The sequence below is a fragment of the Streptomyces sp. NPDC001502 genome (assembly GCF_042894785.1).
GTDB lineage: Bacteria > Actinomycetota > Actinomycetes > Streptomycetales > Streptomycetaceae > Streptomyces > Streptomyces kutzneri.
Genome location: NZ_JBIAVW010000031.1, coordinates 1 through 57290, shown reverse-complemented (window position 1 = coordinate 57290; position 57290 = coordinate 1). Strand labels below are relative to the sequence as shown.

General features: G+C 69.1%; 50 protein-coding genes and 5 pseudogenes (1 of these 55 running past the window's edge). 34 read left to right on the top strand and 21 right to left on the bottom strand.

The window, feature by feature from the left end:
- On the top strand, positions 1-125 hold the end of the coding sequence (locus ACFY0D_RS36110; protein WP_390802134.1) for a DUF6624 domain-containing protein. 475 nt of this gene lie to the left of the window's left edge; the window shows 125 of its 600 coding nt (coding positions 476-600); the start codon falls outside the window, past its left edge; the stop codon is at positions 123-125.
- A 49-nt stretch (positions 126-174) separates the two neighbouring features.
- Here ACFY0D_RS36110 and ACFY0D_RS36105 read toward each other — a convergent pair whose 3' ends face one another.
- Together ACFY0D_RS36105 and ACFY0D_RS36100 are read right to left on the bottom strand one after the other, a co-directional pair.
- Positions 175-675 (bottom strand): TrmO family methyltransferase, encoded by a 501-nt coding sequence (locus ACFY0D_RS36105; RefSeq protein ID WP_390802133.1) that lies wholly within the window; start codon positions 673-675, stop codon positions 175-177.
- 60 nt (positions 676-735) lie between these two features.
- Complete coding sequence (locus tag ACFY0D_RS36100) at positions 736-2112, bottom strand: Tat pathway signal protein (RefSeq protein ID WP_390802132.1); 1377 nt, start codon at positions 2110-2112, stop codon at positions 736-738.
- Positions 2113-2762: 650 nt separating this feature from the next.
- Between ACFY0D_RS36100 and ACFY0D_RS36095 the strand changes: the two genes are divergently transcribed.
- The 12 genes from ACFY0D_RS36095 to ACFY0D_RS36040 all read left to right on the top strand — a co-directional run bounded on the left by ACFY0D_RS36095 (position 2763) and on the right by ACFY0D_RS36040 (position 13921).
- Positions 2763-3995 (top strand): hypothetical protein, encoded by a 1233-nt coding sequence (locus ACFY0D_RS36095; RefSeq protein ID WP_390802131.1) that lies wholly within the window; start codon positions 2763-2765, stop codon positions 3993-3995.
- A gap of 194 nt (positions 3996-4189) precedes the next feature.
- Entirely contained in the window at positions 4190-4717 is a 528-nt protein-coding gene (locus ACFY0D_RS36090) for a hypothetical protein (RefSeq protein ID WP_390802130.1), read from the top strand.
- A 180-nt stretch (positions 4718-4897) separates the two neighbouring features.
- Positions 4898-6127 carry a cytochrome P450 gene (locus ACFY0D_RS36085; protein ID WP_390802129.1) on the top strand — a complete coding sequence of 410 codons (1230 nt, stop codon included), beginning with the start codon at positions 4898-4900 and terminating at the stop codon, positions 6125-6127.
- The gene (locus ACFY0D_RS36080) at positions 6124-7257 is read left to right on the top strand and encodes an HAD family hydrolase (RefSeq protein WP_390802128.1); all 1134 of its coding nucleotides are present in this window, start codon (positions 6124-6126) and stop codon (positions 7255-7257) included. Before ACFY0D_RS36085 ends, ACFY0D_RS36080 begins: the two co-directional genes overlap by 4 nt.
- 259 nt (positions 7258-7516) lie before the next feature.
- A complete protein-coding gene (locus ACFY0D_RS36075) occupies positions 7517-8830 on the top strand; it encodes a glycoside hydrolase family 15 protein (RefSeq protein ID WP_390802127.1) in 1314 nt (437 codons plus the stop codon).
- Positions 8827-9024: a hypothetical protein gene (locus tag ACFY0D_RS36070; protein WP_390802126.1), complete on the top strand. Its 198-nt coding sequence runs from the start codon at positions 8827-8829 to the stop codon at positions 9022-9024. The genes ACFY0D_RS36075 and ACFY0D_RS36070 overlap by 4 nt, the downstream gene beginning before the upstream one ends.
- On the top strand, positions 9021-9473 hold the full coding sequence (locus ACFY0D_RS36065; RefSeq protein ID WP_390802125.1) for a recombinase family protein: 453 nt from the start codon (positions 9021-9023) through the stop codon (positions 9471-9473). Before ACFY0D_RS36070 ends, ACFY0D_RS36065 begins: the two co-directional genes overlap by 4 nt.
- A gap of 14 nt (positions 9474-9487) precedes the next feature.
- Complete coding sequence (locus ACFY0D_RS36060) at positions 9488-9787, top strand: helix-turn-helix domain-containing protein (protein ID WP_390802124.1); 300 nt, start codon at positions 9488-9490, stop codon at positions 9785-9787.
- 447 nt (positions 9788-10234) lie between these two features.
- Complete coding sequence (locus ACFY0D_RS36055) at positions 10235-11764, top strand: transcriptional regulator, XRE family protein (RefSeq protein ID WP_390802123.1); 1530 nt, start codon at positions 10235-10237, stop codon at positions 11762-11764.
- A gap of 72 nt (positions 11765-11836) precedes the next feature.
- Positions 11837-12835 carry an asparaginase gene (locus ACFY0D_RS36050; RefSeq protein WP_390802122.1) on the top strand — a complete coding sequence of 333 codons (999 nt, stop codon included), beginning with the start codon at positions 11837-11839 and terminating at the stop codon, positions 12833-12835.
- The gene (locus ACFY0D_RS36045) at positions 12835-13314 is read left to right on the top strand and encodes a PPC domain-containing DNA-binding protein (RefSeq protein ID WP_390802121.1); all 480 of its coding nucleotides are present in this window, start codon (positions 12835-12837) and stop codon (positions 13312-13314) included. Before ACFY0D_RS36050 ends, ACFY0D_RS36045 begins: the two co-directional genes overlap by 1 nt.
- An 85-nt stretch (positions 13315-13399) precedes the next feature.
- Positions 13400-13921, top strand: a complete 522-nt coding sequence (locus ACFY0D_RS36040; RefSeq protein ID WP_389811029.1) for an NUDIX hydrolase — start codon at positions 13400-13402, stop codon at positions 13919-13921.
- Between the two features lie 228 nt (positions 13922-14149).
- Here ACFY0D_RS36040 and ACFY0D_RS36035 read toward each other — a convergent pair whose 3' ends face one another.
- Positions 14150-15274 carry a phosphotransferase enzyme family protein gene (locus tag ACFY0D_RS36035; protein ID WP_390802120.1) on the bottom strand — a complete coding sequence of 375 codons (1125 nt, stop codon included), beginning with the start codon at positions 15272-15274 and terminating at the stop codon, positions 14150-14152.
- A 685-nt stretch (positions 15275-15959) separates the two neighbouring features.
- Between ACFY0D_RS36035 and ACFY0D_RS36030 the strand changes: the two genes are divergently transcribed.
- The gene (locus ACFY0D_RS36030; protein WP_390802119.1) at positions 15960-16349 is read left to right on the top strand and encodes a hypothetical protein; all 390 of its coding nucleotides are present in this window, start codon (positions 15960-15962) and stop codon (positions 16347-16349) included.
- 77 nt (positions 16350-16426) lie between these two features.
- Here the strand turns inward: ACFY0D_RS36030 and ACFY0D_RS36025 are convergent, their stop codons facing one another.
- The 8 genes from ACFY0D_RS36025 to ACFY0D_RS35990 all read right to left on the bottom strand — a co-directional run bounded on the left by ACFY0D_RS36025 (position 16427) and on the right by ACFY0D_RS35990 (position 25684).
- Entirely contained in the window at positions 16427-17434 is a 1008-nt protein-coding gene (locus ACFY0D_RS36025; protein WP_390802118.1) for a thioesterase domain-containing protein, read from the bottom strand.
- The gene (locus ACFY0D_RS36020) at positions 17431-18453 is read right to left on the bottom strand and encodes a beta-ketoacyl synthase N-terminal-like domain-containing protein (protein WP_390802117.1); all 1023 of its coding nucleotides are present in this window, start codon (positions 18451-18453) and stop codon (positions 17431-17433) included. Before ACFY0D_RS36020 ends, ACFY0D_RS36025 begins: the two co-directional genes overlap by 4 nt.
- Positions 18450-19583 carry a beta-ketoacyl synthase N-terminal-like domain-containing protein gene (locus ACFY0D_RS36015; RefSeq protein WP_390802116.1) on the bottom strand — a complete coding sequence of 378 codons (1134 nt, stop codon included), beginning with the start codon at positions 19581-19583 and terminating at the stop codon, positions 18450-18452. The genes ACFY0D_RS36020 and ACFY0D_RS36015 overlap by 4 nt, the downstream gene beginning before the upstream one ends.
- Positions 19580-21334, bottom strand: coding sequence for an AMP-binding protein (locus ACFY0D_RS36010; RefSeq protein WP_390802170.1), 1755 nt, complete (start codon positions 21332-21334; stop codon positions 19580-19582). Before ACFY0D_RS36010 ends, ACFY0D_RS36015 begins: the two co-directional genes overlap by 4 nt.
- A 187-nt stretch (positions 21335-21521) precedes the next feature.
- Positions 21522-22298, bottom strand: coding sequence for a hypothetical protein (locus tag ACFY0D_RS36005; protein WP_390802115.1), 777 nt, complete (start codon positions 22296-22298; stop codon positions 21522-21524).
- A 93-nt stretch (positions 22299-22391) separates the two neighbouring features.
- Positions 22392-23108, bottom strand: a complete 717-nt coding sequence (locus tag ACFY0D_RS36000; RefSeq protein WP_390802114.1) for a uracil-DNA glycosylase family protein — start codon at positions 23106-23108, stop codon at positions 22392-22394.
- A gap of 126 nt (positions 23109-23234) precedes the next feature.
- Positions 23235-24494 (bottom strand): class I SAM-dependent methyltransferase, encoded by a 1260-nt coding sequence (locus tag ACFY0D_RS35995; protein ID WP_390802113.1) that lies wholly within the window; start codon positions 24492-24494, stop codon positions 23235-23237.
- A 29-nt stretch (positions 24495-24523) separates the two neighbouring features.
- The gene (locus ACFY0D_RS35990; protein WP_390802112.1) at positions 24524-25684 is read right to left on the bottom strand and encodes an aldo/keto reductase; all 1161 of its coding nucleotides are present in this window, start codon (positions 25682-25684) and stop codon (positions 24524-24526) included.
- 372 nt (positions 25685-26056) lie between these two features.
- Here ACFY0D_RS35990 and ACFY0D_RS35985 point away from each other — a divergent pair, with 372 nt between their 5' ends.
- Positions 26057-26998: an LD-carboxypeptidase gene (locus ACFY0D_RS35985; RefSeq protein WP_390802111.1), complete on the top strand. Its 942-nt coding sequence runs from the start codon at positions 26057-26059 to the stop codon at positions 26996-26998.
- A gap of 212 nt (positions 26999-27210) precedes the next feature.
- On the opposite strand, the gene ACFY0D_RS35980 is transcribed toward ACFY0D_RS35985, so the two are convergent.
- Positions 27211-27645, bottom strand: a complete 435-nt coding sequence (locus ACFY0D_RS35980) for a GFA family protein (RefSeq protein ID WP_390802110.1) — start codon at positions 27643-27645, stop codon at positions 27211-27213.
- A gap of 897 nt (positions 27646-28542) precedes the next feature.
- On the opposite strand from ACFY0D_RS35980, the gene ACFY0D_RS35975 reads away from it, so the two are divergent.
- The 10 genes from ACFY0D_RS35975 (at position 28543) to ACFY0D_RS35930 (ending at position 39687) form a co-directional block, all read left to right on the top strand.
- Entirely contained in the window at positions 28543-30543 is a 2001-nt protein-coding gene (locus ACFY0D_RS35975; protein ID WP_390802109.1) for an ABC transporter ATP-binding protein, read from the top strand.
- A complete protein-coding gene (locus ACFY0D_RS35970) occupies positions 30540-32066 on the top strand; it encodes an NUDIX domain-containing protein (protein ID WP_390802108.1) in 1527 nt (508 codons plus the stop codon). The genes ACFY0D_RS35975 and ACFY0D_RS35970 overlap by 4 nt, the downstream gene beginning before the upstream one ends.
- Positions 32067-32183: 117 nt before the next feature.
- Entirely contained in the window at positions 32184-33536 is a 1353-nt protein-coding gene (locus tag ACFY0D_RS35965; RefSeq protein ID WP_390802107.1) for an MFS transporter, read from the top strand.
- On the top strand, positions 33533-34789 hold the full coding sequence (locus ACFY0D_RS35960) for a protein-L-isoaspartate O-methyltransferase (protein ID WP_390802106.1): 1257 nt from the start codon (positions 33533-33535) through the stop codon (positions 34787-34789). The genes ACFY0D_RS35965 and ACFY0D_RS35960 overlap by 4 nt, the downstream gene beginning before the upstream one ends.
- Positions 34786-35640 (top strand): class I SAM-dependent methyltransferase, encoded by an 855-nt coding sequence (locus ACFY0D_RS35955; protein ID WP_389810907.1) that lies wholly within the window; start codon positions 34786-34788, stop codon positions 35638-35640. The genes ACFY0D_RS35960 and ACFY0D_RS35955 overlap by 4 nt, the downstream gene beginning before the upstream one ends.
- On the top strand, positions 35637-37022 hold the full coding sequence (locus ACFY0D_RS35950) for a phosphotransferase (protein ID WP_390802105.1): 1386 nt from the start codon (positions 35637-35639) through the stop codon (positions 37020-37022). Before ACFY0D_RS35955 ends, ACFY0D_RS35950 begins: the two co-directional genes overlap by 4 nt.
- A 36-nt stretch (positions 37023-37058) precedes the next feature.
- Positions 37059-37538: a GNAT family N-acetyltransferase gene (locus ACFY0D_RS35945; RefSeq protein ID WP_390802104.1), complete on the top strand. Its 480-nt coding sequence runs from the start codon at positions 37059-37061 to the stop codon at positions 37536-37538.
- Positions 37535-38038, top strand: a complete 504-nt coding sequence (locus tag ACFY0D_RS35940; protein ID WP_390802103.1) for an NUDIX domain-containing protein — start codon at positions 37535-37537, stop codon at positions 38036-38038. Before ACFY0D_RS35945 ends, ACFY0D_RS35940 begins: the two co-directional genes overlap by 4 nt.
- Positions 38039-38695, top strand: a complete 657-nt coding sequence (locus ACFY0D_RS35935) for a M15 family metallopeptidase (RefSeq protein ID WP_390802102.1) — start codon at positions 38039-38041, stop codon at positions 38693-38695. It abuts the gene before it with no gap.
- 35 nt (positions 38696-38730) lie between these two features.
- On the top strand, positions 38731-39687 hold the full coding sequence (locus ACFY0D_RS35930; RefSeq protein ID WP_390802101.1) for an NUDIX domain-containing protein: 957 nt from the start codon (positions 38731-38733) through the stop codon (positions 39685-39687).
- A gap of 48 nt (positions 39688-39735) precedes the next feature.
- On the opposite strand, the gene ACFY0D_RS35925 is transcribed toward ACFY0D_RS35930, so the two are convergent.
- From ACFY0D_RS35925 to ACFY0D_RS35910, 4 genes are all read right to left on the bottom strand, one after another.
- Positions 39736-40584 carry a Scr1 family TA system antitoxin-like transcriptional regulator gene (locus ACFY0D_RS35925; protein ID WP_390802100.1) on the bottom strand — a complete coding sequence of 283 codons (849 nt, stop codon included), beginning with the start codon at positions 40582-40584 and terminating at the stop codon, positions 39736-39738.
- Between the two features lie 21 nt (positions 40585-40605).
- Entirely contained in the window at positions 40606-41130 is a 525-nt protein-coding gene (locus ACFY0D_RS35920; protein ID WP_390802099.1) for a DUF6879 family protein, read from the bottom strand.
- Positions 41084-41365 carry a hypothetical protein gene (locus tag ACFY0D_RS35915; protein WP_390802169.1) on the bottom strand — a complete coding sequence of 94 codons (282 nt, stop codon included), beginning with the start codon at positions 41363-41365 and terminating at the stop codon, positions 41084-41086. The genes ACFY0D_RS35920 and ACFY0D_RS35915 overlap by 47 nt, the downstream gene beginning before the upstream one ends.
- A 308-nt stretch (positions 41366-41673) precedes the next feature.
- A complete protein-coding gene (locus ACFY0D_RS35910; RefSeq protein ID WP_390802098.1) occupies positions 41674-42561 on the bottom strand; it encodes a DUF5655 domain-containing protein in 888 nt (295 codons plus the stop codon).
- A 311-nt stretch (positions 42562-42872) separates the two neighbouring features.
- Here ACFY0D_RS35910 and ACFY0D_RS35905 point away from each other — a divergent pair, with 311 nt between their 5' ends.
- Positions 42873-43448 carry a hypothetical protein gene (locus tag ACFY0D_RS35905; RefSeq protein ID WP_390802097.1) on the top strand — a complete coding sequence of 192 codons (576 nt, stop codon included), beginning with the start codon at positions 42873-42875 and terminating at the stop codon, positions 43446-43448.
- A complete protein-coding gene (locus ACFY0D_RS35900) occupies positions 43445-43777 on the top strand; it encodes a DUF6221 family protein (protein ID WP_390802096.1) in 333 nt (110 codons plus the stop codon). Before ACFY0D_RS35905 ends, ACFY0D_RS35900 begins: the two co-directional genes overlap by 4 nt.
- A gap of 214 nt (positions 43778-43991) precedes the next feature.
- Here the strand turns inward: ACFY0D_RS35900 and ACFY0D_RS35895 are convergent, their stop codons facing one another.
- Both ACFY0D_RS35895 and ACFY0D_RS35890 read right to left on the bottom strand, forming a co-directional pair.
- Complete coding sequence (locus ACFY0D_RS35895; protein WP_390802095.1) at positions 43992-46766, bottom strand: P-loop NTPase fold protein; 2775 nt, start codon at positions 46764-46766, stop codon at positions 43992-43994.
- 200 nt (positions 46767-46966) lie between these two features.
- Positions 46967-47851: pseudogene (locus tag ACFY0D_RS35890) on the bottom strand (transposase); the annotation flags it as partial.
- 534 nt (positions 47852-48385) lie between these two features.
- Here ACFY0D_RS35890 and ACFY0D_RS35885 point away from each other — a divergent pair.
- Positions 48386-48616: pseudogene (locus ACFY0D_RS35885) on the top strand (phosphotransferase); the annotation flags it as partial.
- Between the two features lie 332 nt (positions 48617-48948).
- Here the strand turns inward: ACFY0D_RS35885 and ACFY0D_RS35880 are convergent.
- Together ACFY0D_RS35880 and ACFY0D_RS35875 are read right to left on the bottom strand one after the other, a co-directional pair.
- Entirely contained in the window at positions 48949-49098 is a 150-nt protein-coding gene (locus ACFY0D_RS35880) for a hypothetical protein (protein WP_390802094.1), read from the bottom strand.
- A gap of 221 nt (positions 49099-49319) precedes the next feature.
- On the bottom strand, positions 49320-51734 hold the full coding sequence (locus ACFY0D_RS35875; RefSeq protein ID WP_390802093.1) for a hypothetical protein: 2415 nt from the start codon (positions 51732-51734) through the stop codon (positions 49320-49322).
- 227 nt (positions 51735-51961) lie between these two features.
- On the opposite strand from ACFY0D_RS35875, the pseudogene ACFY0D_RS35870 reads away from it, so the two are divergent.
- The 6 genes and pseudogenes from ACFY0D_RS35870 to ACFY0D_RS35845 all read left to right on the top strand — a co-directional run.
- Positions 51962-52488: pseudogene (locus ACFY0D_RS35870) on the top strand (IS1380 family transposase); the annotation flags it as partial.
- Positions 52489-52649: 161 nt separating this feature from the next.
- Positions 52650-53030, top strand: a complete 381-nt coding sequence (locus ACFY0D_RS35865; RefSeq protein ID WP_390802092.1) for a hypothetical protein — start codon at positions 52650-52652, stop codon at positions 53028-53030.
- Positions 53031-53147: 117 nt separating this feature from the next.
- Entirely contained in the window at positions 53148-53291 is a 144-nt protein-coding gene (locus tag ACFY0D_RS35860) for a helix-turn-helix domain-containing protein (protein WP_390802091.1), read from the top strand.
- A 79-nt stretch (positions 53292-53370) separates the two neighbouring features.
- Positions 53371-53805, top strand: a complete 435-nt coding sequence (locus ACFY0D_RS35855; RefSeq protein ID WP_390802090.1) for a hypothetical protein — start codon at positions 53371-53373, stop codon at positions 53803-53805.
- Positions 53806-53849: 44 nt separating this feature from the next.
- Entirely contained in the window at positions 53850-56501 is a 2652-nt protein-coding gene (locus tag ACFY0D_RS35850; protein WP_390802089.1) for a tetratricopeptide repeat protein, read from the top strand.
- Positions 56502-56649: 148 nt separating this feature from the next.
- Positions 56650-57112, top strand: a pseudogene (locus ACFY0D_RS35845) (IS5 family transposase); the annotation flags it as partial.
- A 47-nt stretch (positions 57113-57159) separates the two neighbouring features.
- Here the strand turns inward: ACFY0D_RS35845 and ACFY0D_RS35840 are convergent.
- A pseudogene (locus tag ACFY0D_RS35840) lies at positions 57160-57290 on the bottom strand (SAM-dependent methyltransferase); the annotation flags it as partial.

Below are 57290 nucleotides of genomic sequence, written 5' to 3'. Positions count from 1 at the left end.
ATGAGCGTCGGAAGTCGGTGGGGCTGGCTCCGCTCGTGGAGGTGCTGGAGTCGTACAGGGCGCGTTTGCGCGGCGAGGAGATGCCTGAAACCAGCACCGGGCGCCGCGCATCGGCGGAGGGCTGAGCTGATGGTGCCAGTCTGGTCTTCCCGTGCCGCCCCGGCTGAGCGCGTGCTACTGCTTCACAGGCCGGCTTTCCGCCGGAGCCCAGTAGTCCGTGAGCATCTCGTCGACCCAGGCCGGCACGTGCACCTCACCCAGGGGGCCCATCTGCGGGAACCACGGGGACACGTCAAGCACGGGCGTGCCGTGTACCGCATCGAGGCCCGTGACGACCACGTCACGTCCCTCCACGCGCTTCAGCCTCGGGTGGGAGATGCCCACCTGGTTCGGCCGGCGGTGGTTGCGGTGCACGAAGGTGCCCGTCGCTGGCCACCGCGGATTGCCCCTGGGGCTGCGGGCATGCAGCTCGACGTCCTCCGGCTTGGCCTCGTGCATTTTCCACACGACCTGTACGTGGGAGAACTCCTCGAGGCCCTGGAGGGTCTCCACGCGGAATTCGTCGTGGAGCCGGATGATCGACTCCACCGCCCCCTGGTAGTCGTCAGCCACGTCGAGATGACCGTCGATCACCGTGGCGATGGACCTCAACTGAAACGTCTCGGACTCAAGCATGCCCGCTCCCTCAATCCCCCTGGCTGGCCCTCAGGCCGAACTCCCCGTTCCGTGGCGCGATTACCCTACGCTGCGCAGCATCGCATCGGCGCGCTGGTCCAAGGTGGCGGCAACGCGGCCCCCGCGGGCGAGGACTGGACGCAGGGCCCGGCGCATCTGGACGACGGTGTCCTGGACGCGGCCGGAGGCAATGCCGTCCATGGAGTCCAGGGCTCGGGACCAGGTGGCGCACGCCGCTTCGACCTGTCCTTGCCTGGCCTGGACGGCCCCAAGGTAGCCCAGGGTCACCACGTGGGTGCGGGCGAACGGGAGCGCGCGGGTACGGACGCTGTGTTCGAACTCCTTCTCCGCGGCGCGCAGGTCCCCCAAGTCCCGCAGGGTGCAGGCGGTCTCGTGCGCGAGGCTGGCCTCGCCGAAGAAGTAGACCCGGGCCGGCTCGTCCGTGGGCCGGGCGTTGCCGAGCTCCTCGGCGGCCTGCCGCAGGGCGGCACGGGCCTCGGCGTCGCGACGGCACAGGGCGAGGGCACGGGCGTGGACGACCCCCAGCAGCGCCCGCTCCCGTGGACTGGCCTGGGCGTAGCGGCGCTGAGCGAGCGAGCCCTCGGCGAGTGCCAGCGCCCGCTTCGGGTGGTGGAGGTCGACGGCCTGGTGGGCGGCGGCGCGCAGGATGTGCCCGGCCAGCGGGCCGTCCCCGGCCTCCGCGGCCATGCTCACGGCGAGGTTGAAGCGTGCTTGGGCGGTTCCATGGTCGGAGGAGTCGAACGCCATCCATGCCGAAAGGTAGACCAGCTCTGCAGCTGCTCCGAACATGTCGCGGCGCAGCTTCTCAGAAGGGAAGCGCCGGGCCAGGTAGTCGGCGACGTCGGTTCGAAGGTAGGAGGTCAGCGCCGAGCTGCCAGCGCGGCCGCCGAGGAGCTGGTCCTGGCGGGAGTGGTGCACCATCGCGGCCCGCACGGCTTCGACGTGGGCGGGGGTGACGCTCTGACGGGAGACTGCAGGACGGGTCTGAGCCCGGTCGAGTGTTTCCTCCCACCAGTGGTCGGGGGGCAATGCCGTTCCGGCCGCCGAGTACGCCAGCACCTGTCGACGGGTCATATCCATGGTGTCGTCCCTGAGATCTACCAGCGCGGCCACAGTGTCAACGTCCTCCCAGCCGGGCACCCTCGACGGCGTCGGCTGGATCGGGGCGAGCCCGATCTGCGCCGGCGTGACGACGCGTCCGAGCCGTCGGGAGAGCGTCTCGCTCAAGATACGGGCGGCGTCACCCTCCGGGCGCGAGCCGAGGACCCACTGGGAGATGTGTGCACGGGACACGTGTGCCAGCCCAGTTGCTCCGCATTCGACGGCCACGGTGCGGAAGTGAGCGGCCGTCTGCTCCTGCGACCAGCCTGTCTCCTTGATGGCTGCTGCCAGCAGGTTGTTCCGTGTGCGGGCCATGGGCCGCTCTCCATCCGCAAAACGATCTTTAGCAGCGTTAGCAGGGTCCGGGGCGTCCCGGGGATACCCGAGGGACCACCAACACGGTTTGCTCTCGACAAGACGATATTCCTCAACGGCAATGCGCTGATGGGGTTTTGGCGACCTGAACCCGTTCGAGCGGAGGATCCGCCAGCCGAGCACCTGGCTGCCTCTCCCCTGCCCGATCAGCGATCGGAGACAGCGTGTGGCAACGGCATCCGCAGCACTCAGCCCGGTCCCGCTCGGGCCGCAAAGCCTCTCCCCGGTGGTTCCCCAGCCCGGCGTGAGCCGGGCACAGGCCGGCTGGGAGCTACTGCACGACACCGGACCTCCGGCCGGCTAGACCCGGGCCCGATTGACACACGGTCTTCCCCTTCGCCGTGTGGTTGGGGGCTCGCCCGTGGGCTTCGGCTTCCGACCTCTGGGGGACCGGGCTCAGCTCAGCCGCCGCTGCCCGGGCCCGGAAGCCGTCAGCGAGACGCAGCGCACCGCAAGCGCCGCGCCGTCCCGGCTGCCGCGAAACCCAGATACGCCCCGCGGCAGCCGGTCCACCCCTTCGATCCCGACAGCGCTTAACCCCCGGAACTCCCTGGCTTTCGTATTCCACCCTTCGTCCGTGAGGAACTGACATGGCAGTCCTGCACGATGTGGTGCTGATCGCGGCACCGGCTGGCCTGGCTGCCACCTCCACAGCCACCTGGTATTTCAGGCGGGCGGCCACACGAGCCAACCAAGCCCTCCAGGCGAGCCGGTCCCACACCTCTTCCCTCGCCCGGGAGATCGAACTCCGCGATCAGGAGGCTGGACACCTGTCCGCAGTCCGGTTGCCCGCGTTCATGGCCGCGCCCGGGTCGGGCGACCTGACGCAGGCCGGCCAGCTGCTGCATCCACAGTTGGCCTCCACGTCGTTCGGCAGGGCCTTGCAAGCAGCGTTACGGCAGACCGTTGACTTCGCCCGCGACGCCGAGAACCGAGCCGAAGAGTCGGCATATACCCAGGTCAAGGACCTGCTGCGGCCGCTGCTGACCCTGGCAGCGCGCCAGCAGAGCGAGATGGTCCGCGTTCTGGGGAAGGTCGTCGACGAGGAGGTTCTGGCGCACGCCTTCGCCGTCGACCACGTGGCGACGCTTCTGAGCCAGCGGATGCACGTCATCGGCATCCTGATGGGCGACGAGGTGAGCAGCCTTCGCCCCGACCTGCCCTTAATGGAAGTTCTGGGCGGAGCGCAGTCCCGTGTCCAGGACTACCAGCGGGTGGAGGTGACCAATACAAGGAGCGATTTCGTGTGGGGCCGGGTGGCTGAGCCGATCGCGATTGCCCTGGCCGAACTCATGGACAATGGTGCCCGCCACTCGACCCCGGGCAGCCTGGTAACGGTGTGGACCACGGCCATGCAGGGCGGCATCGCCGTGGTGGTCGACAGCCTTGGGCCCATGCTGGGCCCCGACGGGTACGAACGGGCGGCCGCCGTACTGCCCGGGCAGCACCGGTTGCCACTTGACGCGCTGGGCATGCAGCTTGGGTTACCCGCGGCCGGTGTCCTCGCGCGCCGGCACGGCTTCCAGGCGTGGCTTGACCCAAACCATCAAGGCGGTGTCCGAGCCGTCCTCCGCATCCCCGGACGGCTCCTTCGCCGACCTCCCGTCCTCGACGAGCCGCAGCACGACGGATCTGCGGGCGACGAGATGGCCACCAACGCGGCTCCGGCGGGCACGGGGCTGCGGACGGACAGGCCCGGAGGCGAGGTTGGCTTCGCGAGCCACGTGCAGCGACCGGACGCCATGGCTGTCCGAGGCGCAGCTGGTGCAAGTCACCCTGGCGCTGGCCGGCCGCTGGAACTGCACGCCGAGGGGGAGCGGTGAGCGGAACGCATGCTCGGCAGCGGCGCACGATGCGGTCGTGGCGGGCGGGGGTAACGCGGCCAGCGGTTGAGTCCGGCTGCGCGGCGGGAACTGTCGCCCGCCCTGCTCATCGGCAGGCCTACTCGGCGGCGCCGGCCCGTGAGGCACACCTTCGGGCCCAGCGGGTCGAGGACCTTCGCCGGCAGCTGGGGTTGGTGCTGTACTACCTCGACGCGGTTCCCGTCAGCCAGGAGTTGGGGCTGGCGGTCACGGACGCTCGGGTGTGGCTGGAGCAGATGGAACCGGCCGATCCTTCCTGCCCGGCGCCGGCCTTCTTGAGGGCGCTGGAGAACACCGTGCGTATCACGGCGAACCTCCTGGCCCGGCACAGCGTGGCCGCAACGTATGTCCACCTGGACACAGAGCAGCCGCCCTGGGACGAGCACCAGCGGCTTGAGGCTGCGAGCGCACCGCACTGCCGCCACATCGCCATACGTCGCCACGACGTCGCCACGCATGGGTGGCCTGTCGACCAGCGGCCCGAATTTGCTCGCCTGCGGCGCGACGTCGAGGAACGACGGGTACATCTGCTCGTGGTCCGGTCCGCCGCTGACCTTTCGCCTCTCGGCCACCACCTGGATGGCCAGCCTGGCCAGGCCGAGGAGATCAGAAGGTGGCTGCACCGGCACAGGGCCCGGCTGTTGTGCGTCGACCAGATCACGCAGGTCTCGAATACCACCTAGAGCCGCCGGTCCCGTGCGGCGAACCTGACACCGCCGCGCGGGACCGGCCACCGCACGAGGCCCACGCACCCCTTTCCGAGACCACCCTCGCCCCACTGCGGACCGAGCCGGGGATCGGTAGCGGAGGCCACCCCTCACAGCCACCGGCGCAACACCTGACCGACACCACCGGAGACAGCGATGCCCACGACCGCCCCCACCTCCTCTCTCGACCTCCTCGACGAGCGGGTCCTCGAGGACCCGTATCCGGTCTACGAGGCGATGCGCCTCATGGGGCCGGCCATCCGGCTGGAGCGCCACGGCGTGTGGGCGGTCCCCGGCTACGACGAGGTCCGCTCCATCCTGGGCGCCTCCGACCTGTTCCGGGCCGAGGGCGGCAGGGCCCTCACCGAGCTGGCCGGGACGATCCTGGCGTCCGACGGTGAGCAGCACGCGCGGCTGCGCCGCGTCCTGTCGCGTCGGCTCGCCCCTGCAGCGGTCGCCCGCCGGCAAAGACAGATACAGGAGCGAGCGCGGCGGCTGGTTGCGGAGCACATGGTCGGGGCCGGCTTCGATGCGGTGGAGCTGGCCCGGGCGATGGCCGTCGGCACGGTGATGGAGCTGATGGGCCTGACGGAGAGCAGCAGCGTGCCCGTGCTGGACGGGCTCGGGCTGACGCCGTTCGACGCCTTCAGCCCGGAGAAGGCCTGCGGCCCTACGGGGCTGCCCGCCGCGGGGGCCATGCTGGCCTTCCTCCAGGAGAACGTCACCCGCGGCAGCGTTCGAAGAGGCTCCTGGATGGAAGCGATCTTCCAGGCCGTCGACGCCGGGAGGATCGACGAGCACGAGGCCGTACCGCTCGGCTCTGCGTATGCCGTGGCCGGCATCGACTCGACGATCCTCGGTCTCGCCGGGACGATCATCCAGCTCGCCCATGACCCGGAGCAGTGGTTCCAGCTCCGTGAGGACCCGGCCCGTGCCGAAGCAGCCTTCCACGAGGCCGTGCGGCTTGACGCTCCGATACAGGGGCTCGGCCGACTCGTTACGGAGCCGGTCGACCTGAGCGGCATTCGGCTGGAGGCCGGCGAGCGGGTGTGGCTGCTGCTCGGCTCCGCCGGCCGCGACCCCCGCAAGTGGGGCCTGACCGCCGACGACTACAACCTGCGGCGGCCCGGCGCCGACAAGCACCTCTCCCTCGGAACCGGGCCGCACGCATGCCCGGGCAGCCACCTCGCCCTCATGCAGGCCCGCGCTCTACTGCGAGCGCTCGCCGAGCGCTGCACCACGCTGTCGCCCGCCAGTGCCCCCGTCCGCGCCCAGACCCACGTCCTCCGCGGCCACACGACAGCGCCCATCAGCGTCAGCACCGCCGGACGGCGCACCGGCGCACGCCAGCCCGCGCTCACATCCCCTCCGGAGAGTCCTCGATGAATGCCCGCGGCGATCAACCCGTCGACGGTGGGGCCGCCCTGCTGGCGGACTCGCTGACTCTGGCCGGGCCAGGGCCGGTGCTCCTGGACGGTCTCGACGTCGTGCTTGTCCCCGAGAGTCACGCTCGCGAGGCCGTCGCCCGCCTGGACGAGCTTGCTGGCCTGCACGCGGTCGGCGCGGTCTTCGCCTTGGGCGACGCGTGGGGGTTCTTCCTACCTGAAGGGTCCTGCGATCCCGCCTGGCCCGCGCCGTCGCGGTACTTCGGCGCCGGAGCCACGCTCACGCTGCCGCCCGCGCCCCGGCCCGATGCCGCCACGGGATGGATCCGCTGGAGGCAAGGCCGGATCTACACCGCGCCCCTCCTCCTTCACGCCGTCCTGGCCAACCTCGCCAAGCGGCACCGCCTAAACGACGGACCTGCCTCCCGACCGCCGACTCACGCCCGCCCCCTGGAGCAGCCCGCCATGCAGCTTCCCAAGATCGGCTTCTTCGACCTGGACGCCACGCTCACCGACCAGGCCACCGGCTTCCGCCGGTGGGCTGGCGAGTTCGCCACCCGTTACGGCATCACGCCGGAAGAGGTGGAGGCCGCCGAGGTGCGCTGCGCCGGCCGCAGGGACGAGTTCTTCGCCGGCCTGAAGGCCAGGCACGACATCAAGGGGTCCATCGCCGGCCTCCATGCTCAGTACCGGCAGCGGTCCGCCGAGCTCGTCCCCCACCGTCCGCAGGTCTGCACGGCGATCAGGGCGCTGCGCGAAGACGGATGGCGACTGGGGGTGATCACCAACGGCGACCCCGCGGCGCAGCGCCTCAAGCTCCGCACCGCGCGCCTTGACGGCCTGTTCGAAGTCGTCGTGATTTCTGGGGAGTACGGGATCCGCAAGCCGCACCGCGGCCTGTACCGCATCGCCCTTGACGCACTGGACACCAGTTCCGGCTTCATGGTCGGCGATGACCTCGACACGGACGTGTCGGGTGGCCGCCGGGCAGGGCTCCGCACGGTGTGGATCGCCAGCGGCCGGGCACGGCCGGCCACCTCCCCGGTGCCGGACCACACCGTCGACACCGTCCTCGATGCTATCGAGCTGCTCCGCGAGCACGCCCATGCCTCGCTTCCTGCCGTCGCGTAGCGCCCGGCGGCCGCCTCCCGGCCGTCCGCGCGCCCCGCGCATCTCCACGCTCAACGGGTGGCGGGCCGCAGTGTTCTTGCTGTTTCTCGCGGTCTTCGTCGCAGCCTCCGAGATGCCCCGCTGACCGGTCACCCGCCAGCACGTCTCGCCGCCCGCGCCGACCGGCGCCTGCGGCAGAGCCGCACCACCACCCGAAACGTTCATTCGCGTCGACCCGAGCCTTCCAAGGCCGGTCGGCGCTCCGCAGAAGGACTGCTCTATGCCCGCGCGTATCGAGGACTACGCACTCATCGGTGACATGCAGACCGCCGCGCTCGTCGCCCGCGATGGCTCGATCGACTGGCTGTGCCTGCCCCGCTTCGATTCCGCAGCCGTCTTCGCGCACCTCCTGGGTTCCGAGGACCACGGCCTGTGGCGCATCGGCCCCACCTACCCCGGCCACCGGCTGGCCCCGGCCGCGACCCGCCGCCGCTACCGGCCCGACACCCTGATCCTGGAGTCGGAGTGGGACACCCCCACCGGACGGGTCCGCGTCACCGACCTCATGCCACCGCGCGACGTCGCCCCGCAGACGATCCGTATCGTCGAGGGCCTCGACGGCACCGTCACCATGCGCAGCACCCTGCGGATGCGGTTCGGCTACGGCCTCGTCGTGCCCTGGGTGGACGCCACCGCCGACGGCCGTCTGCGCTCGGTGGCTGGCCCCGACTCCCTGTGGCTGGACACCGACGCCCACACCTACGGCGAAGAGCAAACCACCTACGCCGACTTCACCGTCCGCGCCGGCCAGCGTGTGACCTTCGCTCTCAGCTGGCAGCCCTCCCACCAGGGTCCGCCCCCCATCCCTGACGCGATCGAAGCGATGGAGAGCACCGAGAAGTTGCTGTGCGCCTACCTGGAGACCATCTGGAACCGGCCGGACGAAGGCATCTGGGAGATCCGGGGGCCCCGCCGCCACTTCGTCCACTCCAAGGTCATGGCCTGGGCCGCCGTGGACCGCACGATCCTTCTGGTCGAATCCGGCGGCGCCACCGTCGAACCCGGAGTCCTGGAGCGTTGGCGGACGCTGCGCGACACGATCCACGACCAGGTGTGCACCAGCGGCTACGACCGCGTCCGCAACACGTTCACCCAGTCCTACGGATCCCCCGTCCTTGACGCCTCGCTGCTGCCCATCCCCCAGACCGGGTTCCTCCCTGCCGACGACCCGCGGGTCGTCGGCACGATCGAGGCGGTCCAGCGCGAGCTGTCCACGCCCGACGGGTTCCTGCTGCGCTACCCGACGGCGGGCACCGCACCCGGGGTGGACGGGCTGGAGGGCGACGAAGGGGCTTTCCTCGCCTGCTCCTTCTGGCTGGTCGACGCCCTGCTGATGCTCGGCCGTACCGGCGAGGCCCACCTCCTGCTGGAGAAACTCCTCGCGCTGCGCAACGATCTGGGCCTGCTCGCCGAGGAGTGGGATCCCAAGGCGCGACGCCAGGTCGGGAACTACCCGCAGGCGTTCTCCCACGTCGCCCTGTGCGACAGCGCTGCTGAAGCGGCCACTTGCGGCGCAGCCGGGGAGCAGTTGTGACGTCCGGGCGGCTGACCGAACTCCTCTACACCGCCTACATCGTCGCGACGGGCCTGCCGTACTTCGCCGCGGCCGCGCGCCAGGAACGCGCGGCCGTCATGTCGGCGGCCGGGTTCCGTCCGGGGGACGGCCACGTCATTCCGGCGCGCTGGATGGCCTCCGGCCAGCCGGCCCAATCCGGGAGCGGGTCATGAGCACGGCCACCACGGTGCAGCGCGGCCGCCTGACCCTCCAGTGCCTGGACCCGGCGAGCGGCGCCACCCTGCTGCGCGACCAACGCGAGGCACAGCTCACCGCCGTCACCGAGGTTCTCCCGGATCCGCCGTGTGTCGACATCTACGTCATGGCCGCCCCGGGCAAGGAGTCCGGAGCCCGCGCGGAACAGGCAGTCCAGGCCGCTGACGCACGCGGCTGGCACATCGGGCTGACCATCTGCGAAACCGCGGCGGAGGGCACCAATCCCGTTCGGCGCCCCCAGCTCAGCCGCCTCCTGGACCGGATCGCCCGAGGTGAGAGCGACGGGATCACCGCGGTCTCCCGCACCGACTTCAGCCCCTTCGACGACGAGTACGAGGCGCTCCTCAACCACCTCAGGGACCTGGGCGGCTTCCTCGTCCTCGCATCCCCCGAAACCGACCTCTGACCAGGAGCTACACGATGCCCGCCACCCGCACCCGCCGGTCGAAGGCCAGCCCGGGCCGCAAGAAGCAGACCGCCCAGCCCACCTTCGGGCTGCCCCGGCAGGCCAAGGGATCGCACCTGTCCGCCAAGCAACGAGCGAAATTCACCGACCAGATCGTGAGCGTCTACACCGGCAAGCAGCAGGGGTCCATACGCCAGATCGCCGCCGCGACCGGACCCTCCTACGGCATGATCCACCGGCTCCTCTCCCAGGCCGGTATCCCCCTCCGCGGCCGAGGTGGAAGGCGGGCCGCCACGGCCCCGGGCGAGGCATGAGCGCGCCGAAGCCCATCAGCGTCCGACGGCCGACCGCGTACGGGGCCAGCCTCTCGCCTCGGTCTGGAAGTCGCCCACCTCTACAACGACGCTGTTGCCGAGCACACCTGTCCGCCGCGCCGACGGTGAGCGCGTCACGCCTTTGCTACTGCGGGCCGAGCTGCGCCCCGCGCCCACCGTGGCGATCTCCGCCTCCGCCGACGCACTCCCTTGCCGGCGGTGAGTGCCCGATGAGCACCCAGGTAGCCACCCTGTCTGCCGCCGTCGACGCTCCGTCGCCCCTTCAGCTGCCTGCCGACGTCCGGGCCCTCACGCCGCGGGCTCGCGGCCAGCGCCCCGCACCCGCGCCGTTGTGGCGCCCGGCAGGAGCGCAGGCTCTCGCCGGACACACCGAAGCAGCGAACGAACACCCCGCAAGCAGCCTTGCGGCTCATCAAGGAGGACGACATGACTCACCCGGAGGAGTCACGGGCCCGGACCGTCGTGCCGCTCCTGTACCACCTGCTGGACGCTCCAGAGCTCAACTGCGCTTCACCGAACAAGTTCCGGGTCCTCTGGCCGATCATGGCCGAAGACGCCGCGAAAGCGTTACAAGAGCCGCGACTCGCTAGGGTCCGGCCTTCCCCGGCTACCTACAAACGGTGGCTGGCCGGCACCCACATCCCCCGCGGAGACCTGCGCACCATCATCGAGGCCTATTTCGGCAAGAAGGTCGAGGCCCTCTTCCAGCTCGTCCCCGTACGCGACATCGTCCGCCCCCGCCCGCTGGACCGAAGGACGCGCACCGCGGTACGAACCCTGGACTACACCTGGCCCACGTCCCGGCATGTCCCCGGCGAACCGGACGCTGGCATCTTCGGCAGCTGGGAACTCGCCGGCGGACGGCACTTCGATGGCACCTTGATCGGTGTGCAGATCTATGAAGCTGAGCCCCTCGGCAACCTTATGGAGATCAGCTCCGCAGACCTCCCCCACCTGGAGACCTTCGTCCGCTCCTCGCGCAGGGGCGTGATTCTGGCCTCTCCCGGTGCCGCCGGCGGGTCCGGCCTGTACGTGATGGACGCCGCGCTCGCCCGCCAGAACCTCTTTGTGGGCCAGGACCCGCGTGTACCGCTCGCCTACCAGCTGGACGACCTGGTCTACGCGATCGTCTGGGCGCTGTACGTCATGGACGACGGTCTGCTGGCGGATGACAATCCGCTCTCCGACCGTGCCGAGCAACTTCGGCACTACGTCAGGATCAGTAACTCGGCGCCGCCGCGATCCGAGATGCCCGACCTCTCCCCCATCGGCGCCGCGTGGCTGGGCTCCAGTCTCTGCGCCCAGTACATCGTCCGCCATCTCGGTGACCTTCCCGAGGTGCCGGCGTTCTGGACCCGCGAAGCCACCGGGGAGGAATGCGCACCATGGTTGCTATTCAGGCACAAACACGACTACCTGCAGAACGTCGCCGATCGCTTCGCGGGACCAGGAAGCGCGCTCGGTCGCGCGTTTTGCGTCCCAGAGTCCGTCGTTCGATCAAGCGAGATTTATGAGCGAATTCTTCTGTTCCTCACGATTGCCATGATGGAGATGTACGGGGTCAAAGTGTGGCTGAGCACGGAGCAGGAGTACCAAGAGGTCGAGGGGTTCGTCCTGGCACGCAACCAGGCCATCCTGGCGAACTGGGTACGCGGGGAATCCGTCTGGCGGGTCGCTACCACCAGCGCGCGACGGGAGGTGGCTCCCTACCAGGAGGTGATCGGCCACGTACGGGCCCACAGCCTGGTCGACGGGCCGACCCCGGCGGCACGGCTGGCGGCCCTGGCCGACTACCTCGACCTGGACTGGGCCTGGCTGACCGGCCGGTGCCGGGGCCTCGCCGAGGAGGGGCTCACCAGCATGCTGCGTCCCCGCAGCCGCCTTCTCACGCTCAAGGCACTCGACCAGACCCTGCGCTTCATCGGCAGGCTGGGCAGCCCATATGACGGCCGATAGGCTCAACTCGCCCTGCTCCACCCGCGATCCGAGGAATGCGCGTTGACGAAGCCAAGTTCCCCTCCTCCCACAGTGCTCGTGATCAGCCTCGGCGGCACCATCACGATGACCCCCACCACCGCGGAGGGCGCGGCGCAACCCACGCTGAGCGCGGAGGACCTGCTCGCGGCCGTGCCGCAACTGGCCGACACCGGCATCGTCGTCAAGACTCAGTCGTTCACGACCAAGCCGGGCGCCTCCCTGACCTTCGACGAGATCGAGGAGCTCGCCGGCCAGCTGCGGGCCATGGACGGCCAGAGCACCTTCGACGGCTTCGTCGTGGCCCAGGGGACCGACACCTTGGAGGAGACGTCCTACCTGCTGAGCCTGCTGTACGCGGGCGAGACGCCTCTGATCGTCACGGGCGCGATGCGCGCCCCCTACCTGGCCGGAGCCGACGGACCGGCCAACCTGCTCGCCTCTGTCACCGTCGCGGCAAGCCCTCTGGCTCGCGGCCTTGGCGTCCTGGTCGTCTTCAACGACCAGGTCTTCGACGCCGCGAGGGTCCGCAAGACCCACAGCACCAGCACGAACGCGTTCACCGCACCCGACACCGGCCCCCTGGGCACCGTGGCCGAAGGCCGCCTGCGGCTCCTTGCGATCCCCGCGCACAAACCCCTCCCCCTCTCCGCAGCGATGACCCGCCCGGCCCGCGTCGGCGTATACCCCGCGTCCCTCGGTGACGACGGCACGCTGCTGGCGCCGCTCCTCGAACAGGTCGACGGCATGGTCATCGCCGCCTTCGGAGTCGGTCACGTGCCCGCGACCTGGGTCCCCATCCTCCAGGAGGCCGCTCAGCGGATCCCGGTCGTCCTCGCCTCCCGCACCGGTGCCGGCACGACCCTCACACACGCGTACGGATTCGACGGCTCGGAGAAGGACCTGTTGGAGCGGGGTCTGATCGGGGCCGGGCACCTTGACCCGTACAAGGCCCGTCTTCTGCTGACGGTCCTGCTGCGCAGCGGCGCCGACCGCGACTCGATCCTCGCCAGCTTCGCACCCGCCGGGACGACCGCGGAGGGACGCGGCTGATGCGGCACACAGAACTGACGATGGGGCGCAGCTTCGCGCTGGCCTTCGATGACGGCGACGACTTCGTCGCGGAGCTGACCGGCTTCTGCGCGGAGATGGGGATCCGGCAGGCGATCATCCCGATGTTCCTGGGCGGGTTCCGGCAGGTGACGCTGGTGGGGACGAACGGCCCGCTGGAGGACCCGGAAGCTCCTGTGTGGGAGCAGACGGTCCTGCACACGGTGGAGGCTGTCGGCTCCGCCACCCTCGCCTGGAGCCCGGAGAACGACGTCCTCGCCCCGCACATCCATGTCGCGGTCGGGCGTAAGGACCTCGCCGCCGCGGGGAGCGTGTCTCATCTGCTGCGGGCGGAGGTGCAGTTCATCCAGGAGATGTTCCTTCAGGAGGTCCTCTCCCCCCGGATGCTGCGACCGCTGTGCGGACCGCACGCCGTCCCGACCCTGTCCTTCGCCCCGCTCCCCGAGACCGGGCCCCTGTGACGCCGCCCGGCCCCGCCAGGACTTCCGTGAAGCCGGGCGTGCCACCGTGCGCCGGTGACGTTCAGCACCCATCAGGAGCGAGACCATGAAGGCCTGCGACAACACCTCGGTCGGCGTCGTCATCACCGACCTCCAGGGCCGCTACCTGATGTTCGACCGCGCCACCTTCCCGGCCGGCACGGCACCGGCCGCCGGCCACATCGACGACCACGGGAGTGCCGAGGACGCGGGCCGCGCCGAGGTCGAGGAAGAACTCGGCCTCACCGTCACCGGCCTCACCCGCGTCACCGGCTGCTGGCGGGACAACCGATGCCGCCGCCTTCCCGGCGCACGCGGCACCGGCCACGACTGGACCATCTACCACGCCACCGTCACCGGCGACCTCACCCCGAGCGCCCGCGAGACGAAGAACGTCCGCTGGATCGCTCCCGGCGCCCTGCAGGAGCTGACAGACCGCACGGTCGCCTACGCGCAGGGACGCGTGACGGACGCCGAGTTCGAGGCTGCGCCCGGCATCGAGCCGGTGTGGATGCAGTGGCTCGCCAACATCGCCGCGATCCACGTCAGCCCCGACGAGCTGCTTCAGGTGGAGCGGCTCACCAGATGATCGCCGCCCCGCCCTCCTGACCCTCCGCGGCCGCCTCCGCGGCCGCCTCCGCGGCCGCCTCCGCGGCCGCCTCCGCGGCCGCCTCCGCCTCCGCCTCCGCTCTCCGGGCGCGGCGGCCGCGCCCTCGGCCGGCCCTGGGTGCCCTGCTGCTCCAGCAGGCCCGGGCAGTCGAGTTCGCTGTCCGGGCCTGCGGGTTGCGTGAGTACGCCGGCCATGAGGGTCATGGACTCAGTGAAGAGTGTCGTACAGGGCCGCCTCAAGGGCAGGCAGCTGCTCCAGCAGCGTCAGAGCGGCCTCGTGCCGTGCCCGCGCGTAGGACTCGAGTGCGGCATCGACGAGGTGGGGTCGTTCCACGGGTGCCGACAGCGGAAAGGTCGAGCAGAGCATGGCTGCACAGCCGACGCGAAGCGAGGACAGGAGGTCGTCTGCGGGTGCCGTGGGGTTGGCGTCTTGATAGGCGAGGGCGAGGTCCGTGTAGCCCTTGAGCCACCTCTCGACGCCGTTGGACTGGAAGCTCTTGGGGTCACAGCCAAGGCGCATGATTTCCCAGGCGAGGTAATCGGGTGTGGGTGGTCCGAAGTCCACGATCGCGGCGACGTCGTCGTTCTTCAGCAGGACGTTGGGGCCGGCCAGGTCTCCGTGCATGACCTGGACCGTCAGCGGTGGAAGTGAAGCGAGGATGCGCTCGACGTCCCCCAGGACGGCGTGTCGCTCACGCGCCGCCCGCAGAGCCCAAGTCTCGAACTCCCCAAGCCTGGGCCTGTGCTGGTACGCGAGAATCAGCCTGTCGAAGCGGCTACGGGCGGTAGCTACGTCGCACACCGCGGCACCAGGTTCCAGGGTGGGTGCGGCGGCGGGGTGAGTGGCGAGTCGACTGTGGAGACGGCCCATCGCTGCGCCGACTGCTGCCCACCGTGCACCGGTCAGGGTGCCCTCGGCAGTCTCGGTGTGCGGCACGTACGACCATAGGGAAATCGGCAGGCGGCCGTGGGTCGCGATGAGTTCGTGCTCGCGCGTGCGGGTCGCCCGCGCGGTGGCAACGCCCCCGTCGGCGGCGTACTCGGACAGCTCGACCGACGCCAGCTCCAGATCCAAGCTACTTCGAGTGCGATAGACCTTGACGAAGTACCGACGGCCTGTCTGGTCGACGATGGCGTAGTTGTCCGTCGCGGTGCCCTCCGGGATCCGCGTGATTTCTGCCGGGTGCAGTCCGTACCCGAGCACCAGCGTGTCGGCGACCGCCATGATCTGCTCCTGCTCGCCGGGTGTGGAAGGCGCGGCGACAGTCTCGGTGGGGCTGCCGAGGCAGGGCTGGTGAGATGCGGTGGACATGGTCTCCTCGTCGAAGCGCACAGCGATCGTGGTCAGTGAGCGGGCGGCAGATGGTCAGGTCCACCAGGGCGCAGGCGCGGGGTCCCGGTGAGGCGTTCGGCCTGGCGGGCGATGTGTGGGGTGAGCGTTGGGAGAACTGGGGCCGGCTCCCGTTCGGCTACGACGTTGGACTTCTGGGGGCCTACTCCCTGACTGCGCCCTCGACTGCTGCCCGCATCCACCACGAGTTCAGCCGCTACCTCGACGCGGTGGCCGGCCGGGCCGGGGAACCGGCCGCGCTCGGCCGGCAGCTGCAGGCATGCAGCAGAGGTGATCGCCGGCGGACAACCCTCCGTCAATGCGGTCATCTGATTGCGTTTCCCTCGTTCGGGTGATGTCAGTACCCGAGCCCGACCCGGCACCGCCACCAGCTGCCGGCAGGGGGCCGGCCGACCAAGCCGACACCGCGGCGGGATGCCGCGTGAATCGCCTGATCGAGGCGGTGGACGCGGTAAGAGACGCCGGCTCTTCGTGGCGAGGGCAACCAGTTCGGCATCGCACTGGCGGGGCGTAGGGCCGACCGGCGGGCGCCGCGGCACCGGGTAGGGATGCTCGTCGCATAGAGTGCGGGCGCGCAGGCGTGCACGTGGTTCGCCGTGAGGCGATCTTGGACGCCTTCGTACTCGTCTCCGCAGGCATCCCTCGGGCAGCACCACCAGGAGGAACAGTGTCATCCCCGCAAGTGATCACCCCCGCGGACAAGCTCGCCGAGGCGAAGACGCAGCTGAACTTCCCGCGTATCGTCGCGATCTGCGGCTCCACCCGTTTCATGGCCGAGATGGCCGAGGCCGATCTGCGGGAGACTATGGCCGGGAGGATCGTCGTCAAGCCGGGCTGCGACCTGAAGTCGCCGCACCAGCTCTGGTCCGATCCTGTCGAGGCCGAGGCGCTGAAGGTTCGGCTCGACGAGCTGCACCGGTCGAAGATCCTGCTCGCTGATGAGGTGCTCGTGGTCGGTGACTACATCGGAGACAGCACCAGGTCCGAGATCGCCTACGCCCGGTCGCTGGGCAGGCCCGTGCGGTTCACGCACCCCGAAGTCGACCCCGACGCCTGAGGGCTCGCCCCCGCACCCTCCGCCGGCACCCCGTCGGAGTTGATCGTCTGGCGGGTGGCGTGGTGGTGAGAGTGGGCTCAAGGAGCTGCGGAGCGCATCGCGGCCGTGATGGCGGCGGCGAGCTGCTGCTGGTGGTTCGTCAGGTAGAAGTGGTCGCCGTCGTACCTCCCGAGTCCGCGGAAGTGCGTCGTGAACGCTCGCCAGGCAAGGAGACGGTCCTCGCCGATCAGCTTGTCGTGCACGCCCGCGAATACCGACAGCGGAACGGGCAGCGGCTCGGGGCTGAGGGGCGGAGCCCAGGTGTCCACGAGTTTGAGGTCGCTGCGGAACACCGGGGCGAACTTGTGCCAGACGTCGTCGTTGTCGAGGAGCTGCGGTGGGCTGCCGCCGCCGCTCCGCAGCCACGCGCGCAGTTCGTCGTCGGCCATCAGGTGAGGGCTGCTGTCGGCGTCAGCGTCGGCTTCGCCCTGCGGGGCGCCGTAGGCGGACACCCCCAGCCAGGTGGGGAGCGGTTCCCCCTGGCGCAGGAGTCGGCGAGTGAGCTGGTAGGCGATCAGTGCGCCCATGCTGTGGCCGAAGAACCCGAAGGGCCGGTCGAGCAGCGGTGCGATAGCGGTGTAGAAGTAGTCGACCAGCCGGTCGCAGTCGTCGATCAGCGGCAGGGCCTGCAGGGTGCCCCGGCCGGGGGCCTCCAGGAGGCACAGTTCCCAGTCCTCGGGAAAGTGCTCCGCCCAGCCCCGGTAGAGCAGGTGTGAACCGCCGGCGTGGTGGAGCAGGAACAGGCGCGCCGCTGGGTCGCTCACCGGCCTAGGACGGATGAGCGGGGAAGCCGGCGTCTCGCCGCTGAGCTTCGAGGCGAGGAAGGCGTGCAGCTCCGTGAGCGTGGTGGCGCCACTGGCGGCCACGGCGTTCTCCGGGACGCCGTACGCGCTCTCCACGCGGGTCGAGATCTCCAGCATCAGCAGCGAGTCGATGTCGAGCTCGTGGGCGAAGTGCGCCCCGTCGGTGACCTCCTCGGGCTCGGTCTCCAGTACGCCGGCTATCAGGGCGCGGAGATCCTCGATGGTCACGCTCGTCGTGGTCATGGGTGTTGTCCTCGTTCCTGCGTGTATGGGCGAGTGGCCGGCGACGGGGTCAGCAGCAGGGCGGCCGTCGCGTCGTGGCGAGGCCCTCCGGCCGTGGCGAGGACGTTCCCGGTGGCGCCGCCCTCCAGATGGGCAGCCGCAGCAGCGCACTGCAGGACGCCGAGCGCCCCGGACAGCGGGCCCAGCTGGGATTCCAGGTCGATCCGGCGCGTGGCTGCGAGCAGATGGCCCTCCCCGGCGCCCGCGGCGCCCGCCTCGTCCGCGAGCCACAGCCCGACGGGTTCCGCCTCGGTGACGCCGGCGAAGACCAGTGCCGCGGCGAGGTTCCGGGCCCGTGCATAGCCGGTGATCGTGGCGCGGGGCCGTGCGCCGCGGGAGGCGGCTGCGTCCGCGGGTTCCAGTACGACCGCGACCGCCGCGTCGGTGGACTGCTCGCCGAGGACCTTCGTCACCACGTCGTTGGCTGGTTCGACGCCGACGACGACGGCGGCTTCGGCGCGCCCGACCACGATGAGGTTCCGGGCCCAGGCCAGGGCGTCCAGTCCGCTTGTGACGCCGTTGCAGACGGTGAGGTTGGGGCCGCGCAGCCTGTAGCGGATGGCCACCCAGCCGGCGATGACGTTGCTTGACGTCTGGGGCAGGTCCAGGGGGCTGAGGCCCATGACGCCTGCTGTGGCGATGGTGTCGGTGGCTCCGCAGACGCTGTCCGCGTTGCCCAGGTTGGTGCTGACCACGACGGCGGTCGAGTCAGCCGCGCCCGTGAACTCGGTGTCGGCGTCGGTCAGACCCGCGTCCCGGAGGGCGAACTCGGCCGCGCGCAGGGCCAGCCGGGAGGCACGGTCCTTGTGGCGCAGTTCGCGTCCGCTGAGTCCGGTGGCCGGGTCGAAGCCGCCCTCCCCCGGCAGGGGTCCGAGGAGGTCGGCGTAAGTCGCGACTCCGGGGAGCGCCAGTCCGATGCCCGTGACGACGACCTCCCGGGCGCTCGGGTTCCTCATGTGCGCGGTGCTCGTCGAATTCATCGGGCTGCCTCCACAATCGCGACGGCGTTGATCCCTCCGAAGCCGAACGCGTCGATCTGAGCGATGGCCAGGTCGCCGACTGCGGGGGAGCCCTGCACCAGGCCCAGTCCTGCGGCCTCGGAGATCGGATCGGCGAGTCCCAGGACCGGGGGTACCGTCCCTTCCTTCATGGCGAGCACCGCCATGACGAGGCTGAGCAGTCCCGAGCCGCCCATGGTGTGGCCGGTCATCGCCTTGATGGCGGTCATCCGCGGACCGGGTCCGGCGCCCTGGAAGATGCGGCTCAGGACGCTCGACTCCGTCTGGTCGTTGCGGGGGGTGCCGCTGCCGTGCAGCATCACCAGGTCGATGTCCTGCGCCCGCACCCCTGCTCTGCTGTAGGCGTCCCGCACGGCGCGGGTGATGCCGTCGGGGTCGGGCGCGGTGGCGTGGTGGGCGTCGCAGTTCATGGACACGCCGCGCACCCGGGCGTGGACGGGCCCGTTCCCGGTGCCGGCGCGCTGGACGACGACGGCCGCCGCGCCCTCCCCCATCAGCATGCCCTTGTGGGTGGCGTCGAAGGGGCGCAGCGCGTCGGGGAGGCCGTTCTGCACCCGGTCGAGCGTGCCGAAGCCGCTCTCGGTGGCGGCGTCGGTGCCCGCGACGACGACCGTGTCGGCCAGGCCGAGGTCGATCACGTCGGTGGCCATGCCGAGCGCGTACAGCGAGGCTGAGCAGGCGTTGGCGAAGGTGTACGTGGCGGACGCCCCGAAGGCCGCCTGCAAGGCGGTGCCGAAGTGCATGTCCTCGAGAGCGACTTCCGCGTCGTCGCGCCACCACAGTTCGAGGCTGCGCTGCTCGCGCATGGTCGTCCCGACCAGCACGGGCACCTGGGCCAGGTCCTGGCCCAGGCCTGCGTCGGCGGCCGCCTGGCGGACGACCGTGGTGAGCCAGCGGGTGGCGCGCCGCGGTATGTCGCCACCCTCGGGCCGGTCGTCGATCTCGTAGGCGTGGGCCGCCCTGTACTTGTCCGGGTCGAACGCCTGCAGGGGCGTGCGGCTCTCCTGGCCCGCGCACAGCGCGGCGAAGATCTCCCGGGGGCTGGCGCCGACGTTGGCGATGGCCGCCATACCCGTAATGTCCCAGGTCACGGTCGGGTGGCCGCCTTCCTCAGCTCGAAGGCGGCCACCTTGCCGGTCGACGTGGTCGGGAGCTCGTCGAGGAACTCCAGACGGGCGGGCCGCTTGTAGGCGGCGAGACCGCCACGGATCGCGGCGGTCACCGCGCGCCGCACCACGGCCTCGTCGGATCCCGGCCGGGCCACCAGGTACGCCACGGCCTGCTCCAGGCCGTCGGCGTCGCGGCCGCCGACCACCACGCAGTCCTGGACCCCTTCGACACCGCGGACGACGCTCTCGATCTCGCTGGGCACCACCTTGTAGCCGCCCAGGTTGAGCACGTCATCGGCGCGGCACAGATGGGTGAACGTGCCGTCCGGCGCACGGCGCACCACGTCGCCGGTGTAGGCGCCGCCGCCGGCGAAGGTGACCGCTGCGGCCTCCGGCCGGCCGATGTAGCCCAGGGCGACGGTCGGGCCGGCGATGTGCAGCCTGCCCTCCTCCCCATCGGCGACGGGCGTGCCGTCCGCGGCGCGGACGGTCACGGTGATCCCGGGCACCGGGACCCCGAAGGTCCCCGGACGGTCCTCCCCCGGTGGCGTGCCGACGACGATGTAGAGGACCTCGGTCGCGCCGAGGCCATTGAGCAGCTCGGCCTGGAAGGCCGTGCGGATCCGCTCGCTGAGCGGACCGGGCAGGTTCTCGCCCGCCGCCACGCACAGCCGCACGGAGTCGGGGGCGAGCGCCAGCCCAGCGTTCAGCAGCGCCGCGTACAGCCGGGGGACGGAGAAAAGCACGGTGGGCCGGTGGTGCTGCAGCGCGGCGGCGAGTGAGTGAACGTCGACCGTGCCGCGGATGAGCGCGACGCGGGAGCCGGCCGCCAGAGGGCACAGGAGGGAGCTGCCGAAGCCATAACCGAAGGACATCCGGGCGCTGGACAGCACGGTGTCCTCGGGCGTCAGCGCCAGCACCGTGCCGATGCCGTCGGCCATGGCCGCGATCGCACCCGCCGAGTGCCGCACGCCCTTGGGCATGCCGGTGCTTCCCGAGGTGTACTGCACCAGCGCCTCACGCCCCGCACTCCACGCGGCCGCAGGGCCGGCCTCCTCCGGGCGCCGTGCGGGGCCGGCCTCGGCCGTCGCCAGGCCGGCGCGGACGTCCGCGCCGGCAAACCGGGGTGTCGTCGCGAACAGCTCCTCCAGGGCGCGCTGCCGCATGGGAGCTGTGTCCAGGTGCACCACCGCGGCGGCGCAGTCTGCGGCGACGTAGCGGACTTCGTCGTCCGTGAGCACCGGGCTGATCACCACGGGGACGCAGCCGTGCCACCACAGGCCCAGGACGGCGACCACGGTCGCCACGGAATCATCGGCGACCAGGAGGCCGCGGGCGCCCTCGGGAATGCCCGCTGCACTGAGGGCGCCCGCGTACCCGCGTGCTGCCTCCAGGAGGCCCGCGTAGGTGATCTCCCCGGCCTCGGGGTCGAGGTAGCTGGCCCTTTCGCCCAGGCCTGCCGAGACATGACCCGCCACCAGGACGTCGATCAGGTCGACCCCCTGGTGGCCCGTCGCCCGCCCGCCGAGCACGGCCACCGCGGCGTCCAGGCTGGTGAGGGCTGCCGCCTCCTCCGCGGACAGGGCTCCGAACTGGCGCTCGATCGCGACCACGATCTCGACCTTCTCCAAGGAGCTCATGCCGAGTTCCTCGTAGAACAGGGCACCGGACTCGATTGCTGCCTCTTCCACCTCAAGGACAGACGCCACGATCGCTCGCAGCCTGTCGGGCACTATGTCGATGGGTTCCACCGGCGAGGGTCCTTTCCGAATCTTCGAAGCCGAGAAGCGGGATCTGGGTGGACAGAGAGGATGAGTCGGAGGCCTGCACCCGGAGCCGCTCCGTTCGCCGAACCCCCCGATTCGATCCAGTCGGGGAAGCGGGAACGGGGTGTGTTCCTGCAGCCCTCAACGGGTGTGCTCAGGAACCGAGGCCCACCTCACAGGGGAACAGGACAGACACGCCCTGGGGCTCCTCCGTGAAGATGACCCTCTTGGAAAGCGCGGACATGAATCCGAGCTCGAAGATGGTGCCTTTTCCGACGCGACCGCCGGGGTTGCATACGACAACAGCGTCGGCTTGCCGAAACGCGTCCATGTGCACGTACTTGTGCCGCCATGTGTCGCGGTGGTTCTTCAGCAGGTCCTGGTAGTCGAAGAGGATGAAGTCGGTGCCCTCGGTTTCCGGCTTGATCCTGGTGCTGCGAGGGCTGAGCACGACGGTGCCGCTCCCGCGCAGCCGGGCGATGGTGTCCTCGATGTGCCCCAGGGAACTCTGGAAGCTTCCGCAGACGACGGCCGTCCGGAACTCCCGCCGGGTCAGGCCTTCCACCATGTCGTTCGAACCGCACGCGGCCATGCCCGTGTCCAGGTAGAACCGCTCCAGCTCGGCCCCGACGATGTTGAAGTAGAGGCCGGTGTCGACGTAGACGCTGTTGACCAGCGTGTCCGCTTCCGGCTGCGGGAGCTGCTGGAAGACCCCCGTGGCGTGCACTCGCGTGCTCTTGTTGTCAACGACCTCGGTGAACTCCTTGAGCCCGGCGCAGAACTCGCCGACGCTGTCCGCCACCGCATCGCCGGCGAGGCCGGCTCCGAACGGGAGCCGCTCCCTTTTGAGCAGGTCCAGCTCGCCGCCCTGGAAGCGGTACACGCTCACTCGTTCCGAGTCGAAGTGGACCAGGACCCTGCCTTCTGCCACCACTGTGCTGTTCTCCTTCTTCACGATCCGGCACGTTGGGAGCCCTCGGCCTTGGGGGAATCACCGAGAGGTGCGCTGCGAAGGGCGCCACGGCTAATCGCCTTCTCCACGCAGAGCACTGAGGTATTTTTCGGCGAATTCTTCCTTTCTTCCCCCGTTGTATTGCGTGATGAAGCGCGGGTGCTCCAAGGGCACGATCTTTTGAAAAAAGCGCTGACCCTCGTTCGCCTTCGAGAGGAACGAGAAGTTCTCGCCGCTGCCGATGCAGTAGCACACCGAGGCGTCGATTCCGAATTCCAGCTGGCGCTCCAGGGCTTTCACGAGGAAAGATTGCAGGATTTCCAGCAGTTTCTTGTTCTCATAGTAGTTGCAATTGATCTCCCTTCCCTGGGGGCTCGTTCTCACCAGGCCGAGAGGGCAGACAAAGCTCATGACGAAGGCGGCATAGAACGTTTCGCGGCCCCCGTAGCGCCTGATGACGTCGTGCAGGAATCCGGCGGAGGGCCGGCTCACCGCATAGCCTTCGACATCGACTCCCGTTTCGCTTTCGAGGAGCTTGCCGTCCTCGAACGGGACCCCGGTGACGGCCGTTCCCCGTCGCGCGGGCGAGCTCCCCAGCACCAGGCGGCGCGGCCTGTCGTCGTCGTAGTACTTACGGTAGAACGCAGTCGTCACCTCGTGGACGCGCTCCTTCTGGGGGCCGCTGAACGGGTTGATGACCGCGAATCCGGGCGGCAGTTCAAGCGTCGTCTCCGCGAGTTCCTCGTTGAACTGCAGGATCCGATCGGCAACGGTCGTTTGCCCGTTCAATGCAGAAGTCCTTCCTTCACGCTGGTCACTCCAGGGCGACCGGTCGCCCCTGCTGTCGGCGCCCCAGCCTTCCCGCGGAACTGGTGGGGCGTCGCGACCGCGGCCGGCCAGAGGGCGGTGGCAACGTTAGGCAGCGACCGCCGACAGGTAAATCTCGGTACTTGTTGGAAACATTCGGACATCTTTGAATCCAACGGCGTCGAGCTCCGCGCCAATCAAATTGGCGGTGTCCATCCCGCGGTAGAGGTCGACGAATTCAGTGCCGGGAATAATCAGTCCCGGCACGACGCAGCCCCGCTGAGTATACAGAAATCCGTTGGCCACGGAGACGATAATCACAGCACCGGGCTTCAGTACTCTGTGCGCCTCTGAGGCTGCTGCGGACGTGTCGAAGAATGACGAGTTGTACGTCCTCAATGAGGCATACAGATCAAAACTGTTCTCCGGCAGGGCGGACAGGTCTTCGGCGCTGGAGACGACGGTTCTCGACGAGGGAATGCGTCCACTTATGCTTGCAAGCCCGCTTTCTGCGATGTCGGCAAAGGTGATCTGCGGGCAGTCTGAAAACAAGGCTGCTGCTTCGTGGCCGGCGCCCACGCCGACGTTGAGGATGTTGACGGCGGACAGAGACCGTGTGGACGACCTCCTGTAGACCGACATGAAGTCGTCGACCCACCTCACGTTGGCGGCACGAGCGTCGTACGCGTAGTCATAGGTGCCGTACTTCACATTGAACGCTTCGGCCAGTGCGTCGCCTACGGCGCGATCAGCCTCTTTGTACTCGATCCCGTACCTCTGGCAGATGAGAGAGGCGAGGGCAACCCTCCCCCTGTTCGCGTTGACGTCACTCCTGGACAGCGCTAACCCCATCGACCTCAGCCCAGTGGACACGGCTTCGCTGATGCGATGCGTGGAGTAGTGGGGGTTGCACTCGATGCTTTGCTCGCTCGCCGCGTAGAGGTCTCGGTTCTGCTCCAGGATCTCGCACTGCAAACCGTCGGGGAAGCGGAGTACATGTCCTCGCTCAGTGGCGGGATCGCCATCGAGGTAACTCGTCAGCGCGGGGTCCGGCAGACCGATGTACACCCTGTCGATCCGCACTCCCGTCAAGAGCTCGGCCAGCTCGAACGACCCGGCCGCCGACAGGGTGTTGATCGTCAGATAGACGCTGTGCGCGCTGGATATTCCGAGTTCTTGAACCCTGCGTCGCAGAACGCGGAACCAGGATGCGCCGTGCACTTCGCCCTCGAAGGCGGAGCAGATCAACTGGCCGTGTTCAGAAACGAGCGCAGCGCCGACCCGCCGACCTGGCTGCGACGCCCCTAGTGCGACGCCAATGGCGTACTTCATCCAGTGGGTGCTGTCTGGGCTCATGTAGGCCTTCATTTCTCACCTTACGCGGCACGCACGGGGCGTCATCGCTTCTCAGGGACGTGGGCAGACCGGTCCGGTCCGGGGATACACGGCACGGACGCCGCCCCTGAGCGGAACTGGCCGACCTCCACCAGCTCAGCGCGCAAGGCCGCGTACGCCGCGTCGACGAACTCGTAGTCCTGTGCGCTCAGCCCGGTCCGGAAGCCCTGGTAGTTCACGGCCACCTGGTGTGAACTGGTGAACCCGGCCAGAACGATCGAGTCCGGGCAGCGCATGAGGCAGTAGTGGAGGGCGACCCGGGCGAGGTCGTGCGGGGTGGACCCGAACCGGTCCCGCAAGGGCTGCAGGCCTCGCTGGACGGCCTCCAGAACCAGCACCGTGATGCGGGAGCGGACGTCGCCGGGGCCGAAGGCCGTTCCCGGAAGGTGCTTGCCGGTGAGCAGGCCCAGGCCCAGCGGCTCGGTGATCATGGTGGTGACGCCGTGGCGACGGGCGAAGCCGAAGATGTCCTCGTCCTCTTCGCTGTCGGCGGGCCCGTGTTCAGGTAGTGGCTGGCTGAGGGGGCTGAAGGGGGTGGTGATGACCTTGGGGTCGAACTGCTGGACGAGGAACGCGAATCGGGCCGCGCTTACCTGGTGGCGGTCGCCCGAGGTCTCGGCACCTGCCGCCAGCCGGTTCGGCGCCCTCATCCCGAGCGCCTTGACCCTGCCAAGGCTACGCAGGGCCTCCAGCGTCTCCCGTGCCTCTTGGAGGTACTGGTCGCGTGGGCCGAAGTCGGTGTGGTGCAGTGTCAGGACATCCAGCGATTCCACGCCGAGGTTCTCGAGGCTCTGCTCCACTTGCCCGTGCAGGTTGAGGGAGCGGTAGGCGTGGATGCTGGTGCCCCTGAAGGCCCCGACCGTGCTGGTGATGCTGATGCTTTCGCGGGGCACCTGGGCAAGCATGCGGCCCAGCAGCCTTTGGGAGTTCCCGAGACCGTAGACGTCCGCGGTGTCGAAGACAGTTGCTCCTTCTTCGCGGGCTCGCAGGAGGGCATCAACGGCGCAGTCGTCGTCCACAGGGGCCCATCCCACGGCGTGGCCCAGGTTGGTTGCCGGTCCCCCGATGGGCCGGCAACCGACGCCGAGAGGGTGCTCGTCCCATCCGGCGACCAGGCGTCGCCGGGGCAGGTGTGAAGCGGTCACGACGGGGCTCGCTCTCATCGCGAAGGACAGGGCGCCGGCTCGGCTCGCCGTGGTGCAGCAAGCGATGAGGCAGTCGTCCCGGGAATCTGGAGAGAAGTGGGGCGGAGCGCGGCTCTTCAGCCCTGCTCTCACCGTCGCACTTGTCCGAACGGGAAATCCAGCTGCCCACCGGCTCATATCGGGGGTCATTCCCACGAGGAGACGACCTGCCTACCAGCAATTGGCCCGAAAATGCCCAGTTTTAGGGCTGCTCGCCAGGTAGTGGAAGGCGGAACTGAATGACCCTCGATATGAGCCCCCGCGCCTCTGGCCCGACCGATGGCGGCAGGGCAGGCTGGTGATTCGACGTGCCGGGGCGTCGCCCCTGTCAAGCAGATGGAGGCACCCCCCATGAGCACAGCAGCCCGGCTCGCGGCGCCCGTGTCCAAGGGCGACCGGATCGGCATCGTCACCCTCTCCGCCCCGGAACCCGCCGCCCAGTCGGACGTCTTCGCCCGCGGCGTCCAGGCACTCGCCGGCCTCGGCTACGAGCCCGTCGTGGGGGCCCACGCCACCGGCCGGTCCGGATACCGCGCGGGGACCGCCGACGAGCTCCTGGACGACTTCCACCAGATGATCGCCGACCCGTCGATCGCCGCCATCATGTGCGCGGGCGCAGGAAGAAGCTCCGACCGACTCCTCGTGGGCCTCGACCTCCCGCTGATCGCCATGAACCCGAAGCTGATCGTCGGCGTGAGCGACCCCAGCCTCCTGCTGACCGCGATCACCTCACCCACCGGCCTCGTCACCCTTCACGGGCCGTCGGTGATGTGGGACCTTGCCGACCCGGACGCACCCTCGGAGACAGCCGAGCACTTCACCGCGATGCTCTCCGGCCAGAGCACCGCCGCCCGGGTCGATACGCCACTGACCTGGGCCCGACCGGGCAGCGCCGAAGGACCACTGATCGCCGGCTGCCTCTCCTCGCTGCGCTGCCTGCTCGGCACCCCTTGGGAGCCCCGATGGAACGGCGTGATCCTGGCGGTCGAGGATGCCTTCAAGCCCACGGACCTCCTCGACCAGACCTTCACCCATTTCCGGGACGCCGGAGTTCTCGACAAGATCGCTGGCCTGGTCGTCGGGGAGAGCGTTGGCTGCGAGCCCACCGCGGGCATCACGGTTGGCGACATGATCGAGGACCTGAGCCGCGAGTACGGCTGGCCCCTCGCCCAAGGCCTTCCGTACGGGCACACCCCGCGCAAGTTCACCCTTCCCGTCGGCGCCATGCTGCGGATGGACTCTTCCGCCGAGCACCCGCTCACCTTCGTCTCGCCCTGGGTTACCGCACCATGAAGCGGCGGCTCATAGTCCTGCAGCCGCAGTCGCCATGCCGTACCCGCTCGCGGCGCCCGTCCCTCTCCAGCGGGCTTCTTACACCTCGCGCCGACGCGGCTGGAGCGGTTCTGGAACCTCGTCGGGTCGGTGGATGCGCTCTCCCGCCGGAGTCAAAGGAGACCGCTGGAGCAGCCCGCCGCGGAGCCGCAGGGCCCGTGGGGGAACTCGGGTCAGCCGGTGGTGTTGTGCTGCGTGTCCGCGACCTGCCCCAACCAGGGCACCGCCTCGCCGCGGCAGGACTGGTTGACCGGAGTGAGACCTTCGCCATCGGGCTCGTCGAGCGCCGGAATGTTGACGCCCATCCAGGTGTCGCCGTAGTCGTAGGCCGCGATGTGGGTGCCGCAGTTGGCGCAGAATCCGCGCTTGGTCTTGCCCGGGTACGTGTCGTACCAGGTCGGCTCGCCTCCCTCTCCGGTCCATTCGAAGCCGTCGAGGGGGAATGCGACCCACGACATCATCGGGGCCCCGCCGCGCTTCTTACAGTCCCGGCAGCTACAGGTATGGGGGTAGTCCGGACCCCCCTTGGCTTCGAACCGGATCCGCCCGCAGTCCTTGTGGCACCCACCGGAGCGGTGCGCGGCGACGGTGTCGGAGGTAGCGCTCAACTCAGTTCATCTCCCCTGCCTGGCAATCGAGTTCAGTCCGACAGCTTGTCATCTGGCTGCGGCCGGCAGCGGTCCGTGCCACCTTCCGTCGAATGCGAACATACGTCCGGCGCTCGATACCGCGTTGAAGGTCGCAACCGATTTTCGGTGGCCCACCCCCGCAGCGGTCATTTCCGGCCAACCTCGCACGGCCGTCGGTCCGGCAGGTCCCGCGGCCGCCGGAAACGATCACGGGCGGCGCCTGGGAGGCGGGCTCGACGAGGTAGGCCAGATCCGGCTGCTCCGACTCGGAGCCTGCGCTCTACTCGCCCCTCCAGTTCAAGCACCTCCCGTCTCGCCTCAGCCCGTCGCGCACGCGGGCTTCCTCGCCATGCGCCGGAGGGTGGCTGAACCGCCTGTCCAGCACGTCGACCTGAAGAGGAGCCAGCCGATGCCGAGGAGCCGCCTGGGCGGTAGAGCCTGATCCCATCACCTGCCCCGCTGCCGCAGGCCGGGCGGGGCCATTGGCAGGCCGCCCCCGGCGAATCGCCCACCTGATCGAGATCTGCGGGGCAGCGCAAGCCCCTGATCGGGTGCCACGGCCCGGCAACCACTCGAACGCGTGAGTTCAAAAGCCATCCGACAAGCCGCTCCTGCCCGAGACGCGAGATCCGCATTCGCGTTCGAGACATTCGCCCTTCCGAGGCCGTTACGGCCGTCGATTCGAGGCGTTCTTGGAGCACCAGTGCCATCCAGCCGCCCAGATGGAGGACACGTGAACGCCGAACCCGCTCCCGCCTACCGCTCTCTCAAATTCGAACAGCGGCGGGGCTTCTCGCCCACCTCCCAGTCCCGGGAACCCCATCAGCCCGACAACTGCGCGCGCGGCGCGGCACGACGGGATACGAGGTGCACAGCATGAGCGAGAGCGCTGATACAGCGGCCGGGAATGTACCCGGCCCGCGGTCCACCGAGCTGCCGCTGCCTCCGGCGACGATGCCGGCAGGGCCGGAGGACGGGGACATGACCGAGGGCCTGGAGGAGGCGTACTGGTCGGTTCATGACGGCGCCGCCGCTAGCGCCACCGTGCGTCAGGTCCTGGCCCGGCTGCCCAAGATCACCGCCGTCATCGGCCGGCTGGCCTGGCAGGCGGACCGCCGCTCGACCCTCATGGCCGTCCTCTGCCAGCTGGGCTCGGCGGCCATGGCCGCCTTTGGACTGATCGCTTCGGTCAAGGTCCTCCAGCACCTCTTCGCGGAAGGTCCCACGCCCGACCGCGTGCGCGCCGCGATCCCCCAGATCCTTGCCGTTGCGGGCTTCCTCGCGGCGCGGGCCCTGCTGGAGGCAGCCGTCGCGGTGGCCCAGGCACGCGTCACTCCCAAGATCCGCACCGCCCTCGAGTGCGAGTTCCTCCACCTCACCGCGCACGTGCGCCTCGAGGCGGTCGAGGATCCCGACTGGCACGATGAGGTCCACCGCGCCAACGACCGCGGGCTGTTCTACGCGCGGATGATCGTCGGACAGGTCGTCTCCCTCGCCTCCGCGGCCCTGGGACTGATCGGTACCGCCGGCGTGCTCGGTGTCCTGCACCCCGCGCTCTTACCCCTCCTGCTGCTGTCGGTCCTGCCGGTGGGCGCGGCCGCCGTGCGCAGCGCACGGGCCCGGTTCAACTCCTTCAAGCGGTGGAACGCACTGCAGCGCCGGGTCCGGGTGTTCTCCTGGCTGCTGCTCGACGTGGACGCGGCCGCCGAGCTGCGCTCCGACACGGCCCAGGGCGCGCTGCTCGACGAGCACCGCCGCCTGACCACCCGAATCGCCGAGGAGGACACCCGGCTCGGCGTGAGCTCCGCCGTGCTCAACCTCGCCGGCCGTACCGTCGGAGGGATCGGGACCGGCATCACGTACGCGGCGCTGGCCGGGATGCTGATCGCCGGCTGGCTGCCCCTGGCCGCCGGGGCCGGGGCCGTCCTGGCGATCCAGGCGGGCCGCGCCTCCCTGACCCAGCTCATCGAGGTCGGACACCTCGTGTACGAGCATGCCTTGTGGGTCGATGATCTCCTCGCGGTCCAGGAGCGCAGCCGCCGCCTCCTGCCGCGGGCATCCGGGGTGCGGGCACCGGAGGAGGTGCAGGAAATCGTCGTTCAGGACGTCCACTTCAGCTATCCCGGCAAGGACACCCCGGCACTGAACGGGGTCTCCTTCACCCTGCGTGCCGGGGAGACGGTGGCGTTCGTCGGCCTGAACGGGTCCGGTAAGTCGACCTGCGCGAAGCTCCTGGCGGGCCTGTACGAGGCGCGGCAGGGCAGCGTGAGGTGGGATGGCGTCGACGTGCGGGAGATGGATGCCCAGTCCTTGCACGAGCGAGTCGCCTGCGTTCTGCAAGAACCGGTCCGGTACCCCTTCAGTGCTCTGGCCAACATCACCGCCGGGGTCGGCAGTCTGACCGAGGCCGATCCGGAGCGGGTCATGGCCGCCGCTCGGGCTTCGGGTGCCGACAAGGTGATCGCCGCGCTCCCCGGGCAGTGGCAGGCGACGCTGTCCAAGCGGTTCAAGAAGGGCCGCCAGCTCTCCGGCGGGGAGTGGGCCAAGATGGCCGTCGCCCGCGGCCTGTACCAGTTGGCGGTTCTGGTTCTCCTGGATGAGCCCACGGCCAGCATGGACCCGCCGTCCGAGCACGCCGTGTACGAGGCCGTGCTGCGCGGCCGGTTGCGCAAGGACCAGATCACGGTGCTGATCTCCCACCGACTCGCCAGCGTCGTCGACTGCGACCGGATCCTCGTCTTCGACAGCGGCCGCATCGTTGAGTCCGGCTCCCACACCGAGCTCATGGCCCTCGGCAGGGACTACGCCGCGATGTTCACCCTTCAGGCCAGCGGCTACCACCCCGGCACCAGCACCATCGACGAGGCAGCCCGGTGAACGCCTCCCCCATCACGACCACGCACTCCACCCCCACCGAAGGCGAGAAGCCCTCCGTGCCACCCAGCCACGCCCACATCCGCAAGACCGTCGAGGCGTATCTCGCCAACCACCCCGACGAGCGGGACACCCTGGTCGGGCTCCTGTCCGCTCTGGACCACCCCGACCCGACCAGCCGCACCACCCTGCCCGGCCACGTCACGTGCAGCGCAGTTGTTATCGACCGCAACCGCCATGTCCTGCACATTCTTCACCGGGTGACCGGGCTGTTTCTCGTTCCGGGCGGCCACATCGAGCCCGGTGACCGTTCCCTGCTCGCCGCGGCGCTGCGCGAGCTCTCGGAAGAGGCCGGGATCCCGGCCGACGCCCTCACCCTGACTCCTCACGCCCTCGGCGCACCGATCGACATCGACGTCCACGACATCGACGCCAACCCGGCCAAGGGCGAGCGGGCCCACCGGCACTACGACTTCCGCTACGCCTTCTACCTCGCCGACGAGCAGCCGCCGGAGATCGTCCTGCAGGACCAGGAAGTATCCGGCTCCCGCTGGGTGCCGATCACCGACATCACCTCGCTGACCCTGCGCGCCAAGCTCATCGACGAGGGACTCGACGGCCAGCCGGAGCCAGTGAACGCCTCCGCGTTGATCCACAACGGGGCCGGGTCCTACCTGCTGCATCTACGCGATGACGTTCCAGGAATCTGGCAACCATGGTCCATGGCCCTGATCGGGGGCGGCCGCCAACGGGGCGACCAAACCCTTGAGGGCACCCTGCGCCGTGAACTGTCCGAGGAGGTCCCCGGGCTGCGTCTGGAGGCTGTGGAGCCGTACGCCGTGGAGGAGGCCATCAGCATCGACGGGCTGCGCGTGCCCATCAGCGTGTTCAGCGTCGAGTGGAACGGCAACCCCGACCAGCTCGAACTCCGTGAGGGCGTCCTGCTGTGCTGGTTCAAGCCCGACCAGCTCGACAGGCTGCGCCTGAGCCCCGGACTCGCCGACCTGATCCGCCGCCACGCGGCCGAGCACCCGGAAACGGCCCGGCCGGGTGAGGCAGCGCCGGTATGGGACGGGGGCAGCCGGACCGTGCTCAACGGCATCGGCGTCCACCTCCACCTGGAGGACGAGCACGGCCGTGTACTCCTCGGCCTGCGCCACCCGGACGTCACGTACGCGGGGAACGAGTGGCACTTCCTCGCCGGGAGGTGTGAGCAGGAGTCCGCGGTCACCTGCCTGGTGCGCGAAGCCCGCGAGGAAGCCGGGCTCGTCATCGACCCGGCGGACGTGAAGCTGGTGCACGTCGTGCACGTCGTCGACACCCCTGGCGGACAACCGCTGATGCAGATGGTCTTCCAGGCCGATCGCTGGGAGGGAATCCCCGAGCTCCGCGAGCCCGACAAGTGCCTGGCCTGGCAGTGGTGGGAGCGGGCGAACCTGCCGGAGCGGCTCGTCCCCTACACCCGCGCGGCCATCGATGGAATCACCGCCGGCCGCCACTACACCGAGCTGGGGTGGGACCGATGACCGCGGGCGGGAGCCCCGGCCGCCGCAGCCACCGGGCACGTCGATGCTCTGGCTGCGGGCACAGGTCCCAGCGCCCGGCCCGATGTGTTCGCCCGGAGAACGTAGAGGGGATGGTCCGTGACCACTGCTCATGACCCCTCCACCGCCTCCGCGTCGTTGTGGCGGCACCGCGATTTCCGCCGGTATCTGACCGGGCAGAGCGCGAGCGTTGCTGGCAGTTCGATCTCGACCGTGGCACTGTCGGTCCTGGCCGTGAACGGTCTGGACGCCACAACCAGCCAGGTGTCCGCGATCGCGTTCCTCGGCCAACTCCCCCCAGCCCTCCTCGCCTTGACCGCAGGGGCGTTCGCGGACCGGTACGCCAAACGCACACTCATGATCACCGGCGACCTGGTCAGCGCCGCCGCCCTCGCGACGGTCCCGGTAGCTGCGGCCACCGGGACGCTGACTCTGGGCCACCTCATGGCCGTCGCCACAGTGCAGGGAGCCGCCGGCGTGGTGCACGATGCGGCGGCGATCAGTCTGCTGCCCAGCCTGGTCGACCGGTCGCTGATCCAGCGCGGCAACAGCCGCGTCGGCGCATTGTTCGCGGTGTCCGCGACCGGCGGCAGTAGCCTCGGCGCGGCCCTGACCGCACTGCTCGGCCCGGCCCGCGCCCTGCTCGGCGACGTCGCGTCCTACCTGTTCAGTGCCTGGTGCACGGCCAGGATCCAGACCCGCGAGAGCGTGCCGCCGCCGGCCGCGCGGCGCCGGCTGCGCACGGAGATCGCGGAGGGCTGGCGGTACGTTCACGGCGACCACCGCCTGGCGGTCCTCACCTGGGTGAACGCGACCACATCACTGGCACTGGCCATCCTCAACACCCTATGGGCCCTGTACCTGCTGCGGACCTTGGAGATGGCCCCGACAGTGTTCGGTGTGGTGCTGGGCTTCGGGGCGCTCGGTGCGGCCGCCGGAGCCCTGTCCGCCCCGGCCATCGCGCGGCACGTCGGGCCCGGTCCGATGATGCTCGGCGCGCTCGCCCTCACCCCGCTGACGCAACTCCCGCTGCTCCTCGCCTCCCCTGGCACCGGCTGGGAGGTCACCATCGGCGCCACCCTGTTCGTCCAGCTCGCGTGCGCTGGCGCGGCCGGAACGACCCAGCGTTCGATCAGGCAGATGATCACCGACCGGAGCATGCAGGCCCGCATGCAGTCCGTGAGCACCTGCCTAACCTCCGGAGCACGGCCGCTGGGCGCACTGCTCGCCGGAGCTCTCGGCACCTGGGCCGGAGTCCGGCCCGCCCTTGTCACCGGTGCGTTGCTGCTCGTCGTCCCGTTCGTAGTCCTTGCTCGGTCTCCGCTGCGTGGCTTGCGGCAAATGCCCTCCGCCGCCCCTCCTGAGACTCCCGGAGCACCAGTTCCCGCACCCGGACCGGCGCCGACCGCAGAGGCCAACCGGGAACGCTCGATGGACGGAGGGACTCCATGACCGGGCAGACCAGCCAGAGCACAGGCCCGGCGCCCGCCGGCGCGGAGGTGAGCCTGGGCTCCGCGGCCAGCCGGGCGCGGATGGTGAACGGGTTGGAGGAGGCCGGCGACCTTACGGCCGGGCCGGTCCGGGACGCGCTGCTCGCGCTGGCGCGCGAGGTGCTGATGCCGCAGGCGTACGTGCGCCGCTCGGGCCCGGACGAGATGCCACCGGTCTGGGAGTTGTTGGACTGGACGCGGGCCGAGGATCGGGAGGAACTGCGGGAGCTGCTCCACAGCGGCGGCAGCGTGCCGGTCCAGCACGCCGGCGAGGCGATCCTCGGGCGGGTGCCGGGCCCCCGGTCGGGGGGTTCGATGACCGCGATGTCGAGCACCATGGGCATGACGGCACCCCTCCTCACCCTGCTGGACCTCAGTCCGGGCCAGCGGTTCCTCGACGTCGGCACGGGCGCCGGGGTCACCGCTGCGGTCGGCTGCTTCATCTGCGGCGACGCGGGCGTGGTCACCCTCGACATGGACGCGCACGCCGGTGACGCCGCACGCGTCCACCTCGCCGACCTCGGCTACCGTCCCGCGGTCGTCACGTGCGACGGCCAGGAGGGCTGGCCCGGCGGGGCGCCGTACGAGCGGATCCTCGTGTCCTTCGGCCTGCCGTATGTCCCGCCGGCGTTGATGGCGCAGCTCGCGCCCGGTGGCCGCGCGCTGATGACGGTGAGCGCGACCTCGCCGTCCTGGCCCGGCCTCGCCGTCATCACCAAGACCGCGGGCGGACGGGTGGAAGCCGAGCTGCGCGGGGTGGAGTTCGGGCACCGGGCGGGCGCCGGCTTCGACCAGGTCTTCCTGCCGGCAGCCTTCCGCAACCGGATCGCCACCGAGGAGGGCCGGTGGACGCAGATCAGCCGCCTGGAGCCGCCCCAGATCACCGACCGGGGCTTCTGGACGGCGTTGGGTGCACTGCGGCCGGGCCTCGTCCGGGACTTCGCCGCCGACGGCCTGACCATCGGTGCACCCGGCTGCGGATCGTGGATGCGGGCGCGCCCGGCCGGACACCACCGCTGGGAGGTCGCTGTGGCCGGCCCCCGCGACATCTGGGACGAGCTCCATACCGTCGCCGCCCCATGGCGTTCGGCTGGATCGCCCGCCGGCTACCGCATTCAGTTCGACGCCGACGGTACCCAGCGGGCGACCACCCGGTGCAACACCCTCACCTGGACGCTCCCCACCACGCGACCCACCCCCGGAGACCCCACATGACCAGCCGCTTCAGCGAACCGGCACCCGCCACCGGCCCGGGAGAGGCGCTCTTCGGGACGGCGGCCGCCGACTACTCCCGCTACCGGCCCGGCATCCCGGACGCCGCCGTATGCCTGCTCGCCGCGACCCTGCACGGCGTGTCCGCTCCCGCGCTCCTCGACCTCGGGACCGGCACCGGTCAGGTGCCGCGCGCCCTGCTTCCCGCGCTCCCGCGGCTCGCCCGCATCGACCTGGTCGACGTCAATCCGGCCATGCTCGACCAGGCCATGTCCGACCTCCAGCCCCTCCTCGGAGGCCGCACGGCCACCGCCTTCACCGGCCCCGCCCACACCTTCACCCCGCAACATGCCGATGACCGTGCCGATTTGATCACCTGCTGCCGGGCCTTCCATTGGATGGACCGCCCGGCCGTCCTGGAGATGGCTGACCGGGTGGCCGCACCGAACGGCGTCGTCGCCGTGATGGGCGACGGCAGCCTGTGGACCCACACCGCCGACTGGACCACCTCCCTGCGCGAGCTGATCCAGACCTACCTGGGCGAGCCCCGCCGGGCGGGAGCCACCGGCACCTACACGCAGCCTGCCCGCTCCTACGAGGACGACCTCGCAGGCTCCCCGTTCAGCGACGTGCACGAACACCGGTTCCCGGTCACCCGAGCCTGGCGGGTCGAGAGCGTCATCGGCTACCTCCGCAGTACCAGCTTCGCCCGGCCCGACCATTTCGCAGACCGGCGTCAGGAGTTCGAGGCCGAGGCCCGGCACCTGCTCGCCGCCCACGCCAAGGGCGGGATCTTGCGCGAGGACGCCGTCTTCACCGTCCTGACTGCCCGCCGACCGGGATGCGCCTCATGAGCGGCGAGCAGCGGCACCGCGTGCCGGTCGATGTCCACCTCATCTTGATCCGCGACACCGACAAGGGGCCCGAGGTCCTGCTCTCCCGACGTGCCGGAGACGTGTACGCCGCTGGCATGTGGCACCTCGTCTCGGGTCATATCGACGGCCCCCACGAGGACATGCTCACGGCCCTGATCCGGGAGGCCCATGAAGAGGCCGGGATCATCGTCGACCCGGCGCACGTCCACTACGCGCTCACCGTCCACCACCGTGGTCCTGGCGGGCGCAGCCGCGTGGGGGCATTCTTCGAGGTCAGCGTCTGGGAAGGCGTTCCGTCTGTCCGTGAGCCGGCCGTCTGCGATGCCATGGGCTGGTTTCCCCTGAACGCTCTGCCGGATCCGATGGTCGCCTACTGCCGCGCCGGGCTGGACACCTACCTGGCCGGGGAAACCGTGGCCATCCACTTCCAGGAGCCCGGGGACCCGATCGCCTACAACCCGGCCCTCGACCGTCGCCGCCCCCTCACCCACGCCCTCGGGCCAGCCGGACACCACGGGCCCGAGAACGCCGTGCGGGAGTTCGCGGAGCAGACCGTCGGACGCATCCGAACCTGTACGGACGCCTCCTGGCCCCGGCAGACCAGCCGCGTCTGGCGCGTCGACGGCGAGGAGGGCGGCGTCTGGTTCGTCAAGGTCCATCAAAACGACCGCTTCCACCACCGTGAAGTCGAGGCCCGCAGGAGTTGGGTCACCAGCTTGGGCGCGGCCGCACCTCGCCTGGTGGCCGCCGATCCGGCGCTGCGCTCCGTCGTGATCACCGCACTCACCGGCCGGCCTCTGCACGGCATGGCCCTGGACCCGGCGACCGAGGCACAGGTCCAGCAAGGTCTGGGCCGCCTCGCCGCCGCCCTGCACCGCGCTGCTCCCGAACAGCCCGCCGGCTCCTCCCCGGCCCTGGGCAAGGTCGAGCGGCACCTGAAAGCGGCCGGACCGTACCTGGCCGTCGGCGACGAGGATCTGGTCCTCGCCCTGGCCCGCGTGTACGCGGACCTGCCCGCGCCTTCCGCAGTGCCGACACACGGGGATCTGCAGTACCGCAACGTCCTGATCGGAGAAGACGGCGGGCCGCGACTGCTGGATTTCGAGCGCTCCGAATACGCCAGCGCCACCCGGGACATGGTGCGGCTCTCCGACACCTGGACCGGCCGAGACGACCTCCGGGCCGCATTCCTGAAGGGTTACGGCCGACTGCTCGACCCGGACGAGGAGCTGCGCCTTGACTGCGAGGCGGCCTTCGACGCGGTCTCCGGCATCGCGTACAGCATGGCCCACGGCGACCCCGAGGTCACCGAACGCGGCCGCCTTACCCTGCTGCGCCTCCACACCGCCCGCCGCGTCTAACCCCGCTCAGCACCGTATTCGAGGAAGGAGCACGGTATGGCCCAGCCCCGCCTGGCCACTCCCGCCGACGCGGCGGAGATCTCCCGCCTGCGCTCGGAGAACATCCTGTCCGAGCCGCTGGATACGCTCTGGCTGGCCCAGTGCACCGACCAGCTGACCGTACGGCTCGCACCCGGAGGTGACGCGCGCGCCTACGTGGTCGAAGCCGTCGAGGGCCGTCTGGCCAGCTGCGCACTCGGGCTCGTCCACGCGGTCCTGCCCGCCCCCAAGTACCCCAAGGGGCTGGCCGTACGGATCCACGCGGTGGCCACCGACCCCGAGTACCGGCGCCGTGGCTACGCCAAGGCCGCGCTCGCCGCGCTCCTGGATCACCTGGAAGCCGAGGGGGTCACGCTCTACGAGCTGTACGCGAGCGAGGGCTCCGCCCCGCTCTACGCAGGGCTCGGTTTCGCGAGTGATCGGGCGCTGATGCGTATGACGCGTTTCCCCGCCCTGTCCGACGGGAGGACGCCGTGAGCGGGACATGGATGCCTCCAGAGGAGTTCGCCGCGACGCTCCCCAAGGCGACGGTCTTCGGCGCGATCTTCTTCACCGACGAGGCCGACCGCCCCGTCCATCTCCGCGCCACCTACACCACCACCCATCCGTGGCAGTGGCCGGGCGGGATCGCGGAAGCCGGGGAACGGCCGTGGCAGACCGCGGTGCGCGAATGCCGTGAGGAGACCGGGCTGGAGATGGCCGGACCGCCGCGGCTGCTCGCCGCTGTCTTCGGACTGCCCGGAGCGGCATGGCCACTGAACACGGTCGGGTTCGTGTTCGACGGTGGCCGGCTCACCTCGGCGGAGCTCGAAGGGATCGTGCTGGACCCGGCCGAGCATGGCGAGGTCCGGGCGCTTGCAGTAGCCGACTGGGAACCGCTCATGCCCGGCCGGGACTTCACCCGCCTCCAAGCGGTCGTGGCGGCCCGGGAGTCGGGCGTGCCCGTGTACTTCGATGCCTGGGACTGGGAGGCGTAGATGAGCGTCGTGCTGATGTCCGATCCGAAGGTGGCCGCGATCCCCGTGGCCGACAACGGCGAGCGGCTGATCGACATTCGCGCCGGCGAGCACTTCCTGGTCGACGACCGTCGCTGCGACACGGCAGGCGCCTTCTCCCTGCTCCGCTCCGGCGTCGTGGACCGGATCCTGCACGCCCAGGAGGTGCTGCCGGACGGACTGCGCCTCCTACTCGTCGAGGGGTACCGGCCGCCAGACCTGCAAAAGCAGTACTTCCAGCAGTACACCGATCAGCTCCGGGCGGCCTACCCGTCCTGGACGGAGGAGGAACTCCGGGCCGGGGCGAGCCGGTACGTCTCACCTCCGGAGATCGCCCCGCACAGTGCGGGCGCGGCCATCGACCTGACCCTCGTCGACGCGGAGGGCTCCGAGCTGGACATGGGCACCCGCGTCAATGCAACCCCTGAGGAGAGCGCGGGCGCCTGTTACACGCTGTCCGACACCATCACCCGCCAGGCCCGGCTGCACCGCACCGTCCTCAGCGATGCCCTGACCGGCGTGGGCCTCGTGAATTACGGAAGCGAGTGGTGGCACTGGTCCTTCGGAGACCGGTACTGGGCGCTGATGTCGGGCCGCTCGAGAGCCCTGTACGGACCGACCGTCCCGCACCCGGCCTGACCGTCCTGAACATCCTGCCGAAGGAGCCCCCGCACATGAGTGCCCCACCCACCATGCAGGCCTGGCACGACCACTACGACCGCGGCCGTGACTTCAAGCCGCTGACCGACGACGAGAAGACCGCCCTCCGCCACCGCCTGGCACGCCCCCAGGGCACGGTGGATGCGACGGCCCTGGACGTCGGCTGCGGGACCGGTGAGGTGGCCCGGCTGCTGGCCGATGCGGGTTACCGGGTCGACGCGGTGGACTGGGCCGAGGCCGCCGTCGAGCGCGCCGGAGCCAACTCCTCGCAGGCCATCACCTACCACCAGCTCGACGCTACCTGCGGCGACCTCGCCTCCCTCAACCCGGGGGGCGAAGGGTTCCGGGTGATCACCCTGCGCCGCACCCTGGCTCGCCTGCCCGATCGGACCCGCACCGTCGCCGAACTCGCAGCCCTCCTTCAGCCCGAGGGCACGCTGTGTGTGATCGCCCCGCACGCCGACCGATTCCCGGAGAAGCTGCGCGGGATCTGCCTGGACGAGACCGAGATTGCCCTGCTCTGCGATGGCTGGGAGCACATCGAGCGCGTCGAGGCCGGCGACTCCACGGTCCTGCTGCTGCGAGGCCCGAAGACCGGAGCCGTCGCTTACGGGGAGAAGCGGACACCGACGCCGGCCGCGATGGCCGGCGTCGCGGTCGTCGTCACGAACACCCGCGGGCAGCTTCTCCTCGGTTGGAACAGCGCCCGGACCATGTGGGAGCTCCCTGCCGGGAAGGTTGAGCCGGGTGAGCCGTTCCAGGGCACGGCGGTACGGGAGTTGGAGGAGGAGTCCGGGCTTGTCGCGCTCCCGGAGGCGGTGGTGCTGCTGGGGACCCTGTGCGACGCCACCCACGGTGGCTTCACCCGTGTCACCGAGGTCGCCCGGATCACCGACTTCCTGGCCAGAGTCCGATCTCGGGCAGCAGCACGGTCGCCCACTCCCACCCCGAGCGGCGTGTCCTCACCGTAGGGAGACGTGGGATCCGCACTCAACGAAGTTGCGCCTAATTGCGGATTCTCATCCAAGGGAGCCGATCGCGGCCGTGATCAGTGCGCGGGCGCTGTCGCCATAGACCGCCATGTCCGCCAGGCCGGCGAACGCCTGAGCGTAGTCCGCGAGTTCCCGGGGCTGGGTGATGTTGACCTCGGCGGTCAGGGTCTCAACGGCGGCCTGGCGGTCATCGAAGAGGTAGAACGCCTCCAACGGCCAGATAGTGCGCTGTGTGCTGGCCGGGATGATCCCGAGGGAGACCGAAGCGAGCGGCTGCACGTTGAGGAGGTGCCGGAGCTGGGCGGTCATCGTGTCGACGTCGCCGATCCGCGAGCGTAGGACCCACTCCTCCATGAGCACAACGAAGCGGTGGCCGCCCTCGTAGAGGAACCGGCTGCGGGCGACGCGGGCGGCCACGGCCTCGGTCACGTCGTCAGGAGTGCCCTGGAAGGTGGTGATACTGCGCATGAGCGCGGTGGCGTACGCGGGGGTCTGAAGGTAGCCGGGGACCACGTTGGAGACGTAGGTACGGCAGATTCGGGCTTGCCGATGCCGGTCCGACCAGTCTTCCTGGGCTTTGCGCATTCCGTTGCGGTGGAGGCGCCGCCACTCCTGGTACATCGAATCGACAGCGCGGGCGGTGGCGATCAGGTCGGCCGCCTGGTCGTCGGAGTCGGTGGCCGCGCACCAGGCGCGGATGTCCGAGTCCGAGGCTGCGATCTCACCCTTTTGAAGCCTGGTCGTCTTCGCGGGATGCCAGCCGCACCGGGCGGACAGCTCCCGCCCGGTGAGACCGGCGTCCTTGCGGAGGTGGGACAGACGCATGGCCAGCGCTTCACGGGCCGCCTGCGCGCTGGATGACGGGGAAGAGGCCATGGGAGGTGGGTCCGGTCGGAGTCAGACGGTGTACTGCTCGTGAGGGGTGCCGCGCTCCCACACCGTCTCGAAGGCGTCGGTGACGAGCTTGACCACGGAGGGCTCCTCCGTGAACTCGTGGCCGGCCCAGTCGCCTTCACCCGTCCAGAAATGGAACATCACCAGGCGGCGATCGATCAGCCACAGGTCGTTCCCCGGCAGCGCGATGTCCGACGCCCGCCGACGCGGAAGCCAGCGGACCTGTTCCCCGGCCTCGATGTTCATCGGGGTGACGGCGTGTTCCCAGCGGATGTAATCGGTCACCGGCTCAGAGACGATCCGCGCCCGCCGCATGACCACACCGCGGCCGACCGTGTCCCGGACGATGCCGAGCCACTCGGGCGACCATCGCAAGGTGGGGTCGAGGTCGACGTGGCCGGTGCGCTTGAACTCTTCGAACTCCTCGGCCTCGTCGCCGACTCCGTACGTGTCGCGCATCTCCAGGTGGACCGCGCTGTGCTCAGCCTGCCTCATCAGTGCGGCGAAGTCCGGAGCGTTCTGCGACATCACATGCCTCCCTCAAAATCGGAACCAGCCGGAACGGGACCCGCACCGGCGTCTCGCCCTCAGGTACGCCGACGGCATGCCCGGCGACCCACTCGGTGGACGCGACCTCGGCCGTGCGGGCCGGGTCGAGGTTCCACCCCTGGATGACGAGTTCCTGTTTCTCCTCGTCAACCCAGACGGTGGGGGAACCTCCGCCGCCAGTGCTGGGGTCTATCCCAACGAACCGTAGCGCCATGACGATCTCCCCTGTCCAGTGAGTTGCGCGTATTTGCGTGTGACGCTCGTCCACGGGCACCCGGGCGTCAAGGGCGGGAACCGGTCATGGTCCGGGGCGCCGGCCAGTGCCGGACCGCGCTGAGAACCGGAAATGAAGAAGCCCCCGCCCCGGATCTGCTCCTCGGCCTCGTTGAGGAACCCGGTCCAGTCCGGACCGGCCGGGTCGGAGGTCAAGGTCTCCGTCAGCCGCGCTCGCGGGGATGTCGAGGGGCACCATTCCAGTTTGTCCACGTCGCGGGCCGCCCCGAAGCACCGGATGTCCTCAGCTCATGCAGCCTCGTAGCTCATGCGCAGCATGGGCTCCGCCCGTCGCAGATCGCGCTCCGTCCGGAGGCGGACCTCCAGGTCGCCTGTGCCGTGGTGGCCGACCGTGCTGACATCCCGGGTGAAGCCCGGAGCGAGGTCGATGCCTTTCGGGCTCACCCGAAGGGTGACGACAACCTCCTGCTGGTGGGCATGGCTAACGCAGGCAAAGTTACGCAGGCGCCGGTAGGCGCGGTACTGCTTGCGATCCACACTGCTCACGTCGTCGCCGAACCCCCTTACCAGCTCGTCGAGCATGCCGCGGAGGTCAGCCGTACCAGCGCCACGCGGTCCGATCGGCGCACCTTGCGAGGGGCGCCTCCGCCCGCCCCTCGCCGGCACACCTGCCGTCACCTTCGCCACCGGCTCGAGGGCAAGCAATCCGCTGCCGAAGTAGTTGTAGCGGACCAGGTCGATGGTGCGGCGAATCTCGCGTACAGCGTGGAGGTCGTAGCGGGTGAAGCCTTCTGCGATACAGATCAGCCGGGGGCTACTCCACAGCACCTGGGCTGCTGAATCCGCCCCGAGTTGCTCGCTGACCAGATGCTGGAACTCTGCGCGGTGATCGGTCAGCCAAGCGAGGTAGAAGAGGCCCTGGTTGATGACGCCGGCGTCACGCCCACGCTTGTACTCCACTACAACAGGAGACCCGTTCTCGTCGATACCCAGCGAGTCGATCCGGCCTCCGTGGACCGGCCCAGTGCTGTACTCGCTCGCCAGGAACCGCACCCCCAGCATGGCCTCCATGTTCGCCTCAATCACGTCCTGCAGGTCGCGCTCCACCTCGGCCGAGCGTGCTGCGATCTCCGCCGCGCTCCCCCCAGTCACGTCAAACAGTCTCAGCCCCGACACCTCCCCCTCCTCTTCTCCGTACACGCCAGAACACGACCGGCCCTGAGATTGTTTCCGGAGGGCTCTCCGGGGATGTAAGAGACCTGGCACACGCCTCTTACAGGAGGCCAAAGCAGCGCTCCTTTGGTCCACTTCTGTCACCTGGTTGAGTGAAGTTTCACGCCGTCAGCAACTGCCCGTCTCCCTGTTCCTGCAGGTCAGCACGGCGCCACAACGAAATCAGGATCCCTCTCGGTCCCGGCTTACCGTGGCATGATCCTGCGGCACAGAGAGCTCTGTCGTGGTCACTCAGTGAAGTGAGATGGGGTCTGATGGCGCTGCCGTCTGACACATTGCCATTCCACCGTCGGGTCTTGATCAGCGCAGCTGTTCGAGCTGGATATGCTCACACCTGCCGATACGAGGAGCCCGCTGCCCGCCGCGAGATTGCTCGCATGACGGGTGTCGTGATGTCCGTCTGCGGCCCGGGACGAGGTCCGACCACTCCGTCCATGTTGATTGACGCACTACACCGCCCACTTGAAGAGATCGCACCCGAACTCTTCTCCGACGTGGCGGTCCGGGGATTGACGATCCTCCAGAATGGCGATCTCAGCGACGACGTCTACAGCGAAGGCTGTGAAAACATCGTTGAGCTCCTCAGCGGTGGCGTGGACCCGGCCCGCGGGTGGTTGCCCACATGGGCCTGGATGCATGCCGAGCTGGTCGAGAATGAAGCCTTCCGGCGTATCAATGAGGGTGCGAACGAGGACGAGTACACAGCACACCGTTACTTCGTGGTGAAGAATCCGGCTGGCGCAGAGAGGCAGTTGGCCCAACTCCGCGGCAGCCGGGCCCGGTTCTTGAGTCTCGTACCCCTGAGCCGCGTCGTCATGAGTCGCTGGTGACTTTTGTGCATGCCCGTCTCGACGAAGACGAGCAGGGCACCAGTGGCGACGGGACCTCGTGGCGGCATCACCCGCCCCGCAGCGGCACCGTCATCGACGATCATGATCAGCCCGTGGTCCACGCCCAGCGGGACATCGCCACGCACCTGGCCACTTGGGACCCGCCGCACATCTGGAGCAATCTCGAGTCCCGCCGTCTGGTCGTGGACCTCTATGAGGCCGCCGACAGCGCTGCGAAGGAAGCCCTGCGCGACGCGGTCAGAGCGCTCGCGATGGCCTACCGAGACCACGTTGATTTCGATCCGGCCTGGCTGCTGCGGGAGTGGTGAACACCAACGCTGGCAGGAGCGATGCCGACTGCAACCTTCGGTGCGGCCCGACACCACGCACAGGACCAGCAGGACTTGTTAGAGATCTACCGTTCGACGGCTACGGAGCCACTCCGCAGATGTCTCCTCATCAGCGGGCAGTAGCCCCTTCACCGCCGGACCGAGCCGAGCCGGCCGGCGATGGGGCCCACAGCGGCTGGTGGCGGACCGCGCGTCAAATGCCCCATGCCTTGCGGAAGCTCACCAGGCAGCTGACCGAGGTCCAGGGGCTGAGCGCGAGCGCGTGGCGCGCGTCCGCGAGCCGAGTGAGGGACTTGTTGCCCGCGTCAGGCTGTTCGGCGTCTTTGAGGCGGGTGGAGTTCAGGGTGTCCCCGAAGAACTCGATCACTGTCGCGGCGAAGAGCATGAAGGCGGCGAGTTCGCAGCCCAGGCGTAGCGCCAGGGGGAGCCCGGTGGACCCGCCCGTCCTGAGGGTATCCGCGAACTGCACGGCGCACCACGAGCGCAATTCCTCATACCACGTGCATAGTTGGCTGGCCGTCGCGCGCCGTGGATCGATGAGCTCGATCCGGTCGAGGAGGACGAGGCCGACGGGGTCGCACGTGTCTCGCAGCAGACTCTGGCGGACGGCCCACAGCCGTGCGACCGCCTCGCGGCGCATCAAGTCCGGCACGGTTGGGGCCAGGTCGATGTCACTCGCCTCTTCGTAGGGGCCGACCAGTACGCGTGCGGTGCGCTGCAGTTCCCGGGGAAGCCCCCCGGAGAGTATGTAGCACAAGGCTACGAAGGGTTCCGTCCAGCCCAGGAGCAGACCGTAGAGAATCTCACGGGCCGCCGGCAGTTGCAGGCGCTGCAGGCTGAGGATGTCATCGAAGCAACTGTCGAACACGTCACGGAAGGGCATGCCCCGGCGCTCAAAGCTTGCCGCGGCCTCCTCCGAGACGGAGACGAGGAAGAAGCAGCGGCTGGCACCGAAGACGGCCTTGATGTCGTTGAGGAAATTCTCGACCGATTCAGGACTCCGGAGCTTATCCAATTCATCTATCGCAATGACAAGTTGGTAGGACTTGGTGACCGACTCGACGAAGGGTCGAAGCTCAGCCACGATTTCCGGGAACGTCTTGGCTCGTTCCTGCAGCGTCGTCCCCCGGGTGGCGCCGACGTCGACGGCCAAGGGGAACTGGTTCGAGCTGCCGAGCTTCAGTGTCATCGACTGCCCGCTGCTGAGGGTCTGCTGGTAGCGGATCTTCCAGAGCTGATCGCTTGCGCTTTCCCGGAGCTCGCTCTCCGTGGAGTACGCCGTCACATCCGCCGATGCGAGGAGAGGGTAGAACCTCCAGAAAGCAAAGGAGACTCCTGCCATGTGCTTCCCGGCGAGGAGCAGTGCCACGCCGAGAGCGACTGCCGCCAGGCCGCCCAGCAGCATCCAGGTACCCCGCCCCAGGCCCCCGGAGGCTGCGAGGAGGGGCAGACCGATCGCCGCGCAGAGAGCAAGAGACGCGCACCATCCGGCGGCCCTGTGCATCGCGCTCGACAAGTGCCAGGGCTGCTGGGACGCCCTCTGCGAAGGCGGCCACTCCGGCGGAGAAGGGCCGCCCGCCGGTACCGCCACTCGTACAACACTGAGGAGGAACAGCGTCAGCAGGATGACCGCACCACCGGTCATGACCACCGCGAGGTACGCCCACCAGCTGTCGGGTGCGCTGAGGAGCGGGACGGCACGAGCGATGAGGGTGGTACCTCCGGCCAGGCTCGCCACCCCGGTCAACGCGACGTACAACGCGCTGACGGCTTTGGCGCGCCTCGGGCTCGCCACCGGGACGTTCGCGAGGTCCCGGTCCGCGTCCGGCCCGAGGAGCGCGCGGCAGACTTCGGCGTGCAGGTGGAGGACGAACTCGCGTGGATCGTACGCGACGGGTGCCGCCACGGCGACACCCAGCCGGGCTCGCTGCGTGGGGTCCGGGATGCCCGTTGGAGGACGTGTACTTTCGGTCCCGGCCATCGTGAAGAACTTGATGAGAGTCGACTTACCCACGCCTCTGGGGCCGGCGATCCCGAAGCTTCCCTCAGCACGCCGGCCGATCATCGACTCCAGGCTTCCGAAGGACGAGGTGATGACGACCTTGTCGTTGGTGATCGTCTCGCGGAGACCGCTGAGGGAACGGACGTGCATGCGCAGGGAGAACTGCTCGGCCACCGCACGGTTGAGGGCCGTGAGGACCAAGCCTTGAATCGCCGATTCCGCCGCGGAATTGAGGTCAGCCCGTGCCGACTGCCACTCCGTCTCCAAGGCGCGGAACTCAAGCCGCTCCCGTGCGCGAGGGCGCTGGCTTCTCATGTCCTCCTTCATCCGCTCTCCGATCCGGTCCAGCGGGATCGTAATCGAAAACAACTCGTTCATGAGAGTGTCTCGGACGCCTCGTGGATCGTCCGGCCATTCCGGTGGACTGGGCGGACTCTTTCGGCCTGTCGTCCGCGCCCCGTCGGTGGCCAACAGCGCTTCGGCCGCTGTACGCCGACTCCACGCCGCGTTCAGCACATCGCGCACCCGGCCGGCGTCTGACTCCTCAGCAGCAGGCCATTCACGAAGGACGTGAAACATCGCGTCCGACACGTCGTTCAGCACGTCGGCCGTCTCGGACAGTCGTGTGAAGGCGGCTAGGCGGGGCGTGTCCGACGCCATCTCGGCCACCAGCAGCTCGTGCAACCGCTTGCCGAGCTGACGTGTGCGCTCCAGCTGATCCGCGATGTTTGTTCGGATGACGTCATGGTGTTCCTCGACCACCTGTTCCAAATCCGGGGGCTCCTGGAGTTCCGCCAACTGTTCGGCGATCTCCGGCCGGGCGCGCACGGCGTCCAGTGCCTCTTTCAGCAACGGACCTTCGTGGACGTCATGAGGTCCCACCGACGGGCGCGGCAGCACGGAGCCACGTGCCCAAGGCTGATCGGTGCTGGCCTCGCCCGAACGGTCGCCGCTCGGGAATGACATGGGGATCACCCACCCATCGCAGTGCTAGCTCCTTTCCAGCGTCTGCCCCTACCCGCGCGAGAGCAAATCGATCTCGCGCGAGGGCTTCGCCGCTGGGGTGCGCGAGGGCTGATCCGGGGTCACGCCGGAGGGGGTGGCTGATGGTTCTAGGGCGCGTATTTGGCTGTGATCAGGGGCTGTTCCGGGTGAGGTCTTTGATCCCTGTTGATCAGGCGCTCGACGGTGTTCCGCTCCTTGTAGAGGTCGGCGTCGTGGCTGACGGGCCGGCCGCCCTTACCGCCTTTGTTCTTCCGGTTGGCGGCCTGGTCCCTCTTCTCCGGGATGACTGCCTTGATGTGGCGTTTGCGCAGGTAGGCGCGGTTGCCGCGGGACGAGTAGGCCTCGTCTCCGGCGACCGCTCCGGGCCGGGGTGCGGGGGCGGCCGACGGGCCCGCGGACGCGTACTTTCCTGAGCACGGGAATGAACTGCGGACTGTCGGCGGCCTGCCCCGCGGTCAGGACGAACGCCAGAGGGCGGCACTTCCGGTCGGCGGCGAGGTGGACCTTGCTGGTCTGCCCGCCCCGGGAGCGTCCGAGCAGGGCGGCTTTCAGCCGGAGTTTGTGCCGGCGCCGGATACGTCGTCGCTCTTCCCGCTCAGGGTCGTTTCCGGCGTCCCGCCCGTCTTGTCCTTCCGGGCCGCCCCCTTTTGCCGGGCCTGCTCCTCCTCGGCAGCGGCCTTCTCCACGGCGGTGATGACTTCCTGGCCGAGGTGCATCCCGGCAGCGTCGTGGTGGGCCCGGGCAGTGGTGGAGTCCACGCTGATCAGGGACAAGTCCACCTCACCGAGCTTCTCAGCTTCCGCTATCAGGCCCTCCAGCAGGGCTTCGAAGACACCGGAGTCCCTCCACTGCCGGAAACGGTTGTGGACGGTCGACCAGGCGCCGAACTCCTGCGGCATCTCCCGCCACTGCCCGCCCGTCCGAGACCGCCAGATCACGCCCTCGAACTGCTGCCGCAGCCGCTCCGGGTACGGCCCGTACGCGCCGATCGGCAGGTACGGGCCGATGAACTCCCACTCCACATCCGGCAATTGCATCCGCGTCACACAACACGATCTACCGGATCAGGCCCAGCCGCGAGGGGAAATCCCGCAAATTGATCACAACCAAATACGCGCCCTAACGGCGACGACCTCTTCACGCTTCCTGTCCTGGCACCTTGATGAGGAGCTCCACTCACCCGTTCCTCATGTCCCTGAACAATCCACACGCGGTTGAACTGCAAGAAGACTTGACAACCCTAGATAACGATCGTCGCGCCCCTGGTCGACGCCGTCGTGATCGGCCACCGCCGTGGTCCGTGCCATCAGCCAGAGCCCCGCCTAGGCGAGCACCCTCGTCGCAGCCTTCGCGCAAGCACTCCTCCCTGAACGGCGCTGACCGGCTGCCCTCTCCTTCTCACCGTCAGGAAGCACCATTTCCCCCACTCCGCAGTTCCGCGCCATATCGCTCGGCCCGGGAATCCACTCCAGTGCCATGCGTCCCGTGCGAGTTCAGCATGCTCGAAGAACCCTCACCGCCGTCTGACCTTCGAGCGCGGTCCGGTTCCCTCCTCGGACCAGGAGCTGCCGCACTGGTACGTGGCCCGGCACCTGTGGCGGGACCGGATCCTGCCGCGCCTGGCCCAGGACCTGGCGTCATTGCGGCCCCAGCCCATCCACGACGAACTGCATTGGGACAACGTCGTGGCCGGCAGCGGTGGCGGCGCGTTCGGATTCATCGACTTCGACAAAGTCATGCACGCTCCTCCCGTTTTCGACCTCGCCAAGCTCCTCGCCACCGGCCTTTTCGTCCTTCAGGGCGAGCGGGCCCATTACCAGCAGGCGCGGGCTGCGGACCTCCTGGCCGGCTACCGCAGTATCCGGCCGCTGAACGAGGCCGAGGTCGCCGCGATCGAGGGCTTCGTGGTGATCCTCAACGGAGAGATCGCACGCCTGGGATACGCGTACAACATCCCCGCCTACCGGCGCCAGGCCAATGCGGTCGGAGCCTGGTGGACGACCCGGCGCCGGCAGCGCCCCAGGACCCGCTCGGTCTGCGCGAACGGAAAGTCACGCCCGCGCCCCAGCAGCTCCGCTTGCCTGATCACGACGGCTAGGGCTCTGACCGGGAAGGTTCGCCCGGTTTGCGGGTCACTGCCTTCTCAGAGGCAGCTGCGAAACGTCACGAAACCCTCGACTCTGTGGCACTGGCGTAGGTCCTCGATGAAACCGACCAGCCGCTCAGCGTTCTCCCGGTGGAACGGGTGCTTGATCAGCGCATCCAGCCGGTCAGACAGCATGTCGGTCAGCATCGGAGCCACGGGGATCCTGGGTGGAGCCGCCGCTCTGGCGGCGACCCCCGCACCGTCGCCTGCTCCGCTCCGACCGTCGAATTGCCGGGGGCCGCCGCCGCACGCTCCTCCGGCTCCGCGTCACCCGCTGCCCAAGACCAGCCCAATGCCAGACGGCCCCGCCCTCGTACGCGCGACCACCCGTGGCGTCAGAGGGGGTGGGTTCAGCGCCGAAGCGCTCCTCACTGCTGCTCCGGAGGGGCGACTTCGGGGACGGGCCCCTGACGGAATGCCGTCACGGTTGTCTCGAACGCCGGGTCGGCGAAGTAGTTCGAATGCCCGAAGCTGGTTGGGTAGCAGGGGTCACCTGGCTGACGGGCGAAGTAGCGCGGGTCGAGGAGCTGCCGGTCGATGGCGGGCGGCGGCATGGCCCCGCCATCTGCCGACGCCAACGCGTCTTTGGCGAGCACCCAGCTGCCGATCGGGTCGGTCGGGCGGTAGAGGTTACGCCACGGCCATTGGTCCACGTCGGCAGCCGGGTCTCCGGCGATCAGCGTGCCGATCCGTTCGAGGCTTCGCGCGTTGAAGTACGCGGGGAAGAACCGGACGAAAAGGTGGGTGAGTGGGCTGCCGTACGTGAGCAGGCGGATCCGCGTGTCGGCCGCGGTCCGGCTCTGAAGAACGAGGGCCGCCCCGATCACCGACCCCTGGGAGTGGCAGGAGAAGATCACATACCCCTCTGGGGTCGAATCGTCCTGGCCTCCGGTCAGATACTCCACACGCTCCAGCAGGTCGGGTACGGTGCGTTCGGCGTAGCAGGGCGGTGCCAGTGGGTGAGTCTCGCGCGGCCAGAATGTGCCGATGTCCCACAAGATGCCCACCGTCCGACGGAAGCGGGGGCTCTTGTACGCTTGCCTGCCCGCCCACAGCAGCACCAGAAAACCCACAGTGAGAACCACGTTGGAGACTAGAACGAGCCACCGCTCGTCTGTGACGAGTCTGGGGTTCTTCACGAACAGAATGACACCAACCCCGGCCGCAGCTGCGGCCACCGCCAGGAAGGTCCCGAGAGCCTTCTGGCTCGCACCCTCGAGCAGCTGCGCCCGCGCCCACGACTTGGCAATCTGACGGTGCCGACGAGGGTCGTCTTCTGTGGACGCGTACGCCGCGGCTACCTGGGGGGCAAAGTCTCTACGGGCACTGAGATTCGTGAGCCGCCACGAGACCAAGCCAATGACGAAAGCCACCACGACGAGACAGGTCGCTGCTGCGCCGGCCCAGAAGTACGCATCAGGCACGATCAGTTGGATCTGCTCGCTCTTGGCTCGCTGAGCGACCGAAGGCGCGCCGAGTATCTCAGCCACGCGCAGCATGCATCCTGCAGCCAGGGCTCCGGCGAGCGCCCAGCCGAGGAACGCGACGCCTGGAAGGACAAGTCCACCCCACGGTTGACTCGGAAGATCTGAGAAGGGAGAGGGCAGCGAAGAAGGGGAGGAGGGACGGTCCAGCAGCAGGTAGACCAGAAGGAGCACCAGCATCGCGGCCTGGGCGAGGAACAGCCCATGGATCCAGGTCACTTCCCAAGGCAGTTGGCCGCCCATAGACGGTGTCACCTGACTCTTTGAGCTCCAGGAGGCAACCACTCCTGCGCCGATGACCAGGGCGAGCGCGCCCCATGGCAGGAACTGATACCAATCCCGCTCACGAGAGGACGGGTCCTGCCCATTCGGGCGTGTGCGCTCAGCCGTCCCAGGGCGTATGACGAAGACGGCGACAACAACCAGCAATGCCAGTGCCAGAACCAGGAGCAGGTTGCGGAACAAGCTGGTCCCAAAGTTCCAACTGTTGCTGTCCAGGGCGTACAGCCCCCGTTGGGAACGCTCGAGCAGGGGGGCCAAAATAAACACTGCAATGACGGCAAATGCACCAGCGATGTGCAGGGCACGCAGACGGCGCACCGGTCCACGTCCGTTCCACATACGCCGGTCTTCGAGTGGTGTCTTCACCTCGGGGTCGGCGCTCTGCTCTACCGGCTGCGCCTCCGCGACTTGCCATGTCTTGTTGCCCAAATACCACAGCAGTACGACAAGGGCGACCGGAACGATGGCCGCCGCGGTCAGATGACGTCCCGGAGTATTGAGCCAGTCGTACTGAAGCCATCGCAGCCACCCCGCACCGCCAGCGCACTGCATGCCGCCCTCCCGCAAAGCGGCGTTGCCGCACTGCCATCCCACCAGGTCCAACGAGACCGAGATCGCTGCGAGGACGTACGTCCCCGTCAGGCTGAGGGCCAGCAGCCGCTGAATGGAAGTTCGGATAACCACATGCCTTCTCGGAGGGGAGACAGTGTGTCCGGGATCCGCGAAGAAGGCCATGTTGAGGAGCATGAAGGGCAGCAGAAGCAGCCACAGGGCACGCCCACTGTCTCCCGACGTCAAGCCGCCCCACGAGTATGCCTCTCGCCGGAAGCCGACAGTGTCCTCCTCCCCCGACGCACCCTGGGATTCCCACTCGCGTCGATAGAAGCCCGCCTTCGCGTCTCCGGCAACACGCGTAACACGCGGATGCCCGAGGGAGGACTCTGGCGGGGTGCCCGACACCCCATGGATGCGCAGCTCGGTCCAGCCCTGGGTGCCTTGGTTGACGTAGAGGGCCATTGCGGTTCCTCACCATCAGATTCCCCTCTTTCAGCATTGCCCAGCTGCCCTGGACCTGCCAGCCGAGAAGGCTGACGTGCACGCCACACGCTCAGCGGGGCGGCAGGATACGGCCGCAGTATCGTCGCTGGAGGGACAAATGAGCTGAGGTCTGCTGCCCCGGAGCGTTCGCTCTCTGGGGGGCTAGGTGATCAGTCTCCTGCGGCCTTCCAGACGGTTGCAGTTGAGTCAACTGGCTTTCAGCCGGGGGCCAGTGGCTGTCGTACTCGGCCGATATGACCATCATCGGCGCCGTTCACCACGCGGTCCTGCAGGTCCCGGTCACCGCGTGGACGCCGCGGCTGTCGAGCCGGACAATGAGATCCGCGACGGCTTTGGGTGGCCGAGCTCGTCGGAGACTGTCCGAAGGGCTGCCGACGGGGATACGGCTGATCGTCCTTACGGAACGCCCGCACCCCGGTGCCCAGCTGCGCTTCACCGACGCCGACGGGGTGCGGCTGACCTGCTTCGCCACCGTCACCGCCCCCGCGCCGATCGCCGAGTTGGAGCTGCGCCACGGCCAGCGGGCCTCGCACCGAGGACCGCGTCCGCGCCACCGGCCTGATCAACCTGCCCCTCCACGAGATGGCGCAGAACCAGATCTGGCTGGGAGATCGTCCAGATCGCCTCGACCTGTTGGCCTGGATGCCTATGCTGGCTCTGGTCGGCAAGCCCCGGCTGCGGGAGCCCCCGTCGCCTGAGGCTGCGGCTGTTCGCCCGAGGTCCGTCACGTCCCGCGCAAATCCGGGAACAAGGTCAACCTTCGCCGGGTCCGCCTTGAGGTAAACCAGCACCTTGGCCTTCTTCGGTGGGTACAGGCAGGCGGAGTTCCGCAGCCGCTGATAGGTCGTGTAGGTCTGGTTCTCGACCTTGATGATGTCCCTCGCCGAGCCCGAGCAAGACCTCGTCGACCGCCGCGGCCAGCTCAGCCATGGTCCCATCCGCCGTCGCGGTGCGCTGTGCCTTGGCCGTGCCCCAGCGACGGCCCGCCTTCGGCGCGACCGCACGGCCGGCGACCGAGGCCAGGGGCTCCAGTCCGAAGTGGTCCTCGCCGAACTGCCGGCCACTCCGGCGCGGCGTAGGCTCAGCGCTGTTCCGCAGCAGGCCACGGCTCCGGAACGCGTCAGCTTCGATGCGGGCGAGCAGCCCGTGCCTCTCCTGTTCGCGAGGCCGGACGCGGAGGAGAAGTGGGACGTTCCGCCGATGACCGAGTCGGACCCGATCGAACCACTGGCCAACCAGGACGATGAAGACTGAACAGCCCCTGCTCCCCGGCACGGCAGGCCGCGGCGTACTCCGCGCGCCGTCTACGACGCCTCGACCCCGCGCGGCTCACTCAGGCGAGACGGCTGGCGGGGATGACCAAGAAGGACGGTGGCCGAGCGCCTCGGAGTGACGCCGGCTGCGGTGGGGCAGTACGAGACGGGCGTGTCCAAGCCGCGCCCGGACCTTCTTCCCTCTCCCCGGCGCCCGCTCCCCCGCGCCAGGAGCCGCGACGGTCGGCAGTCGGGCACCTGAGCTGCGACCCGAGTCCTGGGGACTACGGGACTGCCGGGGCGATCAGGACATGTCGTGATACCGGAGAGATGATGGAGGTATGACAGGGAAGGCGCAGGCATGGATCGGCGGCACGATTGCCATCCTGGCGGTTGGGGCACTGGCGGGATACCTGATTGCGGTGGGCCTGGACGACGCGGACAAGGTGGCCAGCGTGATCGCCCTGTTCGTGGCATTGGCCGGCCTGGCGGTGTCCGTGGCAGGACTGCGGCGCCAGGCTCGATCCAGCGGCGGGCAGGCGGTGGAGAAATCAAGTGTTGGCGGAGGTATCGCCCAGGTCGACGACACGAAAGGGAGCGTGAAGATCGTCCGCCGTGGTACCCAGACTGGGCCGCCCCCAGCACCACCTGCGGGCACTACGCCCCCCGCTGCCCCTGCGCCGAGTGAGGGCGGGCAATCGGTGCAGGGCACGGCTGCGGCAGGCTCGGTCGACCAGGTACAAGAGACTGGCGGCGATGTGGAGATCGAGGAGTGAGCGGCCCCAGCCTAGGAGGCGCCTGGCGTAGACGCGGCCAGTGGGTGGCCGATTCGGTGGTCTACGGGTCGGTGGTGCAAGTCCAGTGGGTGGGCGGGGACGTGTCGGTGCACGCCCCGAGCGGCGAGAGGCCGCTGTACCGGGTATGCGACTTCCCGGAAGGTCGGCCGGTGATCTCGGCCAATCGCGCCCGCAATCAGCCTGCCCGTCTCCTGCAAGCCCGCTACGCGGTGGTCGACTTCATTGGCCGCCAGACCGAACTCCAGGACTTGGCGGCTTGGCGGGACAGCGATGATTCGGTGTCGGTTCTGCTGCTCCATGGCTCCGGCGGGCAGGGCAAGACACGGCTAGCCACCCAGTTCGCGCAGGTTAGTCGCGACCTTGGCTGGCAGGCGCTGCAGGCCCGCCATGCCGCTGATCCGGTAACTGGTCCCGCTCTCATGCCCGGCGGGCTCGTCGGCGAGCCCGATGACGGAGCCGGAGTTCTGATGTTCGTCGACTACGCCGAGCGATGGCCTACGGCGGACCTTCTAGAGCTGTGCGCCGATGCCGCGCGGCAGGACAGGGCTCGGGTACTGCTAGGCGCCCGCCCCGCCGGAGTGTGGTGGCAGACGCTCTCCAACGATCTAGACCGCATGGACATCGAGACCGCCGAGCTGGCTCTGCACGCGCTAGCGGACGACCCCGCCATCGAGCCTGAGACCTTGTTCAACGCGGCGCGGGACCGTTTCGCCGCGATTTTGGACATCCCCGGCGTCGGGGACCTCGAGGCGCCTCCAGCGGTGCTGGAAAACCCAGACTTCCGGCAGGTCCTGGCCGTGCACATGGCGGCCCTGGCAGTAGTTGACGCCCACCACCGCAGCTTTGCTGAGGACCGGTCAACCAGGCTGGCCTTGAGTAGTCCGGCGAAGGTCTCCGCCTATCTGCTGACGCGAGAACGCAGCCATTGGGAGAAGCTCCATACCAACGGCGGCGTCAGCATAACCGCCGATGCTCTGGGCCACACCGCCTACACCGCAGCCCTCACCGGGTCACAGCCGTACGTCGACGGCCTGGAAGCCATCGAACGCGTCGGCATCGCCAGCGCCGGGCCCGGCGACCGCATCCTCAAAGATCACGCCATCCCCTACCCTCCACTCAGCACCGACGGCAGCACCGTCCTGGAGCCGCTATACCCCGATCGGCTTGCAGAGGACTTCCTGGCCCTCACCCTGCCCGGCCACACCGTTCACACCTACAGCCCTGACCCGTGGTGCACCGATGCCCCCAGACGCCTGCTCGCACCACCCCCCGCTGACACCAGCGTCGCATCGGGGCCGCCCACTTGGACCCGGAGAACGCTGACCGTCCTGATCGCGGCTGCGAGTCGATGGCCGCATGTGATCACACATCAGCTTGCTCCGCTGTTGATCAAACACCCTCAATTGGTGTTGCAGGCTGGAGGCGCGGCACTGGCGTCTCTTGCCAACCTCCCCGAACTTGATCCGCAGATCTTGGAAGCAATCGAGCCGTGTCTGCCCGAAGGGCGACACACGGACCTCGACCCCGGCTCCGCTGCCGTCGCATACCGTCTGGCTCACCACCACCTCGCCCAGACTCAAGACCCCCTCGCCCATGCACGCGTCCTCACCCATCTCGCAGGCCGCCTCCACTACGCCGGGTTGCGCGACGAGGCCCTCACAGCTGCCCAGGACGCCCAGGCAGTTTGGCGCACCCTTGACAATGCCGATCGTGCTGCCTACGAGCCCGACCTGGCAGCAGCGCTAATCGATCTCGGCACCTATCTGTCGAACGTTGGCCGGCAGGATGAAGCGGTGGTCTCAGCTCGGGAAGCCGTCGACATCTACCGGCGGCTGGCTGAAGCCAATCCGGCCGCATACGAGCCCAACCTCGCCCGAGCACTGACCGGTCTCGGCAACTGCCTTTCGCAGGCAGGGCGTGAGGGGTGGGACGCCCTGGACCCAGCCCTGGACGCCGCTGTTCTCTGGAAGCGACTGGCCGAAGAGGATCCGGCCACCTACGAGCCCGATCACGCAATGTCCTGTACCAATCTGGGCACCCTCCTCTTGCGGGCGGGGCTACCGAGGGAGGCGTTGATCTCAGCTCGGGAAGCCGTCGACATCTACCGGCGGCTGGCCGAGGCCAGCCCGGCAACCTACGAGCCCGACTTTGCTGCGGCGCTAACCAATCTTGGCACCCTCCTTCCGCGAGCGGGGCGGGAAGAGGAGGCGGTGGCACCAGCTCGGGAAGCCGTCGACATCTACCGGCGGCTGGCCGAGGCCAGCCCGGCAACCTACGAGCCCAATCTGGCCGCAGCCCTGAACAATCTCGGCAACTGCCTGTCGCACGTGCGTCGGCCGGAGGAGGCGGTGGTACCAGCTCGGGAGGCCGTCGACATCTACCGGCGGCTGGCCGAGGCCAGCCCGGCAGCCTACGAGCCTAATCTGGCCAAAACGCTGACCAACCTTGGCAGAAGCATGCTGGAGGTGGCAGAAGAGGAGATGCTGCCCGTAGCGCTAGAGGCGGTAAGGGAGTCCGTGGCGCTCTTTCACGGACTGGCCCAGGCGAGGCCCGGCGTGTACGACGGCTACCTGCGTGCGGCCCTGGCCGCACGGGTCGACGTCCTAGACAGAATCGGCCGCACCGAGGAAGCCGCCCGTATGCGTCGCCGACTCGCCAACGAATCAGATGAGTGAGGGAAGCCTTCAGACCGACACAGTCCGGCCTGAGCAGTCCAAAGTGAGCTGGTGTGTTCGCCGATCGGGGCGAGGCCGGGCAAGTGCGTGGCGCACGCCGTCATCGGCTCGGTGCCCTCCAGCAGCACTCCGTGGTGGGCGGAGTGGTGGATCCAAGACGGGACGAAGCCCCGTTGACCGGGGCAGGACGGGCAGCAAGCATCACCTGATCACCGACGCCACTGGTATCCCGCTCGCCGCCACCTTGACCGGCGGCAACCGCAACGACGTCACCCAGCTGATCCCGCTTGCTTCAGGCGGTACCGCCGGTGCGGGGCAAGCGAGGCCGGCCCCGGCACCGCCCGGACGTGGTGTGGGGCGACCGCGGCTACGACCACGACAAGTACCGCCGCCTCGTCCGGGGTCGCGGTGTAAAGCCGCTTATCGCCCGCCGGGGCACCGAGCATGGCTCCGGACTCGGCGCCCAACGCCGGGTCGTGGAGCGAGCATTCGCCCACCTGCACTGGTTCCGCCGCCTGCGGATCCGCTGGGAGATACGCGACGACATCCACGAAGCCTTCCTCACCCTCGGATGCGCACTGATCTGCTGGCGACGTCTGAACTCCCGGTAGGAGTTTCAAGACAGGCACGGCTTACGTTGACGGCCCGGTGGCCGACCTCAGGTTGGCTTGCGCCACACGGAGATGTGCTTCGCGGAGTCCTGGGTGAACGGCGCCCCGTCCCAGTCCGCGACGCGACGTTCCCTCTCGAGCCCGGCGATCCGTGCCATCAGGTCGAGCTCGGCCGGCC

Excerpts from the sequence above, each read along its gene's own strand:
- ACFY0D_RS35995 (WP_390802113.1), bottom strand. The coding sequence starts at position 24,494 with ATGAAGGCCTACATGAGCCCAGACAGCACCCACTGGATGAAGTACGCC.
- ACFY0D_RS35875 (WP_390802093.1), bottom strand. The coding sequence starts at position 51,734 with ATGGCCCTCTACGTCAACCAAGGCACCCAGGGCTGGACCGAGCTGCGC.
- ACFY0D_RS35855 (WP_390802090.1), top strand. The coding sequence starts at position 53,371 with ATGACAGGGAAGGCGCAGGCATGGATCGGCGGCACGATTGCCATCCTG.
- ACFY0D_RS35880 (WP_390802094.1), bottom strand. The coding sequence starts at position 49,098 with ATGCTGACCGACATGCTGTCTGACCGGCTGGATGCGCTGATCAAGCAC.
- ACFY0D_RS36060 (WP_390802124.1), top strand. The coding sequence starts at position 9,488 with ATGCCCGCCACCCGCACCCGCCGGTCGAAGGCCAGCCCGGGCCGCAAG.
- ACFY0D_RS36045 (WP_390802121.1), top strand. The coding sequence starts at position 12,835 with ATGCGGCACACAGAACTGACGATGGGGCGCAGCTTCGCGCTGGCCTTC.
- ACFY0D_RS35925 (WP_390802100.1), bottom strand. The coding sequence starts at position 40,584 with ATGGCCTCTTCCCCGTCATCCAGCGCGCAGGCGGCCCGTGAAGCGCTG.
- ACFY0D_RS35945 (WP_390802104.1), top strand. The coding sequence starts at position 37,059 with ATGGCCCAGCCCCGCCTGGCCACTCCCGCCGACGCGGCGGAGATCTCC.
- ACFY0D_RS35990 (WP_390802112.1), bottom strand. The coding sequence starts at position 25,684 with ATGAGAGCGAGCCCCGTCGTGACCGCTTCACACCTGCCCCGGCGACGC.
- ACFY0D_RS35865 (WP_390802092.1), top strand. The coding sequence starts at position 52,650 with ATGTCCCTCGCCGAGCCCGAGCAAGACCTCGTCGACCGCCGCGGCCAG.
- ACFY0D_RS35975 (WP_390802109.1), top strand. The coding sequence starts at position 28,543 with ATGAGCGAGAGCGCTGATACAGCGGCCGGGAATGTACCCGGCCCGCGG.
- ACFY0D_RS35895 (WP_390802095.1), bottom strand. The coding sequence starts at position 46,766 with ATGTCATTCCCGAGCGGCGACCGTTCGGGCGAGGCCAGCACCGATCAG.
- ACFY0D_RS36105 (WP_390802133.1), bottom strand. The coding sequence starts at position 675 with ATGCTTGAGTCCGAGACGTTTCAGTTGAGGTCCATCGCCACGGTGATC.
- ACFY0D_RS35935 (WP_390802102.1), top strand. The coding sequence starts at position 38,039 with ATGAGCGTCGTGCTGATGTCCGATCCGAAGGTGGCCGCGATCCCCGTG.
- ACFY0D_RS36040 (WP_389811029.1), top strand. The coding sequence starts at position 13,400 with ATGAAGGCCTGCGACAACACCTCGGTCGGCGTCGTCATCACCGACCTC.
- ACFY0D_RS35950 (WP_390802105.1), top strand. The coding sequence starts at position 35,637 with ATGAGCGGCGAGCAGCGGCACCGCGTGCCGGTCGATGTCCACCTCATC.
- ACFY0D_RS36025 (WP_390802118.1), bottom strand. The coding sequence starts at position 17,434 with ATGACCACGACGAGCGTGACCATCGAGGATCTCCGCGCCCTGATAGCC.
- ACFY0D_RS35920 (WP_390802099.1), bottom strand. The coding sequence starts at position 41,130 with ATGTCGCAGAACGCTCCGGACTTCGCCGCACTGATGAGGCAGGCTGAG.
- ACFY0D_RS35930 (WP_390802101.1), top strand. The coding sequence starts at position 38,731 with ATGAGTGCCCCACCCACCATGCAGGCCTGGCACGACCACTACGACCGC.
- ACFY0D_RS35960 (WP_390802106.1), top strand. The coding sequence starts at position 33,533 with ATGACCGGGCAGACCAGCCAGAGCACAGGCCCGGCGCCCGCCGGCGCG.
- ACFY0D_RS36020 (WP_390802117.1), bottom strand. The coding sequence starts at position 18,453 with ATGAATTCGACGAGCACCGCGCACATGAGGAACCCGAGCGCCCGGGAG.
- ACFY0D_RS35985 (WP_390802111.1), top strand. The coding sequence starts at position 26,057 with ATGAGCACAGCAGCCCGGCTCGCGGCGCCCGTGTCCAAGGGCGACCGG.
- ACFY0D_RS36095 (WP_390802131.1), top strand. The coding sequence starts at position 2,763 with ATGGCAGTCCTGCACGATGTGGTGCTGATCGCGGCACCGGCTGGCCTG.
- ACFY0D_RS36065 (WP_390802125.1), top strand. The coding sequence starts at position 9,021 with ATGAGCACGGCCACCACGGTGCAGCGCGGCCGCCTGACCCTCCAGTGC.
- ACFY0D_RS35905 (WP_390802097.1), top strand. The coding sequence starts at position 42,873 with ATGGCGCTGCCGTCTGACACATTGCCATTCCACCGTCGGGTCTTGATC.
- ACFY0D_RS35955 (WP_389810907.1), top strand. The coding sequence starts at position 34,786 with ATGACCAGCCGCTTCAGCGAACCGGCACCCGCCACCGGCCCGGGAGAG.
- ACFY0D_RS36075 (WP_390802127.1), top strand. The coding sequence starts at position 7,517 with ATGCCCGCGCGTATCGAGGACTACGCACTCATCGGTGACATGCAGACC.
- ACFY0D_RS36100 (WP_390802132.1), bottom strand. The coding sequence starts at position 2,112 with ATGGCCCGCACACGGAACAACCTGCTGGCAGCAGCCATCAAGGAGACA.
- ACFY0D_RS36085 (WP_390802129.1), top strand. The coding sequence starts at position 4,898 with ATGCCCACGACCGCCCCCACCTCCTCTCTCGACCTCCTCGACGAGCGG.
- ACFY0D_RS35915 (WP_390802169.1), bottom strand. The coding sequence starts at position 41,365 with ATGGCGCTACGGTTCGTTGGGATAGACCCCAGCACTGGCGGCGGAGGT.
- ACFY0D_RS36080 (WP_390802128.1), top strand. The coding sequence starts at position 6,124 with ATGAATGCCCGCGGCGATCAACCCGTCGACGGTGGGGCCGCCCTGCTG.
- ACFY0D_RS36055 (WP_390802123.1), top strand. The coding sequence starts at position 10,235 with ATGACTCACCCGGAGGAGTCACGGGCCCGGACCGTCGTGCCGCTCCTG.